Origin of the sequence: Ruania albidiflava DSM 18029 (assembly GCF_000421225.1) — a bacterium.
In the GTDB taxonomy this organism is placed as follows: Bacteria; Actinomycetota; Actinomycetes; order Actinomycetales; family Beutenbergiaceae; genus Ruania; species Ruania albidiflava.
The window spans coordinates 341,122-392,950 of record NZ_ATWL01000003.1 but is presented as its reverse complement, the minus strand read 5'-3'; the positions used below and the strand labels follow the sequence as shown (position 1 = coordinate 392,950).

58 protein-coding genes (1 of these 58 cut by a window edge) are annotated in these 51,829 nt (G+C 66.3%); 4 read left to right on the top strand and 54 right to left on the bottom strand.

Features of this window, described 5'->3' with window-relative positions:
- Together K338_RS25475 and K338_RS20825 are read right to left on the bottom strand one after the other, a co-directional pair.
- Nucleotides 1-3,670, bottom strand: a 3,670-nt coding sequence (locus K338_RS25475) for a PKD domain-containing protein (RefSeq protein ID WP_157612255.1), incomplete at its 3' end; no start/stop codon positions are given.
- 1 nt (nt 3,671) lies between these two features.
- Nucleotides 3,672-4,109 (bottom strand): hypothetical protein, encoded by a 438-nt coding sequence (locus K338_RS20825; RefSeq protein WP_157612253.1) that lies wholly within the window; start codon nt 4,107-4,109, stop codon nt 3,672-3,674.
- Nucleotides 4,110-4,122: 13 nt separating this feature from the next.
- On the opposite strand from K338_RS20825, the gene K338_RS25470 reads away from it, so the two are divergent.
- Nucleotides 4,123-4,398: a hypothetical protein gene (locus tag K338_RS25470; protein WP_157612251.1), complete on the top strand. Its 276-nt coding sequence runs from the start codon at nt 4,123-4,125 to the stop codon at nt 4,396-4,398.
- A gap of 9 nt (nt 4,399-4,407) precedes the next feature.
- Here the strand turns inward: K338_RS25470 and K338_RS24995 are convergent, their stop codons facing one another.
- Together K338_RS24995 and K338_RS24990 are read right to left on the bottom strand one after the other, a co-directional pair.
- A complete protein-coding gene (locus K338_RS24995) occupies nt 4,408-5,040 on the bottom strand; it encodes an arsenate reductase/protein-tyrosine-phosphatase family protein (protein ID WP_169579523.1) in 633 nt (210 codons plus the stop codon).
- A 118-nt stretch (nt 5,041-5,158) separates the two neighbouring features.
- Entirely contained in the window at nt 5,159-5,746 is a 588-nt protein-coding gene (locus K338_RS24990; protein WP_342662708.1) for a CDP-alcohol phosphatidyltransferase family protein, read from the bottom strand.
- A gap of 334 nt (nt 5,747-6,080) precedes the next feature.
- On the opposite strand from K338_RS24990, the gene K338_RS24985 reads away from it, so the two are divergent.
- Nucleotides 6,081-7,478 (top strand): tyrosine-protein kinase domain-containing protein, encoded by a 1,398-nt coding sequence (locus K338_RS24985; protein ID WP_169579522.1) that lies wholly within the window; start codon nt 6,081-6,083, stop codon nt 7,476-7,478.
- On the opposite strand, the gene K338_RS24980 is transcribed toward K338_RS24985, so the two are convergent.
- The 48 genes from K338_RS24980 to rpsL all read right to left on the bottom strand — a co-directional run bounded on the left by K338_RS24980 (nt 7,479) and on the right by rpsL (nt 47,049).
- Nucleotides 7,479-8,597, bottom strand: a complete 1,119-nt coding sequence (locus tag K338_RS24980) for a glycosyltransferase family 4 protein (RefSeq protein WP_245542907.1) — start codon at nt 8,595-8,597, stop codon at nt 7,479-7,481.
- Nucleotides 8,598-8,623: 26 nt separating this feature from the next.
- Nucleotides 8,624-9,811, bottom strand: coding sequence for a DUF1972 domain-containing protein (locus K338_RS0106090; RefSeq protein ID WP_027286497.1), 1,188 nt, complete (start codon nt 9,809-9,811; stop codon nt 8,624-8,626).
- Nucleotides 9,808-11,241: a dTDP-4-dehydrorhamnose reductase gene (gene rfbD, locus K338_RS0106085; RefSeq protein WP_027286496.1), complete on the bottom strand. Its 1,434-nt coding sequence runs from the start codon at nt 11,239-11,241 to the stop codon at nt 9,808-9,810. The genes K338_RS0106090 and rfbD overlap by 4 nt, the downstream gene beginning before the upstream one ends.
- Complete coding sequence (gene rfbB / locus K338_RS0106080) at nt 11,241-12,239, bottom strand: dTDP-glucose 4,6-dehydratase (protein WP_022917290.1); 999 nt, start codon at nt 12,237-12,239, stop codon at nt 11,241-11,243. The genes rfbD and rfbB overlap by 1 nt, the downstream gene beginning before the upstream one ends.
- Nucleotides 12,236-13,108, bottom strand: coding sequence for a glucose-1-phosphate thymidylyltransferase RfbA (rfbA, locus tag K338_RS0106075; RefSeq protein ID WP_022917289.1), 873 nt, complete (start codon nt 13,106-13,108; stop codon nt 12,236-12,238). Before rfbA ends, rfbB begins: the two co-directional genes overlap by 4 nt.
- Nucleotides 13,109-13,281: 173 nt before the next feature.
- Complete coding sequence (locus K338_RS0106070; protein ID WP_245542899.1) at nt 13,282-14,205, bottom strand: glycosyltransferase family 2 protein; 924 nt, start codon at nt 14,203-14,205, stop codon at nt 13,282-13,284.
- 76 nt (nt 14,206-14,281) lie between these two features.
- On the bottom strand, nt 14,282-15,763 hold the full coding sequence (locus tag K338_RS20820; protein ID WP_022917287.1) for a lipopolysaccharide biosynthesis protein: 1,482 nt from the start codon (nt 15,761-15,763) through the stop codon (nt 14,282-14,284).
- Between the two features lie 127 nt (nt 15,764-15,890).
- Nucleotides 15,891-16,886: a polysaccharide pyruvyl transferase family protein gene (locus tag K338_RS24975; RefSeq protein ID WP_245542897.1), complete on the bottom strand. Its 996-nt coding sequence runs from the start codon at nt 16,884-16,886 to the stop codon at nt 15,891-15,893.
- Nucleotides 16,887-17,098: 212 nt separating this feature from the next.
- Nucleotides 17,099-17,527 carry an FAD synthase family protein gene (locus K338_RS0106060; protein WP_040653109.1) on the bottom strand — a complete coding sequence of 143 codons (429 nt, stop codon included), beginning with the start codon at nt 17,525-17,527 and terminating at the stop codon, nt 17,099-17,101.
- Nucleotides 17,528-17,627: 100 nt separating this feature from the next.
- Complete coding sequence (locus tag K338_RS20815; protein WP_281166601.1) at nt 17,628-18,917, bottom strand: sugar transferase; 1,290 nt, start codon at nt 18,915-18,917, stop codon at nt 17,628-17,630.
- Nucleotides 18,918-19,683: 766 nt separating this feature from the next.
- On the bottom strand, nt 19,684-20,193 hold the full coding sequence (locus tag K338_RS0106050; protein ID WP_157612249.1) for a hypothetical protein: 510 nt from the start codon (nt 20,191-20,193) through the stop codon (nt 19,684-19,686).
- A 95-nt stretch (nt 20,194-20,288) separates the two neighbouring features.
- A complete protein-coding gene (locus K338_RS20810) occupies nt 20,289-20,996 on the bottom strand; it encodes an alpha/beta fold hydrolase (protein WP_022917282.1) in 708 nt (235 codons plus the stop codon).
- A 170-nt stretch (nt 20,997-21,166) separates the two neighbouring features.
- On the bottom strand, nt 21,167-21,763 hold the full coding sequence (gene rplQ, locus K338_RS0106040; RefSeq protein ID WP_027286495.1) for a 50S ribosomal protein L17: 597 nt from the start codon (nt 21,761-21,763) through the stop codon (nt 21,167-21,169).
- Nucleotides 21,764-21,800: 37 nt separating this feature from the next.
- Nucleotides 21,801-22,805: a DNA-directed RNA polymerase subunit alpha gene (locus K338_RS0106035; protein WP_022917281.1), complete on the bottom strand. Its 1,005-nt coding sequence runs from the start codon at nt 22,803-22,805 to the stop codon at nt 21,801-21,803.
- Nucleotides 22,806-22,899: 94 nt separating this feature from the next.
- Nucleotides 22,900-23,307, bottom strand: coding sequence for a 30S ribosomal protein S11 (rpsK, locus tag K338_RS0106030; protein WP_022917280.1), 408 nt, complete (start codon nt 23,305-23,307; stop codon nt 22,900-22,902).
- 58 nt (nt 23,308-23,365) lie between these two features.
- Entirely contained in the window at nt 23,366-23,743 is a 378-nt protein-coding gene (rpsM, locus tag K338_RS0106025; protein ID WP_022917279.1) for a 30S ribosomal protein S13, read from the bottom strand.
- 141 nt (nt 23,744-23,884) lie between these two features.
- The gene (gene rpmJ, locus K338_RS0106020) at nt 23,885-23,998 is read right to left on the bottom strand and encodes a 50S ribosomal protein L36 (RefSeq protein WP_022917278.1); all 114 of its coding nucleotides are present in this window, start codon (nt 23,996-23,998) and stop codon (nt 23,885-23,887) included.
- Nucleotides 23,999-24,074: 76 nt separating this feature from the next.
- Nucleotides 24,075-24,296, bottom strand: a complete 222-nt coding sequence (gene infA, locus K338_RS0106015) for a translation initiation factor IF-1 (RefSeq protein ID WP_022917277.1) — start codon at nt 24,294-24,296, stop codon at nt 24,075-24,077.
- A gap of 191 nt (nt 24,297-24,487) precedes the next feature.
- Nucleotides 24,488-26,842, bottom strand: coding sequence for a LuxR C-terminal-related transcriptional regulator (locus tag K338_RS20805; RefSeq protein WP_022917276.1), 2,355 nt, complete (start codon nt 26,840-26,842; stop codon nt 24,488-24,490).
- Between the two features lie 56 nt (nt 26,843-26,898).
- Nucleotides 26,899-29,346, bottom strand: coding sequence for a helix-turn-helix transcriptional regulator (locus K338_RS0106005; RefSeq protein ID WP_022917275.1), 2,448 nt, complete (start codon nt 29,344-29,346; stop codon nt 26,899-26,901).
- Between the two features lie 204 nt (nt 29,347-29,550).
- Nucleotides 29,551-30,366 (bottom strand): type I methionyl aminopeptidase, encoded by an 816-nt coding sequence (gene map / locus K338_RS0106000; RefSeq protein WP_022917274.1) that lies wholly within the window; start codon nt 30,364-30,366, stop codon nt 29,551-29,553.
- Entirely contained in the window at nt 30,367-30,945 is a 579-nt protein-coding gene (locus tag K338_RS0105995) for an adenylate kinase (protein ID WP_027286494.1), read from the bottom strand.
- Nucleotides 30,942-32,240 carry a preprotein translocase subunit SecY gene (gene secY / locus K338_RS0105990; protein ID WP_022917272.1) on the bottom strand — a complete coding sequence of 433 codons (1,299 nt, stop codon included), beginning with the start codon at nt 32,238-32,240 and terminating at the stop codon, nt 30,942-30,944. The genes K338_RS0105995 and secY overlap by 4 nt, the downstream gene beginning before the upstream one ends.
- Before the next feature lie 182 nt (nt 32,241-32,422).
- Nucleotides 32,423-32,896: a 50S ribosomal protein L15 gene (gene rplO / locus K338_RS0105985; RefSeq protein WP_022917271.1), complete on the bottom strand. Its 474-nt coding sequence runs from the start codon at nt 32,894-32,896 to the stop codon at nt 32,423-32,425.
- A 2-nt stretch (nt 32,897-32,898) separates the two neighbouring features.
- Nucleotides 32,899-33,081: a 50S ribosomal protein L30 gene (rpmD, locus tag K338_RS0105980; RefSeq protein WP_022917270.1), complete on the bottom strand. Its 183-nt coding sequence runs from the start codon at nt 33,079-33,081 to the stop codon at nt 32,899-32,901.
- The gene (gene rpsE, locus K338_RS0105975) at nt 33,078-33,740 is read right to left on the bottom strand and encodes a 30S ribosomal protein S5 (RefSeq protein WP_027286493.1); all 663 of its coding nucleotides are present in this window, start codon (nt 33,738-33,740) and stop codon (nt 33,078-33,080) included. Before rpsE ends, rpmD begins: the two co-directional genes overlap by 4 nt.
- Before the next feature lie 37 nt (nt 33,741-33,777).
- Nucleotides 33,778-34,149, bottom strand: coding sequence for a 50S ribosomal protein L18 (gene rplR / locus K338_RS0105970; protein ID WP_022917268.1), 372 nt, complete (start codon nt 34,147-34,149; stop codon nt 33,778-33,780).
- A gap of 2 nt (nt 34,150-34,151) precedes the next feature.
- Nucleotides 34,152-34,691, bottom strand: a complete 540-nt coding sequence (gene rplF / locus K338_RS0105965) for a 50S ribosomal protein L6 (protein ID WP_022917267.1) — start codon at nt 34,689-34,691, stop codon at nt 34,152-34,154.
- A 26-nt stretch (nt 34,692-34,717) separates the two neighbouring features.
- Entirely contained in the window at nt 34,718-35,116 is a 399-nt protein-coding gene (gene rpsH / locus K338_RS0105960; protein ID WP_027286492.1) for a 30S ribosomal protein S8, read from the bottom strand.
- 58 nt (nt 35,117-35,174) lie between these two features.
- Nucleotides 35,175-35,360 (bottom strand): type Z 30S ribosomal protein S14, encoded by a 186-nt coding sequence (locus tag K338_RS0105955; protein ID WP_022917265.1) that lies wholly within the window; start codon nt 35,358-35,360, stop codon nt 35,175-35,177.
- 1 nt (nt 35,361) lies between these two features.
- Complete coding sequence (gene rplE / locus K338_RS0105950; protein WP_022917264.1) at nt 35,362-35,940, bottom strand: 50S ribosomal protein L5; 579 nt, start codon at nt 35,938-35,940, stop codon at nt 35,362-35,364.
- On the bottom strand, nt 35,940-36,281 hold the full coding sequence (rplX, locus tag K338_RS0105945; protein WP_022917263.1) for a 50S ribosomal protein L24: 342 nt from the start codon (nt 36,279-36,281) through the stop codon (nt 35,940-35,942). The genes rplE and rplX overlap by 1 nt, the downstream gene beginning before the upstream one ends.
- 2 nt (nt 36,282-36,283) lie before the next feature.
- Nucleotides 36,284-36,652: a 50S ribosomal protein L14 gene (gene rplN, locus K338_RS0105940; RefSeq protein ID WP_022917262.1), complete on the bottom strand. Its 369-nt coding sequence runs from the start codon at nt 36,650-36,652 to the stop codon at nt 36,284-36,286.
- Nucleotides 36,653-36,743: 91 nt separating this feature from the next.
- Complete coding sequence (gene rpsQ / locus K338_RS0105935) at nt 36,744-37,043, bottom strand: 30S ribosomal protein S17 (RefSeq protein WP_022917261.1); 300 nt, start codon at nt 37,041-37,043, stop codon at nt 36,744-36,746.
- Nucleotides 37,040-37,282, bottom strand: coding sequence for a 50S ribosomal protein L29 (gene rpmC, locus K338_RS0105930; RefSeq protein WP_022917260.1), 243 nt, complete (start codon nt 37,280-37,282; stop codon nt 37,040-37,042). The genes rpsQ and rpmC overlap by 4 nt, the downstream gene beginning before the upstream one ends.
- Complete coding sequence (rplP, locus tag K338_RS0105925; RefSeq protein ID WP_022917259.1) at nt 37,282-37,701, bottom strand: 50S ribosomal protein L16; 420 nt, start codon at nt 37,699-37,701, stop codon at nt 37,282-37,284. The genes rpmC and rplP overlap by 1 nt, the downstream gene beginning before the upstream one ends.
- Nucleotides 37,702-37,704: 3 nt before the next feature.
- On the bottom strand, nt 37,705-38,532 hold the full coding sequence (gene rpsC / locus K338_RS0105920; RefSeq protein WP_022917258.1) for a 30S ribosomal protein S3: 828 nt from the start codon (nt 38,530-38,532) through the stop codon (nt 37,705-37,707).
- Complete coding sequence (gene rplV, locus K338_RS0105915) at nt 38,532-38,900, bottom strand: 50S ribosomal protein L22 (protein WP_022917257.1); 369 nt, start codon at nt 38,898-38,900, stop codon at nt 38,532-38,534. Before rplV ends, rpsC begins: the two co-directional genes overlap by 1 nt.
- Before the next feature lie 45 nt (nt 38,901-38,945).
- Nucleotides 38,946-39,227, bottom strand: coding sequence for a 30S ribosomal protein S19 (gene rpsS / locus K338_RS0105910; protein WP_022917256.1), 282 nt, complete (start codon nt 39,225-39,227; stop codon nt 38,946-38,948).
- 18 nt (nt 39,228-39,245) lie between these two features.
- Entirely contained in the window at nt 39,246-40,082 is an 837-nt protein-coding gene (gene rplB / locus K338_RS0105905; protein WP_022917255.1) for a 50S ribosomal protein L2, read from the bottom strand.
- A 30-nt stretch (nt 40,083-40,112) separates the two neighbouring features.
- Entirely contained in the window at nt 40,113-40,406 is a 294-nt protein-coding gene (gene rplW, locus K338_RS0105900; RefSeq protein ID WP_022917254.1) for a 50S ribosomal protein L23, read from the bottom strand.
- Nucleotides 40,403-41,080: a 50S ribosomal protein L4 gene (rplD, locus tag K338_RS0105895; protein WP_027286491.1), complete on the bottom strand. Its 678-nt coding sequence runs from the start codon at nt 41,078-41,080 to the stop codon at nt 40,403-40,405. The genes rplW and rplD overlap by 4 nt, the downstream gene beginning before the upstream one ends.
- Nucleotides 41,081-41,085: 5 nt before the next feature.
- Nucleotides 41,086-41,751 carry a 50S ribosomal protein L3 gene (gene rplC, locus K338_RS0105890; RefSeq protein ID WP_022917252.1) on the bottom strand — a complete coding sequence of 222 codons (666 nt, stop codon included), beginning with the start codon at nt 41,749-41,751 and terminating at the stop codon, nt 41,086-41,088.
- Nucleotides 41,752-41,762: 11 nt separating this feature from the next.
- Nucleotides 41,763-42,071: a 30S ribosomal protein S10 gene (rpsJ, locus tag K338_RS0105885; protein WP_022917251.1), complete on the bottom strand. Its 309-nt coding sequence runs from the start codon at nt 42,069-42,071 to the stop codon at nt 41,763-41,765.
- Between the two features lie 635 nt (nt 42,072-42,706).
- Nucleotides 42,707-43,897: an elongation factor Tu gene (tuf, locus tag K338_RS0105880; RefSeq protein ID WP_022917250.1), complete on the bottom strand. Its 1,191-nt coding sequence runs from the start codon at nt 43,895-43,897 to the stop codon at nt 42,707-42,709.
- 120 nt (nt 43,898-44,017) lie between these two features.
- Nucleotides 44,018-46,132 (bottom strand): elongation factor G, encoded by a 2,115-nt coding sequence (fusA, locus tag K338_RS0105875; protein ID WP_022917249.1) that lies wholly within the window; start codon nt 46,130-46,132, stop codon nt 44,018-44,020.
- A 72-nt stretch (nt 46,133-46,204) separates the two neighbouring features.
- Nucleotides 46,205-46,675: a 30S ribosomal protein S7 gene (gene rpsG / locus K338_RS0105870; RefSeq protein ID WP_022917248.1), complete on the bottom strand. Its 471-nt coding sequence runs from the start codon at nt 46,673-46,675 to the stop codon at nt 46,205-46,207.
- Complete coding sequence (gene rpsL, locus K338_RS0105865; protein ID WP_022917247.1) at nt 46,675-47,049, bottom strand: 30S ribosomal protein S12; 375 nt, start codon at nt 47,047-47,049, stop codon at nt 46,675-46,677. Before rpsL ends, rpsG begins: the two co-directional genes overlap by 1 nt.
- 443 nt (nt 47,050-47,492) lie before the next feature.
- Between rpsL and K338_RS20800 the strand changes: the two genes are divergently transcribed.
- Both K338_RS20800 and K338_RS0105855 read left to right on the top strand, forming a co-directional pair.
- A complete protein-coding gene (locus K338_RS20800) occupies nt 47,493-48,974 on the top strand; it encodes an MFS transporter (protein ID WP_157612245.1) in 1,482 nt (493 codons plus the stop codon).
- Entirely contained in the window at nt 48,971-49,645 is a 675-nt protein-coding gene (locus K338_RS0105855; RefSeq protein WP_022917245.1) for a ChbG/HpnK family deacetylase, read from the top strand. Before K338_RS20800 ends, K338_RS0105855 begins: the two co-directional genes overlap by 4 nt.
- 148 nt (nt 49,646-49,793) lie before the next feature.
- Here the strand turns inward: K338_RS0105855 and K338_RS0105850 are convergent, their stop codons facing one another.
- Both K338_RS0105850 and K338_RS0105845 read right to left on the bottom strand, forming a co-directional pair.
- Nucleotides 49,794-50,339 carry a P-loop NTPase family protein gene (locus K338_RS0105850; RefSeq protein ID WP_022917244.1) on the bottom strand — a complete coding sequence of 182 codons (546 nt, stop codon included), beginning with the start codon at nt 50,337-50,339 and terminating at the stop codon, nt 49,794-49,796.
- Nucleotides 50,340-50,576: 237 nt separating this feature from the next.
- Nucleotides 50,577-51,829, bottom strand: the final stretch of a protein-coding gene (locus K338_RS0105845) for a DNA-directed RNA polymerase subunit beta' (protein ID WP_022917243.1). It continues 2,638 nt past the right edge of the window; the window shows 1,253 of its 3,891 coding nt (coding positions 2,639-3,891); its start codon lies beyond the right edge, outside the window — the gene reads right to left on this strand; the stop codon is at nt 50,577-50,579.

Sequence of the window (51,829 nt, the reverse complement as noted above, 5' to 3'; positions counted from 1 at the left end):
CCCCTCCGGCCGGCAAGCCAGCAGAATCCTCTACCTCGGACTGCCACGAAGCCGGTTCCTGGCTACCCGCCTTCCAAAGCTTCGCGGAAATCGTCGTGGACGATTCACCCGTCACCTGCGTCTGCAGAGTGAAGCTGTCGCCAGCCTCCCACGACACTCCCGACAGAGGCGTCGTCTGAAGCACCGCACCGCCACGCTGCAAGACCAACCACACATCGCCATTACCACGCAACCACGCCAGCACCATGTACGCATCGGACCCATCGACCCGCGCCCGCATACCCACATAGGACGCACCGTCCTCAGGCCCGACATCGATTGAGAAATCAGCCTGCGCACTCACATCCTGCAACGACAAAGACCCCAGAGTCACATTTCTCGCCGCAGCCGGCGCCAACTCAAGATGCCCTTCACCATCAGCCACCGACGCCGCCGAGGCAGGACCACCACTAACGGTCCACATCCCACCAACATCAGCAGAACCCCACCCGCTCGGCACCGAACGACCAAAACCATCAGAAGCAGCCAGGGCTATGTTCTCCACGTGCACTGTCTGCGACATGTGGTCAGTAGCACCGAGACTGTCCGTAACAGTAAGAGTTATCGTGTAATCGCCCGGAGAGGCATAGCTGTGGGAGGCCGTGACTCCAGCATCGTCCCCGCTGCCATCACCCCAGTCCCAGCTGTAGTCCAGGCTCGCCCCGTCGGTGGCGCTCGATATCGTCGCGTCAACGAAGACATCGAGACGGTCTGATGTCAGTGAGAAGGCAGCTTCGGGGGCAGCGTGCTCCACCGTGACGGATTGAGAGACAGTGTCGGTCGCCCCTCGATCATCAGTCACAACTAGTGAGATGGTGTACTCACCATCGGTCGCATAGGTATGGGTGGCCGTCTCTCCGGTTCCTGGCTGGCTGCCATCACCCCAGTCCCAGTCGTACTCCACGATCTCACCGTCGATGTCGGTGGAACTTGTTCCGTCCACGTTCACCGTAAGACCATCCACCTGGGTCTCCAGGCTCGCCGTGGGCAAGACGTTAGCGGCCTCTACAGTCACCTGCTGGACCGACGTTCCCGTGAGTCCGCGACTGTCAATGACTGTCAGCGCGACGGTGTAGGTACCGGCGGTTTCATATGTATGGGTGGCTGTCGGACCACTTTCCGCAGGTGTCCCATCACCGAAGTCCCATGAGTAACCCTGAACTGTGGCACCAGTGTCGGCCGTTGAGGCCGTTCCGTCGACGTTGATCTCGAGGTTGTCTGTCTCGACCGTGAACTCCGCTGCAGGTGCAGTCAGCTCCAGTCCCGTCGCATAGTGCGTCGCGACATCCTCAGCGGTGAGCGCACCCGAATACACCGCGACCTCGTCGATGTCGCCCGCGAAGTATGTCGATGACGGTGAGTTCGGCCAGCCGCTGATGGTGTCTCCGCCTATGCGCCAGTAACCGTTGTAGATATCTCCAGATCCGGCGGTTGGATCCTGCCCGGCCAGCGCGCCGTCGACATAGAGTCTGATTCCTTGCCAGCTCTGCGTGGCAACGACATGGTGCCACTCACCATCGTTGTACGCACTGGAGGAGGTCACCGTCTTGGTCTGGTTCGGGTATACCCCGAACATGAGGCGACCGTCGTTACGCATATACACATGCCGGTCGTAATTCGAAGACGAGCCGCTGCGGGAATTTCCGAATCCAATCAGCTTCCCACCTCTGTTCGTACTTGTCTTGAACCACAGTTCCACTGTGAAGTCAGTGTTGCCCGGCATCGCCTGCGAAGTGGTCACGATGCTGGAGGAACTCCCGCTGAACGTGGATGCGCTCTGACCTGTGGCACCTCCGACCGCTCCTGGTGTGACGGTGCTGACCGATCCGATGGTGGGTGGGTTAGTGCCCGCCCAGTTGCTGTCGATCGAACCGAGCGGGTAGTAGATCTCGGCTCCGTCCGCGAGGACCATGTCGGCGTAGTCTGAAGACGTCGCTGATCCTGCAGTAGCGGTCACCGCTTGGCTCGTGACCGAATTGCCGTCTGCATCGACCGCGCGGACCCTGTATGTGTGCGAGCTGCCGGGAGACAAGCCGCTGTCGGTGAGAACAGCGGACCCTGTCGTCCACCATCCAGAAGGAAAGACCTGTGATGCCACAGGGGTCGATCCTCCGTCGCGCAGCAGCTCATATGTCAGGTCGCGATCATCGCGGTCCCAATTCGTCTTGATAGTGACTTGCACTTGTCCTGCGGCGGCTCCGGTGGCCGTCGGCGCCCCCCATTCGGAGCTCGACAACTGTGGTCGCTGGTTCGCTCCGCCGGATGGCTTGGTGGAAAAACGTACGATTCCCTCATAGCGCAGGTTGTTCACGCTGGTGAACTCGCCAGCTATGGAGATGAAGTCACCTGCACCAGTGATGGACAGTCCAGCCTGCCCCAGTCCGGAGGTCCGACCAACCGTGAAGTCGGGATACCACGCGTAGGCTGACGGCGACGGCGTACCGGACCAGTCCGCATAGATGTTGCTCACACCCATGCTGCGGGTCAGCGTTCCTTCGGCCGTGGTTGTGAACGCCTCGGCGTAGCGGTAGGTTCGCGGGCTCTGCTCCGGCCACAGATTTCCTGTCTCGCAAGCGTGCGCGTGACTCGTCGCGTACACAACCGAACCGGTGGAGTACACGCCATAGTGATCACCGTGGCAATCGACCACCCAGCGGATGTCACCGGTGCCCGCGTCCGCCGCGAACACTCCCTCGAGGTTTCCCGTGTTCACGTCCGCAAACACCCACCCGGTACCGTAGATTCCTCCCGCGTCAGTTCCGAGACCGAAGATTCCAGCTTTTCCTGACGGCGCCCCGTTCTTGACCGTGTAGGGAGCAGCCCATCCGGTGTCGATTCCACCACTGGTGGGCTCGAGCGCTACCAAGCCACGCTGCGTCACTCCGTTGACCTGAGAGAATCGCCCGCCTGCGACGATGTGCGCAGCACCTGGCTCGATCACGAGCGCGTCGATCTGCAGGTCAGTGGTAGGAGCCCAGGGGCGCAGAGCTCCGTTCGAAGCATCGACTGCAGCGAGGTTCTTCCGGGCAACGCCGTTGACCTGAGTAAACAGGCCGCCCATGTAAATGGTGTTTGCCGTCACCGCTAGCCCGTAGACTCCAGTTCCGCCAATCGCCGGCGCGAAACCTGGGATCAGTTCTCCAGTACTCGCATCAAGTGCCGCAAAGTTCCAGCGACTCTCTCCGTTGACCCGGTTAAAGGTGCCTCCGATGTAGAGACGTGTCCCGTCTGGCGACGGCGCGATCGCTCGAATCACGCCATTGACTTCTGGCGCAAACGGCAACAGGTCGCCGTTAGTGATGTCGAAAGCCAGTATGTTACTGCGCGGTGTCAGATTCGTGCCAGGTGATGCTAGTGGCGCACGTGCGTTTGAGAATCCGCCAGCGGCGTAGACAGTCGTTCCAATCGTTGTTTGCGCCCAGACGTAACCGTCCTCAATCTGCACCGTAGGCAGCGGATCAGCAGTAACGACTTCGTCGGTGCGCTGCAAGAAGGGCGCCTTGCTCTCCAGGACAGCCGCCTGGGTTGGAGAAACAATGGCGACCAAGCCGAATAGCACCATCGCGGCAACCGTGGTCGCGCTGAGGAGAGTGCGGCCACCGGGGCGTACGCGGCGCGTGGAGAGTGCCATATCAAGAGACCTTTCCGGAGAAGATCGCGACTGGTTCGCCCGCCGCGTAGTTGATGGTGACCTCGACCTGGCGACCTGCCGCGTCGTCGAGCATGAATACATAGCGAGCCTCGGCGCTCTCACCGGGACCGATGGAACCGGCGAACGGTTCCGGTTCTCCAGCAGTAGTGCCGATGCCAAGTGTGCCGTCACCCGCTACCAAGGTGACAACAGCGGAGTCGAGACTCTGGTCTTCGGTGGATCCGTTCTTAGCCATGATCGTCACGGCGACCGCTTCTCCCGAGGTCTCCCCCGGAGTCTGCGCGGTGACCTCGAATGCCTTCACTCGGGAAACGTCGATCTCGATACCAGTACCGAACTCGATCGGCTCGCCAAGATCTGCTGACTCGCTAGGAACCGGCGCGGGCGTCACTGGCCCATCAGTGGCATCCGGATCCACGTCTGGCGGCAGGATGATCGTCGCACTGGGCGAAGGAGTCGACGGCGAGGAGGTCGACGGCGAAGGCATGGGACCCGTAGACGTAGGTGATGGCGTCGAGGTCGCAGTCGGCTGGGATGTCGTCGGCTCATCGGAACTCGATGATGAGCAGCCAGCGAGCGCGATCACCGCGAATGCAACAGCGCACAGCGGCGGCATCGAACGGATTACTCGCCGTTCACCATTGACAACTTTCACGGATTGTCCAAGTCCTCGTCCGCAGACCATAGAACTGCGGAGCACTGGGTGAAGTATAGCGCTACCGCTTTGTTTCGTCGACGCTAGCGACCACAAGAGCAGCCAATTGCTGTGCGCTCTGCTCAACGGCATGGATCGTCCTCTTGTGTACCGACCTCCAGGCGTTGTGGCCGTCGGGAATATCGAGCGGATTGACGTTGCGGCGTCGAAACGGTCGACGCCCGGCGCCTGCGTTCATGGGCCACAAGCCGCGCTGACCATCGAGCTCGGAGACCAACGCGTCGATGGCCGCGAATCCATCGCCATGGGGGCGAAGTTGTACGCCTGAACCTAGCCACAGCGCCTCCGGCAGTGTGAAGATCCGACGACGAGAGCTCGGCACGAGGGCCACCGCTTCGCTACGAACATCTCGAGCCGCCGTCAGTACAAGATTTGCCTCCGCGATCTCTTCGACCTGCACAGCGTGCGCACGGTGGGCATCCGCCCAACGCCGCCATTGGCGGTCCGCATGTGCTCGACTAACTAGCGTGCACGCGCGGAGCCCTTCCCTTGCTCGCACGCCCGCGGACTTCACTGGCATGGACTCGAGAAGAGGATGGCTTGCGAAGGTGCTCCTGATTACGTACTCGGCTAGGACTGAGCGGCACACATTCGCTTCGCACAACACCAGGACTCCGCCTCGTAGCGCCCTCATGGCCATGACCCCAGCCGGCAGTTGCTAAGCGGCACGTCGCCCAGGCTCTCTTCGCCGCACGTCGCCATCACGTCGCCAGAGCCGTTCACAGGGATGACCCCAACCGATGCGAACGCAGTCATGGCTGAGACTCGGTCCGGTCGAGGTCACGAACCTCTCCAAACCACTTCACAGCAGCCAGACCAAGGAATAGACCATTCGCAATGGCCAGCGCTGTGTACACGACGAGAAACCCTGCGGTCCAGCCCCAGAGTATGAAGCAGAGGCACAGCACTCCATAATCGGTGGGCAAAAGCACCATCGACCTCCGGAAGGTTCCACCTCCTCGTGCATGTGTGGACGCCACACCCTTCTTGCTCTTGAGCAGGTCGTTCAGCAGCATGCCAAAGAACGTCGTCACTCCCACCACGCTGTAACAGAGCGGTACCACGAGCCATCCCTCGCCTACTCCTGACCCGTGTCGCCACAGTGCGACCAGCACCACAAGGTGCAGGGCAGCGAGCTTGCCGGCATCAACGAAGTGGTCCAACCACTCACCAGCAAGGCTGCCACCGCCTCGGAGACGTGCGAGTTGACCGTCAGCCGAGTCCCAGGCGTATCCAAACGCCAGCAGTCCCGCGACCAGCAGCCCGTTCCACCAGACCGCGGGGAGAACTATCAAAAGGACGAAAGCTGCGACGGTGTGCCCGGCACTGACGAAAGTCACTTGATTTGGGGTCCAACCCCAACTGTGCGCGAGGGCGGCAAGCGCGCGACCAATCTTTCGGTTCACGTAGACGGAGTAACCCGGCGCGCCACGGGCATGCCCCTTCTGGGCCGTCGCCAGATGTCGGTACGAACCGATGACCGATCGGGCTACCACAGCTACCCCATTCTCGGCACGACCAGGGGGCTGATGGGCAAGCGTGCCGACACCAACCAAGTGTATACCCCTGTACTTGCGCGCAGAGCCTGATTCAGCCATGTAAGATGTGGCCGTGCGGTACATCGTTTCGGAGACCGCTCGAGGGGCACGAGCTGAGAGCCGAGAAGGTGGGCCGGTGAAGACTGAGAGCGGAGGATGGACGCTCGCAAGTGCGGTAGCTGCCATCCGTAAACTCTGGTGGCTCGTCCTGGGATGCGCGCTGGTTGGCGGCGCAGCGGGGACTGCGATCACATTGACAACCACGCCGCAGTATCAGTCCGCAGCGTCCCTATACTTCGCTGTGAACCAGGTTTCAAGTGCCAACGACTTGAACCAGGGTTCGACCTATACGCAGGCGCAAATGCTGTCCTTCGCCCGGCTTGCGACATCATCGCGTGTGCTGAACCTAGTCATCGACGACCTTGACCTGAACGTAACGCCGCGCGAACTTGAGCGAAGCCTTCGAATCAGCATCCCCCCGGACACCTCGATCCTCAATGTGCAGGCCACATCCAGAAGCGCTCACCTGGCAGCGGATATCGCAAACTCCGTCTCGCACCAGCTCACCGAGGTTGTGCACGATATTGGTCCGACTAGAGCTGATGGCGCACCGAGCATCAACGCCACGGTGATCGACGAAGGGACAGTCCCTCAATACCAGGCATTACCCAACAAACCACGCGATGCGGCGCTTTCGACGGCACTGGGCCTGATGGTGGGCCTTCTCGCCGCGTTTGCGGTGACTCTTGCAGACACCCGCGTGCGCAATGAGGCTTCATTGGCTCTCGTGACCGATGCGCCCTTGCTCGGCACGATCACGCGCGGACCTCGGCGTGCGGACATCGGTCTAGTTGCCGCACGTGATCCGCACAGTCATATTGCTGAGGACTTTCGCCGGGTCCAATCAGCTCTCAGCTTCGCGAACGTCGACGGTGCAGCGAGGCGGCTCCTAGTTACTTCCACATCACCTGCTGAGGGCAAGTCGACGTTCGCAGCCAACCTCGCCGTCACTTTGGCCGAGCTCGGCGAAGATGCGCTCCTTGTGGACGCAGACCTACGCCGGCCGAGAGTTGGAGAGATCTTCGGCCTCGATCAGAATGTGGGCCTGACAGACGTGGTGCGCAGTTCGATCACCCTGGACGATGCGGTGACAGCCTGGCGGCAAAGCGGTCCGGACTTGCTGCTGTCGGGTGAACGTCCACCGAATCCCGCTACCATCCTGACGTCGAACGCTTTCGCAGAGATGCTCACCGAGGCGACCGCGCAGCACGACGTACTACTTGTCGATTCCCCGCCCGTGCTCAGCGTGGCAGACCCGAATCTCCTGGCACCTCTGGTTGACGGCGTCGTGATCGTGGTCGATGCCTCGAAAACACGCAGAGCTCAGCTACGCTCGGCCATCCACACGCTGGAGGGTGCAGGAGCAACCATCATGGGCGTCGTGCTGAACAAGGTTAAGATGCCACGCGGGCGCCCGACGTACTACACGACGCACGCGAGCAACACTCGTACTCGGACGGTACGCCGACGATAGCTATTCTCCATGGCGCACGACAGCCATGACGGCCTCAGCCACGGCTCTCTGATACACCTCAGGTGCATGCCGGCGTAACGCTTCGGCTCGTGCCGAGTAGAGCCGAGGCACGATTTTCGCCCAGTTGTGACGCATTCGTCGGATCTCAAGAGCGATCTGCTGCGGACTGTCGGACTCAACCAAGGCCGTAGTTGGATACCCGGCGACCGCTTCGGGCAGCCCGCCAGCTGTGCTCGCCACCACCGGCCGCAGTGCGAGTACTCCTTCGACAGCCGTGTTGCCGAAGGGTTCAGCCACACGAGAGGGGACGATTAGCACGTCGCATGCGGCCAGGGTAGACCACACCTCGGGGCGAAACCCGAGAAATTCGACCTGGACCTGGCTAACTGCCGCGAGGTCGCGAAGCTCTTGCTCGAACCACTCGTAACCGGTAAAGACCGACCCGAGCAGAGTCACCGTCACTGGGCAGCCGCTGCGCTGGAGTTCATCTGCGGCACGGATGACCAGATCGGGGCCCTTCCGCGGCGAGAATCGGCCGACATAAAGGATCCTCATTGCTCCACTGAGCTGGTCACGCGCTGGCTCAGGGTCTGCGGGCGAGTCGACGCCGTTCAGCAGAACGTGCGACTTGGACGCGACTGCCGGTAGCGCCCTTCGAATTGTGTCGCGACTAAATCTGCTGTTCACGAGCACTTGACGCGATGCGAGATGCGGTGCGTAAAGCATGGCGTTGACCATCCGGACACCGCCTGACTCTGCCTCGTGCACATGGCTCACGACCGGCACGCCGCGCAGTCGCGCAAAGATCGGCCAGAGTGGTGCAATGATCGTCGAGACGTAGACAGCATTGGGGCGAAGCCGCCGCAACAGCCGAACGGTGGCGCCGGTGCCAGCGACGAGGTCACGAATCAGTTGGAGCCAACCGCGTGGACGAAGCAGCCGCTTCCGCAGTACGAACATCCTGGTGATGACCACCTCCGCACCAGCTTCGCGTAGACGAGCGGCAAGAGGTCCGGCTGCCGGTAGTGCGACGACGACCCGAGAGCCATGCCGGAGGAGTCCCCGGACGCTCTCCAACAGCATCCGGTCGGAGCCGAAGAGCTCGGCTCCCGGGTGCACGGCAAGAACGAGCGGCTGACTTGCACTCACTCGGTTTGCTCCTTCGTCCCGGTCCAGTCCTTGGCGCGCCGCCCTGCGCGGCGCGCCCGCGGGTGAATCGATGCCCCGCGGGCGAGACGCTCGGCGAGCTTCTCGTAGGAGTCCGTCACCTCGTCCCACCGGAAGCTCGTGCGAGCTCGCTCCTGTGCACGATGTCCGCGTTCGGCGACGAGCGTGGGAACTGCCTCCGCATCTTCCACTGCTTGCGCGACGTGCTCAGCGGTCTGGAAGAACCAGCAATCGCTGTTCAACACCTCGCGATTGAACGGGACGTCGAACGCGATCACCGCGGTGCCGGCGCCCATGGCCCGCAACAAGGAAGGGTTCGTCCCGCCGACGGAGTGGCCGTGCACGTAGGTGAATGCAGCGGCGTAGAGCGCGTCGAGCAGTTCCTGGTCGTAGACAGCGCCGAGCAGCCGGATGCGGGTGTCCTTGTCTGCTATGCGCTGGATCTGCTGGGTGTACTCGGCGCTGTACGGGGCAGACCCGACCACGACCAAAGGCAGCCGTCCGCCGCTGCGGTGGTAGCCCTCGACGATCTCCAGCACGTGGTTCTCCGGTTCGAAGCGCGCCACGATGAGGTGATAGCCGTCCGGTTCAAGCCCAAGCTCGGTGAGCCGGCCCTCGGCTGGGTGCTCCAGGATGGGTGCGCCATAACGGATCAGTTCAGTGGGGACACCGAACTGGTGGTCGTAGTAGTCGGCGATGCCTGGCGCATCAGCAATGAGCGCATCTGCAGTACGGACCCCGTTCTGCTCGGCCCAGCAGTAGTACGCCCTCCCGCGAGCTCCCCATTTCGACCGGCGCCATTCCAAGCCGTCCATGTGGAGCGCAACAGGCACACCGCGAAGTCTCAACAATGGCACGAATGGTGAGTTCGCGGCGTTGAAGACAAATGCCACGTCTGGGCGTCGGCGTAGGGCCAGGTGCACCGTGGAGAAGGCCGTGTGGCTTAGCGTCTCCAGCTGCTTCTGCGGCACAGCGGGTAGGTGCACAACCGCCATACCGAGGTGGTGCTTGGTATCTCGGTCCTGGCCACGGGTGTATACCGTGACGTGGTGGCCTCGGTCCGCCAGACGTCGCCCGACCTCTTCCACTGCGGTCTCGAACCCGCCGTAAGCAGCCGGCACGCCTCGCGTACCTACCATCGCGATGCGGAGTGGACGACGGGTCATCGGTCGCCGTCCAGCTCGGTCGAGGTCCGGAGGTAGTCGGCGAGCGCGCGCGCACCATCAGCAGGCATGAATCCGGTGGTTGCGATCTTCGCCAGGTCCAAGACGCTGCACGATGGGCGGGGGGCGGTGGCAATTCTGCTGCCATCGGTGTATTCCGCCGTCGTGACGTCTGTGATGCGCGTGGGGTCATGACCGGTAAGCCGGAATACCTCGCGGGCGATGTCGGCCCAGGAACGTGGCTCCCCGCTGCTGGTGACGTTGTAGGTACCAAAGGGAGCACCGGCGTCGAGCAGGTGTGCGATCGCCTCGGCGAGCTGGTGGGTGAAGGTCAATCGGCCTATCTGGTCTGCGACCACTCGCGGTGCGACCTCACGCTCGGCCAGCTTGCGCATGGTGCGCACGAAGTTGGCGCCGTCCCCGATCACCCAGGAGGTGCGCACGATGTAGTGATGAGGCACAGTACGGACCACTGCGTCACCGGCTGCTTTGGTCTGCCCGTAGACGCCAAGCGGCGCGACAGGGTCGTCCTCCCGGTACGGTCGAGATGTCCTGCCGTCGAACACGTAGTCGCTGGACACGTGCACGAGGGTGATGCCGTGTCTGGCAGCAACGTGCGCGAGCTCATTGACGGCGGCGACGTTCACCGCCCATGCCTCGCGTCGGCCCTCGACCGTTTCCGCATCGTCAACGGCAGTGTAGGCAGCCGCATTGACGATGGTCTGGTAGTCCTGCCAGCGTCTGGCTGTACCGACGGTCGCGGCAGTGAGGTCCAGATCGTCGCGGGCCGCATACTCGATACGTGGATTCGTGCCCCAGTGAGCGCGTAGGGCGCGACCGAGCTGGCCATCTGCCCCGAGCACGAGCGTCTTACGAGGGGCTACCGGCACCACCTCGTCAAGGTGCGGATGGGTTGCGTCTTTGGCCGAGATCTCGGCGTTCTTCAGCGGGACTGGCCAGCGGATCTTGACAACAGGATCGTCCAGATTGAGGAACGTATAGGCGGCGTCCGCAGACCAGTGCGCGTTGACGAGGTAGGTGTAAGCGGTGTCTGGCTCAAGGGTCTGGTAGGCGTTGCCGACGCCGCGCGGCACGAACACCGCGCGGGAAGCGTCGAGCTCACAGGTAAACGTCGTCCCGAAGGTCTCTCCGTCGCGTAGGTCGACCCAGGCGCCGAAGATCCTGCCGGTCGCGACCGAGACAAGCTTGTCCCACGGTTCGGCATGGATGCCGCGCGTGGTACCGGTCAGGTCATTGAAGGATACGTTGTTCTGGACGGGACCGAAGTCGGGCAGACCGGCGGCCGTCATCTTCTCCTGCTGCCAGTTCTCCTTGAACCATCCCCGATTGTCTCCATGTACTGGAAGGTCAACTACAAGCAGTCCAGGGATGGGTGTGACAGTGGTACGCAGCGTCCTGCCGTACTCGACCATCACTGCCCCCTGCGCGCATAGAACGCTTCGGTCGCATCCTTCGCCGGCGCCCACCATTCCTCGTGCTCGCGGTACCAGGCGATAGTGTCTCTCAGTCCCGCAGCAAAATCAGGAAAACGGGGCTGCCAGCCAAGCTCGGTGCGCAACCTCGTCGCGTCAATGGCGTAGCGAAGATCATGACCAGCTCGGTCAGTGACGTGGTCATAAGCGTCCGGTCCCTGTCCCATCTCGGCAAGGATCATCTCGACGACTGCCTTGTTGTTCTTCTCCCCGTCGGCACCGATCAGGTACGTCTCACCGATCTGGCCGTTGTCGATGATTGTGAGTACCGCGGATGAATGGTCGTCCGCGTGGATCCAGTCCCGGACGTTCAGTCCCGCTCCATACAGCTTCGGTCGAATACCACGGATCACATTGGTGATCTGCCGTGGGATGAACTTCTCCACGTGCTGGTAGGGACCGTAGTTGTTCGAGCAGTTGGAGATTGTGGCGCGGACACCGAACGACCGGACCCATGCGCGCACGAGCATGTCGGATCCTGCCTTGGTGGCGGAGTACGGCGAGGACGGGTTGTAGGGGGTGTGCTCAGAAAATCGGAGCGGGTCGTCGAGCTCTAGGTCGCCATACACCTCATCCGTGGAGACGTGGTGGAGGCGGACGTCATGCTTGCGGGCAGCCTCCAGGAGCACATAAGTCCCCACGATGTTTGTGTCCAGGAACGGGCGCGGGTCGTGCAGCGAGTTGTCGTTGTGCGACTCGGCAGCGAAGTGCACGATCACGTCTGCGTCACCGACGAGTGTGTCCACGAGCTCGGAGTCCGCGATACTGCCGTGCACGAATCGCATCCTCGCCTCGTCCAGACCAGCGAGCGAGTCCTGGTTGCCGGCATAGGTGAGAGCGTCGAGAACGGTCACGTAATGGTCAGTGTGCGCGAGCACGTGGCGGACGAAATTTGACCCGATGAATCCAGCGCCGCCGGTGATCAGTAGATGCTTCAACGATGTCCTCTCTCCAGGAGGCTGAGCAGGTAGCCCCCATAACCCGACTTGACCAGTTTCTCCGCACGATGCCGAAGATCGTCATCAGTGAGGAAACCCTGTCGCCATGCGACCTCCTCCGGAGCTCCGATCTTCAGACCGGTCCGCCGTTCCATCGTGCGGACATAGTCAGCGGCATCAGTCATCTGGTCGAAGGTGCCGGTATCCAGCCACGCCGTGCCGCGGGGCAGCACCTCGACCTGCAGCTTCCCTCGGTCCAGGTAGTGCTTATTCACATCTGTGATCTCGTACTCCCCGCGGGCGCTCGGTCGCAAAGACCTGGCGATCTCTACGACGTCGTTGTCGTAGAAGTACAGTCCTGGAACCGCATAGTTGCTCTTCGGTCGAGCCGGCTTCTCCTCCAGAGAGATCGCCCGGCCGGTGTGGTCGAACTGCACCACGCCGTATGCCTCAGGGTCTGCGACCCAGTAGGCGAACACGGCGCCACCGTCTACGTCCGCGAACCGGCGCAACCGGGTGCCCAGTCCCGGCCCGTAGAGCAAGTTGTCGCCCAGAACCAGAGCGACGTGGTCCGCGCCGATGAAGTCGGCCCCGATTGTGAACGCTTGAGCTAGCCCATCCGGCGAAGGCTGCTGCGCGAACGTCAATGAGACGCCAAGCTGCGTACCGTCGCCAAGCAGGCGTTCGAACTGGTCGGCGTCATGCGGCGTGGTGATTACCAAGATGTCCCGGATCCCGGCGAGCATCAGCGTCGAGAGTGGGTAGTAGATCATTGGCTTGTCGTACACCGGGACGAGCTGCTTCGAGACTCCCTGAGTAATTGGGTGCAGTCGCGTCCCAGATCCGCCAGCGAGAATGATGCCTTTCACACATATCCCTTCCAGAGATGTTGCTCCTCGTGTCTGCTCTGACAAATTGAGGAGGCGTCCACATGCGGATCATTTTCGTCACCCCGCACCGGGAGACCTTGAGCGCAGCCGGAACCACCTAGCGACACGCGACAGCCCGTGTCGCGACCGGACGAGATAAACGCCGCCATCATTCAGTACCTGTCAACCTTCCTGCGGTACTCGTCGTATCGGTACCCGAAGGCGCCGGCCGCCATACCGCGTCCGCGATGCACCAATCGGGCACCACGAGCGTCATGATCAAGATTCGACGTAATTTTTCCGAGTAGCCAGCGCAGCCGGCCCACCACGATCCGACTTACACCGCCCAACGCGAACCACACACGCAGCTTCACACGCGCCCCCGCACTCGCCACGAGTTTGAGTTCGACCCGCGTCGTCGCATTCGCCGAGCTGAATGCTCGTCGCTTCGCCCAAACCCGGTCGAGCCGGTCAGTGGCCACATAGTCCTCGGTCTCCGACTCGTTGCACCACACGATCCGACCTCCGCGCTCGATCAGCTGTCGCGAGAACAAGGTGTCTTCACCGCCACCGAGTCCCATTGTCTCGTCAAAGCGCACTCCGAAGGCACGCACCTGTTCCAGATCGAGCAGCAGATTGCCCGTGGCGGCTGCAGTCAGCAAGGTCCCCGTAGGTCGCTGCGGACGACGGAAGGTCCCAGAAGCTAGCAGCCACGGGTCAACATCGTCATCAAACACCGAGATGACCCGACCCATGACTGCCGCCGCTCGATGCTGGCGCCAGACCCGAACTAGAGCGCTAAGCCAGCCGGGCCGCGGGATCTCATCATCGTCGATGAAGACGAGCAGGTCGCTGTCACTGCTGGAATCGAGAAGTCTGTTGCGGGCGGCGGCGATCCCGGGCGTCGGTTCAACCACATATCGGACCAAGACGCCGTCAACTTCCCGCACCGCCCCACGAGCACTACCTGCTGGATCGTTGTCAACGACGAGCACGTCGACGCGGACGTTCGGATGCTCCGCGACGCATTCGTCGACACGCCCTGGCAAGGCACGTAAGAGCGCGCTCAGACGCTCGGCACGCTGAAATGTCGGCACAGCGACTGTGAGCGTTAGCCGTTCACACTCAGTCACTTGATCACTCTCCCAGCGCAGAGCTGCGGCGAATACGGACTCATCGCTGGAGCTCGTTCTCGCGCGACGATCCAGAGCGCTTCAACGCCAGACGGACGAACCAGAGGAGCATGCTCGCGTCTCGCCGAAACGCAGGTATCACCATGCAGGCTGCTGCTCCCGCTAGCCCTCCTACAGTGCCGAGAGCTACCTGACCGATATCGGCGGTTGTCAAAAGGCTGACTCCAGCGGCAGCAACTCCCGCCGCCATACTAATGACGATTATTCTCGCCCCGCCGACATAGAGCCGTCTGCGCGACATCGGAGTTACTCTCGACAACCATGCAATCGATATGGGCCATGCGATCGCCGTATGCGCTGCAAGCGCAACAGCAACGCCAAGGAGCCCAAAGAAGGACCCGATAACTATACATACGATCTTGAGCGCGGACGTCACCAACATATACCGCAGCAACTGTGCTCCGAGAGCGCGCGTGACATATACCCAGTAGCCGACGAACGCGATCGTGGACAGCAGCCCAGCTATCGCAAACATTCGAAGCAGAGGTGCCGCTCCCGCCCAGCCTGGACCGAGCATCAGCGCGACCACCGAGTCTGAGAGCGCGGCTAGAATAGCGAGCGGAATCCCGAATATGTACCCGAGCGCGATCTGAGCGGCAACGACATAGTGATCGAATCGCGCACGGTCTTGCTGAATCCTTGCGAGCACCGGCAGCGCGACGGACTGCAGCGGCGAGCGGGCTTGCCCGAGAGGAGTCATGACGATCTGAAAACCGCGGTTGTAGATGCCAAGTGGCGCAGTACCGAACCGTAGTGATATCAGCACCGTGTCGGCCTGTTTGGCCGCGTACGTCACAAGATTGCTGGCCACAAGATTCCAGCCCAGCGTGATCATAGAACGGATCGAAGCCGAACGGGAGTACCTTCCCGGCGCCCACCTGCCGGCTGCAACGACGCCCACCAGCGTGAAGCCACCGGCTACGAGCTGCTGGATGATGAGCGCACCATAGCCAGCACCTAACCCGGCAGCGAAGATCGCTGCCGCAAGAGCAGATGCAGCAGCCGAAACGTCGATGATCGCAAGAGATCGAAGCTTCAGTTGTCGCATCAGCATCGCACGGTGCTGAGTGGCCAGGCCATTGAAGATGAACATCAAGGCGAGCCAGCGTGTCATCGACACCATGTCAGGCTCTGATGTGAAGCTAGCGACTGGTCCTGCTGCGGCATACATCAGCAGCGCCAGGCTGACTCCGATCAAGGTGTTGATCCAGAAGAGGTTGTCTCGCTGGGCGGATGAAAGTTCCGGAGCCTGCACGGTCGCGGAAGTCAGGCCGAAGTCTCGGAAGATTTCTCCGAATCCGACAATCACTAGCGCGATTGCTAACAGCCCGTAGTCATGCGGAGAGAGCAGTCGGGCCAAGATCGCAACAGAGAGCAACTGCAGCACCATCCGGATGGCCTGCGCAGCGAGTGTGAACGAAGCCCCACGAGCAGCAGTTTGCGCTAGGGAAGAATGAGTCATTCGGGCTGACCTCCCTCTGTCCGCCGTGCGCTAGTAGATTTGTTTGAAGCCGTACCTAGGACTCGCCCTACGAACAGCCGATTGCTGTCGTGAAAGTTCGCTCGCTTACCTCCGTGATATCTCCGCATCATCCACAGGTCGCAAGGTGCTGACCGATTGGATCCAGCAGATCCTGGCCAGCATCGCGCGCCAACACAGCTCGCTGAGCGAGGTCTGGACCGTCAATGTGTGCAAGCACCTCCTCGGCGTGTGCACCCGTCTCAGTCAACGAAACCACTGCGTTCCAACCAATCGATTCGAGCAGGGGAGCGAACTTCCGCGAGTACGCCATGGCCACAGCAGGTGTGCCCACGGAGAGGGCGTTCAGGCAAGCATGCATTCTTGCGCCAATCACGAGGTGGGCACTTGCGATGACTGAGCGAACGTCGTCGAGGTCCTCAGGCACATGCAGTGATACCCGTCCGTCGTATTCCTGCACGAGGCTCCTGGAAACTGGCACGTCATTGTCGTGGTTGGAGGACTCGAGCACGTGTGGAAGCAAAGTCACGGCACGGCCTCGCTCAAGCAGATTGTCGATAATCGTCCTGACCGTGGCTCGATACTGCATGTTGTCCACATGTGGATTTTGCGACCAGAGCAGACCGGAGACATTCAGGAGCACGTCATGTTGAGCAGCAGGGATGGGCTGGTCGATGCCGAACACAAGATCGCTCGCAGTGGCATCAACCGGGCGCCCTAGCCTCTCGGCTGCCCGCGCACTGAGGCTGTCTCGCGCGAATACCAATGTACTTCGCTGCAGATTCCGCTTGGCTAGCATGCGCCCCTCCCGCGTGCGGAAGGGACCTATGGTCTGCGGTGCGAGCACCACGCGCGGCCCAGCTTGTACAGCGAACTCGTGGAGCATAGACATCGTGCGATGACGGGCCAGGCCATAGATATCGGCGAAGCTATCCCCCGAGCGCGTGTCCCACACTAGGTCGAAATCTTTCAGCCAGCGCATCATCCCGAACCTGCCGGTCACCCGTTCCCGCAGCAGTGACCGGACTCGACCCCACGGAATCTCTGGGGGCTTGTTGCCATAATTTATGAGCGTCAGCTCGGCGCCTGGCAATGATCGCTTCATGAGATCGACCGAGCCTCGACCGAGAGCCCGGACGCCTAGGTTAGGGCTAGCATCATCGGCCCAAGTAACAAGCACTCGCACGACTCTCCCCCTCCTCCTGAATGCCTGCCAAACCAGATCGCTGACATCCAGATATTTACTGATGGACCAGCGCGATTCTGCCTCGCGCTCTGTAATCCACTATTCCAACAAAAGCGGACGTTTGTTCGATCTTACGCACCTTGCGCAGCAAGCTGGCCATCGATGAAGCGGCGAAGCGTGCTGGAGGATGTCCGCTGAGTGTACGGGAAATACACCACGCGCGCGCCGACTTCAGCCATCTCCTGTTCAAGAAGGAGACCTTTCACAGTCCCCTGCCAGTCATCGCCTTTGAACAGCACGTCAAAATGGTTGGCCTGCCAGGCGATCCGCTTGTCCCGAGCAGTGTCGGCCACGGCACGATCCACCAGATCAAGGCTGCCAACAATCTCCAGACGCTCCTGGAACGGCACCACTGGAAGACGTCCCTTCATTTCCAGGAGAGACTCGTCTGTGGCAACGCCCGCGACCAGCACGTCACAGCGCTGCCGTGCTTCTTTGAGGATGTTGAGGTGCCCGATGTGGAACAGGTCGAACCCGCCCGGTACATATCCAACGGTCATCATGATCTCTTTCTGGTGGGCAGGAAGTTCTGGGTGGTACAACGCGTGGCGCGACTCCGGTCAAGCACCGGCTCTGCACCGCCACCGTCTTCGCCTCGACTCAGTACGCACCACGACCTCCGAGCACTGCTCTGAAGGTGCGCGTCAGGATCGCCAGATCCATCAGCACTGACCAGTTGTCCACGTACCGCAGGTCCAGCCGTAGGCTGCGCGCCCAGTCCAGGTCGGATCGGCCGCTCACTTGCCAAAGACCGGTCAGACCAGGCTTGACGCGCATGCGCTGGTGAGCATCGTCGTCGTACTGGGCGACCTCCTCGCCCAGCGGGGGGCGGGGACCCACCAGCGACATGTCGCCACGGACCACGTTCCAGAGCTGCGGAAGCTCATCCACCGAGAAGCGCCGCAGGATCCGACCCACACGAGTGATTCGAGGGTCCTCGCGCATCTTGAACAGGACTTCGTTGCCCTCGTTCTGCTCGAGCAACGCTGCCCGGCGGGCATCCGCATCCGTATACATGGAGCGCAGCTTGAACATCTGGAACGGCCGATCGTCGCGACCGATCCGGATCTGCCGGTACAGGGCCGGTCCCGGCGAATCAAGGCGCACGGCGAGTGCAGCGGCACCCAGAACCGGCAGGGCGAACATCAGCAGGACCAGCCCAACTGTGCGGTCGATGGCACTCTTCAACATCCGCTGCCACCGGCGTGGGGTGATCTCGACCGAGAGCAGCGGGCTTTCCGCGACCGGCCGCAGGGCGACTCGCCTGGGCGTGACGTCCTGCAGGTTCGGAACGATGAGCAGCTCCACGCCGTGGCGCTCCACCTGCCAGGACAACCGGCGCAGCTGGAGCGCATCCATGCAGGAGGCGGCAACGATCGCGACCCGTGCCCCCTGCTCGATGATCACCTCAGCAGCACGGTCCACGTCCGACAGAACAGGTACGGGGGACTCGTCCTCGGTCCCAGGAAGACCGCACATCCCGATGATCTCGTAGCCGTGCTCCAGGTTCTTCCAGAGGTCCGAGGTGATGTACTCGAGCTGCTCGGCGTCTCCGACCAGGATGGTTCGCCGGGCCCAACGCCCCCGACGACGCTGCATCCGCATCATGGTGCGCTGCGCAAAGCGTGAAATGAGGACGAGGCAAATGCCAGCAACAATGGCCACGAATGAAGATGGGTCTGCCAGTGGGGTCTCGCCGAAGTAAAGCACCGCGAGCAGCGCCGATGCCCAAATCCAACCCGCCCGGAGAATCACCTTATAGTCGTGGGTCCCCGACGCCGCGCGACGAAAGTCATAACCGTGCATGAATCCGGTCAGCAAGGTGAACACCAGGCCACCGGCAACACCAGCGACAAGTGCAGTCACCACAGGGAATGCCGACCACAGCATCGTCGCGACGGCCGCAGTCGTCAGCAGGAGATCACCCCCAGCGATCCCCCACCGGTACGCGCGGCCCCATGTACCTTCTGGCCGGCTTGACGAACGAGCGCCGGACCTCGTCCTGGCCAGTGGGGCAAGAACTGTCGGATCGGGGAGGACAGTCGTACGAGGTGAGCGGGGTGCGCGGACCTGGGAGAGATGGTCCAACGCCACCGTCATCACCTCTCCCTCACTGGTACACAGAGCCGCGCCCGGCGACCGTTACGAGGTCCGGGCTCGCCCATTACTCAAGCAGAGCAACGGTGTAAATGAAGCATCAGAACGGGGTGAACGACGGGTGAAGAAGCCGCGCATTTTCAGGTGAGTTCAGGGTGAGGATCAGGGTGAAAAGAGGGTGGTCAAGGGTGAGCTCAGGGTGAGTGCAGGGTGAGGTGAGGGTGAGTCTGGGTGAACCCGCACTCGCCTCTCTCACGGCCGGATCGGTGCGATGCCGGGCAATGTGGAGGGTGAGGTCGCCTCACCCTCATCCCCGGTTCCCGGTTGAGGCGTGCGCCCGGTGCTCAACGATCGACCGGGGGGCGGTCCGCCGGGCCGGGAGGAAGGTGGCCGGCGACTCCAGGGCACGAGAGTAGATCGCAGCGCAGACCGGGACTCACCGTCGGTGACTGGCGGCACCTCTGGCCCTGCGGGACGGGCACATTTGCGCCCTCGTGTTGCGGGAGCGGTTGCTCACCACGAGGCGGCGACAGTTCGGAACCTCCTGGTGCAAGAGCACCTAGAACTCTCCTCGGCACCACTCAATCCTGATGTCAGAACTCAGCTGGGTTCCCTCTAACTCGTACCGGCGTAGTCGCTCGATGGCAGCGATGAGGACCTCCTCCGTGACGCACTCTGACTGGTGTGATTCTCTCGGCTCGTGCCGCACCGGTTCCCAGCGACCATCGCCGACGTAGAGGTGGAAGTAGTGACCGTGGACATAACGGTGACGTGCACTGTTCATCTCGTCTCGGGCCCCCTCGGCCCAGCTGCTTGCCCGCTCCGCCCAGCCCGGCAGGCGTTGCTCCAGGCTGCCAGGCGGTGACTTGAGGAACCTGCGGAGGAGCTTGGTCTCGCTCGTGAACGACAAGGTGCGACCGCTGCTGTGGCGCTCTCGCCCGAGAGCTTCAAGCATCACCGTGACCGCCTCCTCCATCCGCGAGGAGAGCACCGTCAACCGACCCAGGTGCGGGAGCCAGCCGACGGGCACGTTGTAGAAGTGCGGTTCACCATCGATCTCGTTGTCCATGCTGAACACTCCCACGACAGAGACCCAGCCGTAGAGCGAATCTCGCACCGCCAGCCGAGGGGGCAGGCCGAGGCTCGGTCCTGACCCGTTGTGCCCTACCGAGCAGCCACGAGGGCGAGGCGCTGCACCAGCCGGGCGAACACCTCGGGCTGGTGGGCGGTGATGATGTGCCCCGCATGCGGGATCCGGACCAGCCGGCCACAGCGGGCAGCCCGCAAGAAGGTCTGCTCCTCGACCCGGAAGTGGTCCCAGGTGGCGTTCGCGAGCCAGACCGGCACGTCGATCTGGGCCAGGTCCGCCAGCGGGTCGACGGCGGCCATCGCGCGCAGCGCCGGGACCATCACCTCGAAGGCGACGTCGGCGTTCAGGTCGGCTGCTGCCTCAGCACCGAGCACCAGGCGAGCCACGGCGTCGTTGACCGCCTTGCCCTCATCCGGCAGCCGGGCAAACAGGTGCGCGGCGCCCAGGTAGCCCAAGAGCGGCAGGCCCCGTGGGCGCACGCTGCAGGAGGCAGCCAGCACCGCCAGCGGTGGGTGGCGGGTGCGTGCCGCCCAGTTCAGGGACAGGAACCCGCCGAGGGACAGGCCGACGGCGACCCCTCGCCCGTCCAGGGACGCCATCCCGTCCTCGATCGCCTGGCGGGCGGCCTCGATGGTGAACTGCTCACCACGGCGGGAGCCGTGGCCGGGCAGGTCGATCGCCTTGTTCGGCACGCCGAGCACGTCGAGCCGTTCCTGCACGGTGCGCCACATGCTGCACGAGCTGCGGATCCCGTGCACGAGCAGGACGGGCGCTGGCTTCATGCACCTAAGTCTACGGATGCGGCCTGGCAGGTGGGCATCGTTGCCAGCGGGCCGCAGCCGTCCCCGGACGACGACGGGCCCGGCCCCGGGAGGTCGTCCCGGGCCGGGCCCGTCGGTGCCGCCGCCGGACCGGTCTGGTCAGGTGCGGCGCTCCTCACGAGGAGGAGGTGCTACTTCGAGGTCTCTTCGGAGTCCTCGGTCTCGGTGGCCTCTGCCTCGGCGGGCGAGGGTGCCGAGGCTGCGCTCGCGGTGGCCTCCTCAGCGTCCTGAGGGGAGGGTGCGGACTCTGCGCTCTCCGCCGACTCGGCAGACTCCGCCGACTCCTCGGCGGCGGCAGCCGCAGCGTCCTCCTTGACCGCACGCTTGGCGGCGGCCTCAGCCTCCTGCACAGTGGCCTGCTTCGGGCTGACCCGCTCGGTCACCAGCTCGATGACCGCCATCGGGGCGTTGTCGCCCTTGCGCGGCCCGATCTTGGTGATCCGGGTGTAGCCGCCGTTACGCTCGGCCATCTGCGGGGCGATGTCGGCGAACAGGGTGTGCACCACGTCCTTGCGGGAGAGCGTGGCGAGCACCTGCCGGCGGGCGTGCAGGTCACCGCGCTTGGCCTTGGTGATGAGCCGCTCGGCGACAGGGCGCAGCCGCTTGGCCTTGGCCTCGGTGGTGCGGATGGCACCGTGCTCGAACAGCGACTGGGCCAGGTTGGCCAGCATCAGCCGTTCGTGCGCCGGCCCGCCACCGAGACGAGGACCCTTCGTGGGCTTTGGCATGATCGTTCCTCAGTTCCTTGTGTGATGGTCCGGCGGCTCAGCTGTACGCGTCGAAGTCGTCGCCGTCGTCGTAGGCGCTGGCCACCAGCGAGGGGTCGAAGTCCGCCGGGCTGTCCTTCAGGGACAGCCCCAGGCCGGTCAGCTTCTCCTTGACCTCGGTGATCGACTTTGCGCCGAAGTTGCGGATGTCGAGCAGGTCCGCCTCGCTGCGGGCGACGAGCTCACCCACGGTGTGGATGCCCTCACGCTTCAGGCAGTTGTAGGACCGGATCGTCAGGTCCAGCTGCTCGATCGGCAGCGCCAGGTCCTCGGCGAGCGCGGCGTCCGTGGGCGAGGGGCCGATCTCGATACCCTCGGCCTCCACGTTCAGCTCCCGGGCCAGACCGAAGAGCTCCACCAGGGTCTTCCCGGCCGAGGCGAGCGCGTCCCGCGGCTCCATGGAGCGCTTGGTCTCCACGTCCACGATCAGCTTGTCGAAGTCGGTGCGCTGCTCCACACGGGTGGCCTCGACCTTGTAGGTGACCTTCAGCACCGGGGAGTAGATCGAGTCGACCGGGATGCGGCCGATCTCGGCGTCACCGGACTTGTTCTGCGCGGCGGAGACGTAGCCGCGGCCACGCTCGACGGTCAGCTCGATCTCGAGCTTGCCCTTGTCGTTGATGGTGGCGATGTGCAGGTCCGGGTTGTGGATCTCCACACCGGCCGGCGGGGTGATGTCCGCAGCGGTGACGGTGCCCGGGCCCTGCTTGCGCAGGTACATCACGACAGGCTCGTCGTTCTCCGAGGAGACCACGATGTTCTTCAGGTTCAGGATGATCTCGGTGACGTCTTCCTTCACACCGGTGATCGTGGAGAACTCGTGCAGCACACCGTCGATGCGGATGCTGGTGACCGCTGCCCCCGGGATGGAGGAGAGCAGGGTGCGACGCAGCGAGTTGCCCAGGGTGTAGCCGAAACCAGGCTCGAGCGGCTCGATGACGAACCGGGAGCGGTACTCGTCGACGACGTCCTCGGTCAGGGTGGGGCGCTGTGCAATGAGCACGGGGATATCCTTTCAGCCGGCGTCCGCTATATGACGCCGCGGGTTGCCCCTCGCCCATCGGTCCGGACGAGGGGGTCCTGCAGGTGTGGGAGCCTCAGACGCGGCGACGCTTGGGCGGGCGGCAGCCGTTGTGCGCCTGCGGGGTCACGTCCTGGATCGAGCCCACCTCCAGGCCGGTGGCCTGCAGCGAGCGGATCGCAGTCTCCCGGCCGGAGCCGGGGCCCTTGACGAACACGTCGACCTTCTTCATACCGTGCTCCTGGGCCTTGCGCGCAGCAGCCTCGGCGGCGAGCTGGGCGGCGAACGGGGTGGACTTGCGCGACCCCTTGAAGCCGACCTGGCCGGAGGAGGCCCAGGAGATCACCGCACCGGAGGGGTCGGTGATGGAGACGATCGTGTTGTTGAACGTGGACTTGATGAAGGCGTTGCCCGCGGAGACGTTCTTCTTCTCCTTGCGGCGGGGCTTGCGGGCGCCAGGAGCCTGGCGAGTCTTGGGAGGCATAGGTTCTCTCTTCTTCGGTGAGGTCGTCGGTCCGCGCGCTCTTGCGCCGGCGGACTACTTAGCGACCGGCCTTCTTCTTGCCGGCAACGGTGCGCTTGGGCCCCTTGCGGGTGCGCGCATTGGTCTTGGTGCGCTGGCCGTGCACGGGCAGGTGACGGCGGTGACGCAGGCCCTGGTAGCAGCCGATCTCGACCTTGCGGCGGATGTCGGCGGCGATCTCGCGGCGCAGGTCGCCCTCGAGCTTGTAGCTGCCCTCCAGGTAGTCGCGCAGCTGCACCACCTCGGCGTCGGTCAGGTCCTTCACTCGCGTGTCTGGGCTCAGACCGGTGGCGGCCAGGGTCTCGGCGGCGCGGGTACGCCCCACCCCGAAGATGTAGGTGAGTGCCACCTCGAGCCGCTTGTCGCGGGGGAGGTCGACACCAACGAGTCGTGCCATTCGTTCTCACTCCTGTGAGTCGCGGAGGTCTTCCGCACCACCGTCCCGCTCATCTAGCGGGCCCCGGCCTCCGACCGGGGGTGACCCGCCGGGTGGCGGGTGGTGGTGCGCTGGTGCGTCAGGACGACGCGGGGGCGGTGCTCAGCCCTGACGCTGCTTGTGGCGCAGGTTCTGGCAGATGACGCGCACGGTGCCGTGACGACGGATCACCTTGCACTTCGGACAGATCTTCTTGACGCTCGGCTTGACCTTCATGGATTTCCCTTTGCCCGCGCGGCCACGTTCCCGCGCAGTGGTGCCGGGTCGCGTGGACGTGATTGCGAAAGATGAACTACTTGTAGCGGTAGACGATGCGGCCGCGAGTGAGGTCGTAGGGGCTCAGCTCCACCACCACCCGGTCCTCAGGAAGGATCCGGATGTAGTGCTGACGCATCTTGCCGGAGATGTGCGCGAGCACCTTGTGACCGTTGCTGAGCTCGACGCGGAACATCGCGTTCGGCAGCGCCTCGACCACGTGGCCCTCGATCTCGATGACCCCGTCCTTCTTAGCCATGTCCTCCGCTAACTGCAGTTCTCTTCTGACATCGGTGCGCGTGCGCCCACACCTCACCCGCACGACAAGCCCGCTGCAAGTGCGGAACGAGGAACGAGAGAGGTGAGCACACGACACGCCCAGCGGCCTACTCTACGCCACGCAGGCCACATCTCGAAACCCGAGCACCGCCGTCGACGGTGCGGTATGGCTCACACCCGAGGCTCGGGGAGCAGTCGCAGCTCTCGCGCACGCTCCACGGCCTGGCGCCGGTCGTGCACCCCGAGCTTGCGGTAGATCGCGCGCAGCTGGGTCTTGACAGTGTTGGCGGAGACGAACAGGCGACTGGCGACCGCCACCACCGGCTGCCCGTCGGCGAGCGCCTCCAGCACCCGCAGCTCGCCGCGGCTGAGCTCGACCGCTGCCGCCGGCGCCCCGAACAGGCTCTCCTGCCCGGCCAGCGCCTCGGTGAAGAACTCCTCGAACCGGGGCACCAGCTCACCGATGGCCGCCACGTCCTCCCGCGGCACCAGCAGGAACGGGCGCAACAACCCGTGCGTCTTGGCCAGCACCACCGCCTCGTGCAGCGCGTCGGCGGCCTCCTCCCACCGGTCCAGGTGCTTCAGGGCGCAGGCGCGCACCAGCAGCATCTCCACCAGGATCCGCGGTGGGATCACCGCCCGGTCCACCGTTGCGGGGTTGCTGATCGCCAGCACCGCCTCCAGGTCACCGACGTAGAAGCTCAGCCGGGTCCGCAGCCACCGCTCCACCGGGTTCACGCCCGGTTCCTCGGCGAGCAGCTCCTTGCACCGCTGCAGACGGCGTTCGGCGAGCAGCATCGTCGCGATCGTCTTCACCACGGTCATCCGGGCCAGCGTGTGCTCCGGTGCCACCAGAGCGCGCAGCTGGATCTCCAGCATCCGGCTGTACTCCATCGCCGACCCGCCCAGGTGCAGGCCGCGGGCGGCGGTGATCGCGGTCTCCAACAGGTCGAGCCGGCTGGGCAGCACACTGTGGGTGGGCGGGCGGTCGCTGACCGTCCCGGTGAGGACCGACAGCTGCGGGAACAGATCGTCGTCGTTCAGCGAGAGCGTGTCCAGAGCGATGAACTGCTGGGCGACCCGCACCAGCTGGGCGGTCTGCGGATCGTCGGTGCGGCATGCCTGCAGCCACTCCTGGGCCTCGGTGACGGCACCGGCCAGGGCGCGGCAGAACGTGAGCGCGGCGAGCGCCCACTGGGTGCTCTCCTGCTGGCCGAGGGCCTCGGCGCGGCTGAGCGCATCACGCAGTGCGTCCTCGCCCCCAGGGAGGTCACCGACGCCGAGACGGGCCAGTCCCCACTCCACCAACGTGCTCGGCAGCGCTGCCGCCACCTCCGACGTCGGAGCGTTCGCGACCCGGTGCGGCGTGCCCACGACCGCTCCGGTGTACCGGCTCAGCACGTAGGAGCGCGGGTCTTCGTCCAGGCTCGGCGAGCCCAGTGACGCCACCGCTCGCTCCACCAACGCCGGGTGGTCCCCGAGGCGGAGCCAGTCCTGGAGCAGGAGCCGCCGGGCGCGCTCGTGGTCCCCCGCCCCGAGGGCGTGCGCCAGCGCCCGCGGGGTGTCCTCCTTCTGCTCGTACCAGCGAGCCAGGCGGGCGTGGGTCTGCTGCGCCCCCTGCGGGTCCAGCTCGGTGTACAGCTGCCCGAGCGCATCCCGCACCGCCGGGGACAGCTGCCCGTCCGCACCGGTGAGCCCGGCCTCCACCAGCGGACGCAGCGTCTCCGCCAGACCGGTGCCGGGATTCAGCAGCCGGACAACCTCCTCGTCCAGGTCCTCGGCCACCGCCAGCGGCATCGCCCGGCCGACCACCGGCCGCAGCAGCGGGTCCCGCAGCACCACCTGCAAGTAGCTGGCGATCACCTCCGCGCTCTCGCTCGGTCCGGAGGGACCGGCGAACGTGGCACGCACCAGCGCCGGCCAGCCACCGACCGTCGCAGTGAGGCGCCCCGCCTCCGCCGCGGTCAGCTCGACGCCGAGCTCCTCACCGACCTGGCGCACCTCCTCGGGCACGAGCCGCAGGTGCGGGACGCGGAACACCAGGCCGTCGGCCTCCACCGGGGCCAGCATCTCGATCGGTCGCTCCAGGCGGGTCAGTGCCAGCACGTGCAGCCGGCCGATGTTCACCGCCGCCGCCACCAGCTCCTCGTCCAGGGACGTGTCGGCCAGCAGGTGCAGGTTGTCCACCACCAGCACGAGCTGGCTGCCGCGCTCGGCGAGCACCTGGTCGGCGCGGGTGTGGTCCTTCAGGTCCAGCTGGAGGCCGAGGTCGGTCAGCCGCTCGCACACCACGGCCCAGAAGTCGGCGACGGTCATCTCCTCACGCACCCCGACCCAGGCGAACTCGTACTCCGCTCCCAAGGACCGCAACCACGCCGCTGCCGTAGCGGTCTTGCCCCACCCGCGCGGTGCACGGAACACGGTGACCGGCGGCAGCGACGCGAAGCGTGCCGCCGGGCTGGCGGCCGGCACGAAGGCGTGCGGGATCCTCGGCAGTCCCAGGCCGTCTCCCCTGGACCGCTGCATCCGACCACCTCCTCGGCCGCACCACCGGGTCCAGCAGGCCCGAACCCCGCTGCTGGTCAGGTGTGGATCATGATACGACGGACTTTCGCCAGTGCTTCGTTGCGGTTCGAGACGTCCAGCTTGCGGTACACGGACCGCATGTGGGTCTTCACGGTGTTCACCGACAGCCCGAGCGCGTGCGCGATCCCCACCGGGCCGGCATGCTCCTCCAGTGCGTGCAGCACCTGCGCCTCCCGCACGGTCAGGGTGACCAAGGGCAGGTCGTCGTCGATCTGGCCGTCGGTCGCGGCAGGCGCGGCGCAGTCCGGCCACAGGGCCAGGATCGTCTCGTCGCCACCGGCGAGCGCGGTGAACGCGTACTGCTGCATCAGTGCCAGTCCGCGGCGCTGCCCGGTCTGGCGCGCCCGGTTGACCACCGATCGGAACGCTTCCTTGGCGGCAGCGAAGTGCCCGGACCGCAGCTGTGCGCCGGCGATCACTGCATGCGCTTCCAGCACGTACCGGCCCGAGACGGCACTGCTGCGCAGGGCCGTGCGCGCCGCCTCGATCGCCTCCTGGTAGCGCTCCTCGGCCAGGTGCAGCCGGGCGATGGCGTTCCAGGTGAAGCCGCGCCGCTCCATCGTGTCGGTCACCTCTCGCGCGACGGTGACCATGCCGCCGGTGATCAGCACCTCCACCAGCGTGGTGGTCAGCAACGCCTCCATCAGCGAGCCGCGCCGGATGTACCGCAGCGCGGAGCGGACCACGTTCGCCTGCCGGATCACCTCCTCGGTGCTGCCGGTGTGCATCACGTGCAGGGACCGCACGAACACCGACAGCGCCCACAGCTCGTCCCGGTGCCGGGACTCGACGAGCGCCTCGATCGCGGCGGCCGCCTCCGGTCGGGCGGCGTCCACCAGGGCCAGCGCCCGGGCAGACAGTGCGAGCATGGCGATCGCGTCCACCGTGCCCTCCTGCTGCACGCGGGCGAGCCACTCGACCACTGCCGGCTCGTCCAGCCAGCGCAGCGCCTGGTCCGGCTCCCCCTGCAGCGCGTGCACCAGCGCCAGACCAGCGGACCCGAGGTAGGTCTCGGTCTCGCCGTCGGTCATCATCGCCCAGGCACGGGCCTGGGAGAAGGCGTACATCGCCGTGTCCAGGTCCCCCATCAGCAGGCAGGCGGCACCCCACTGCATGAGCAGCAGCAGCTCGTCATCACCAGCACCCACCCGTTCGGTGCGGTGTGCGGCGATCTCGGCGTTGAAGCTGGCTGACTCCACCCCGGCCCAGCCGGGTTTGGTCACCGGGCTGGCCACCTCGGACAGGTACCGGGTGGCCACCCGCAGCCGCACGTCCTCGGCGATCATCGGTGCCGGGAACATCTGTGCCGCCTGCACCAGCGCCCGTGGCGAGCTGGTCAGCAGCGTGCCCCACTCGTTCTCGATCACGTCCAGGGCCACCGTCCACTGCCCCGCGTGCACCGCGTGCACCAGCGCCTGGGCCGGGTCGTGCCGGCTGGTGGCCAGGCGCATCAGCTCTTGGTGCACCTCCAGCTCCACCTCCGGGCGGGTCTCGCGCATCACCCGGATCAGTGCGTTGCGGATCGCCGGCGGGTAGGAGTAGGACTGCCCCTCGATGGTGCGGCGCTCGCTGAGCAGCCCGGCCGCGCGGATGTTGCGCAGCATCCGCACCGTGTTCCCCTCGGGGGCGATCGCCCGTGCGGTCTCGATGTCGAACTGCTCCGGGATGGCGGTGCGCAGCAGGAACGCGCGGACGTTCTCGAACCGCAGGTCCCGCACCATCGCCGCGATGTAGTTGTCGGCGAGGGTGACCTCTCCGCTGCTGTGGCCACCGCTGGCGGCGGCACGCTGCATCCCGGCCCGGATCGCCGACGGCCAGCCGCCGAGCTCCACCACGATGCGCTCGGCGCGGTCCCGGGTCATCGTCACGCCCATCCGGGTGGCGAGCGCATGCACCATCTCCCCGGTCATGCGCAGCTCGTCCGGACCGATCACCAACGTCTCTACCGACAGGGAGCCGACTGTCTCCAGCGCACGCAGGGTGCGCCCGGCCGCGACCAGGTAGAGCTGGTCGTTCTGCCGGATCAGGTCCACGAGGGTGTCGTCGATGCTGGCCGCGCCGTGCCGCAGGCCGGCCTCGTGGAAGTCGTCGATGATCACCAGCAACGGTTCACGCCGCTGGGCCAGCCAGGTCGTCACCACTCGTTCCGGTTCGCTCGCCGCCGACGGCGCAGCCGCCAGCTGGTCATCGACCGGCACCAGCGCGTCGCGCAGCTGGGTCCAGAATCCCTCCTGCTCGTTGGCCCCGGTGGTCAGCGTGGTGTAGACGGTCTCTGGTAGCCCTTCGGCCTGCCGCAGCCAGGTCACCACGGCGGAGGTCTTGCCGTAGCCGCGCGGGCCCCGCAGGATGCTCAGCGGGTGCAGCCGGGCGAGGGCCTGCACGAGGTGGTCAGCGATCCCACTCTCCTGGGGAATCCGCGGCAGTCCGGAGAGCGACCGAAGCATGCTCTTCATCGTCAGCCCCAGGGTTGTGACGCCCGCTGCACGGCAGCAGCGGACATCACATCACACGGCACGACGAACTTGGGGATGGCCGACTGCCCTTCACTCACGCGCCACACCAGCATGGCGCACTGACCCGATCACCTTCGAGCCTACCCCTCACCGGTGCCCCCCTGCCACGGAATCGGCTGGGAGAACGGTGCCTGCTCAGTCCAGCGGAACCACGTCCACGCCGTGGGCAGCCAGTCCGGCCGCTCCCCCGTCCGGTGCGGTGAGCACCCAGATGCCGCGGGAGTGCACGGCCACCGTGTGTTCGAAGTGCGCTGCCCGGGAACCGTCGACGCTGACCACGGTCCACCCGTCGTCCAGCACTTGGGTGGCCTCACCGCCGCGGGTGAGCATCGGCTCCACCGCCACGCACAGCCCGGGCCGCAGTGCCGGGCCCCGCCGACCGGTGCGGTAGCCGGGCACATCCGGCTCCTGGTGCATCGCGGTGCCGATACCGTGGCCGGTGTACTCCCGCACGATCCCGTAGTCGTAGGAGGCATCCTCCACGGCGGCACCGACATCACCGAGCCGCTTGCCGGTGGCCAGTGCGGCGATCCCCGCCCACATGGCTGCCTCCGTGGTGCGCACCAGCGCTTCGTCACCCGGGTCGGTGCCGGCCTCGGCGGGGACCACCGCGGTGAACGCGGCGTCCCCGTGCCACCCGTCGACCACGGCCCCAGCGTCCACGGAGACCACATCACCCGGCTGGATCACCCGGGCCCCGGGGATGCCGTGCACGATCTCGGAGTTCACCGACACGCACAGCCGCCCGGGGAACCCGTGGTAGCCGAGGAAGTTGGACGTGGCACCGGCACGGTCCAGCACGTCCTGGGCGACGGTGTCCAGCGCACCGGTGCTCACCCCGGGGGCGATAGCCGCCCGGACGGCGTGGTGGATGTCCGCCACGACCAGACCGGCCGTGCGCATCAGGCGGATCTGGTCGGGCGTCTTGTACTCGATACCGCGACCGAACATTCAGTCGGTTGTCACACCGAGGGCGTCGGTGAGCCGGGCGGTGACCTCGTCCACCTCACCCATACCGTCCACCTGCACCAGCAGGCCGCGGTCGGCATAGGTCTGCACCAGCGGTGCGGTCTGCTCGGCGTAGACGTCCAGGCGTCGCCGGATCACCGACTCGGTGTCGTCGGCACGGCCCTGCTCCTTGGCCCGGTTCAGCAGCCGTGCCACCACCTCGTCGGTGTCCGCGGTCAGCTCGACCACGTGGCTGAGCTGGTGGCCGTTGGCCTCCAGGATCGAGTCCAGCTCCGCGACCTGGGCCTCGGTGCGGGGGTAGCCGTCCAGGAGGAAACCGGCCTCGGCGTCCGGTTGGGACAACCGCGCGGCGACCATCTGGTTGGTGACCTCGTCCGGGACGTACTCGCCGGCGTCCATGTACTTCTGCGCGAGCTGGCCGAGCTCGGTGCCCTCGGAGACGTTCGCGCGGAAGATGTCGCCGGTGGAGATGGCCGGCACCCCCAGGCGGGAGGCGAGCCGGGCGGCCTGGGTGCCCTTACCGGCTCCGGGCGGACCGAGGAGGATCAGACGCATGCTCATCGCAGGAACCCTTCGTAGTGACGTTGCTGCAGCTGGGAGTCGATCTGCTTGATGGTGTCCAGGCCGACGCTGACCAGGATCAGCAGCGAGGTGCCGCCGAACGGGATCGAGGTGGACACCCCCATGATCTTGAACGCGATCGTGGGGATCATCGCCACGATCGCCAGGTAGATGGCCCCGGCGGTGGTCACCCGGGAGATCACGTACTGCAGGTACTCGGCGGTGGGCCGGCCCGCACGGATGCCGGGGATGAACCCGCCGTAGCGCTTCATGTTGTCCGCGACCTCCTCCGGGTTGAACGTGATGGAGGTGTAGAAGAACGCGAAGAAGATGATCAGCACCACGTACACCGCGATGTACAGGTTCTGCCCGGGGTTGGACACGTTCGCCAGGATCCACTGCACCCAGCCCGCGGACTGGTCCCCGAACTGGGCGGCCAGCATCGGCAGCGCCAGCAGCGAGGAGGCAAAGATCACCGGGATCACCCCGGACATGTTGATCTTGATCGGGATGTAGGTGCTGGAGCCGCCGTACATCCGCCGGCCGACCATCCGCTTGGCGTACTGCACCGGCACCCGGCGCTGGGACTGCTCCACGAACACGATCAGGCCGATCACCACCAGGGAGATCAGCAGGAAGATGATCAGCTTCACCAGGCCGTTGTCAGCGGCGTTGATCTGCTGCAGCGCCGAGGGGAAGCTGGCCGCGATCGAGGTGAAGATCAGCAACGACATGCCGTTGCCGACGCCCCGCTCGGTGATCAGCTCTCCCATCCACATGATCAGGCCGGTACCGGCGGTCATGGTCAGGATCATCAGCAGCAGCGTGAGGACCGAGTCGTCCGGGATGATCTCCGCCTGGCAGCCGGGGTACAGGTTGCCGGAGTTGGCCACGGTGATGATGGTGGTGGCTTGCAGGATCGCCAGGCCGATGGTCAGGTAGCGGGTGTACTGGGTGAGCACCGACTGCCCGGACTGGCCCTCCTTGTGCAGGTCGTCGAACCGGGGGATGACCACCCGGAGCAGCTGCACGATGATGCTGGCGGTGATGTAGGGCATCACCCCGAGGGCGAACACGGACAGCTGCAGCAGCGCACCGCCGCTGAACAGGTTCACCAGCGCCAGTGCCGAGGTGTCGTCCCCCATCGGCGCAGCACAGGTCTGCACGTTGGTGTAGTCGATCCCCGGGGTGGGGACGAACGACCCGAGCCGGAACAGCGCCATGATGCCGAGCGTGAAGAGCAGCTTCTTCCGCAGGTCCGGCGTGCGGAACGCACGAACGAATGCGCTGAGCAATGGTCCTCCAGAGAGGTGTCGGGGACGGTCTCGGCGGTCCGCCGCGGGAGTCCACCGGAAGAAACGGTCAGTACGAGTGCTTACGGTACGGCATCGGGCACCGCCGTCGGTGTCCGGTTCCCGATATGCCGACGGCGGCGCGGGAGCACTCCCCGCGCCGCCGCTTCAGCACTGCTGTGTGGTCAGGCCTGCTCGATGCTGCCGCCGGCCGCGAGCACCTTCTCCTTCGCGGAGCCGGAGACGGCATCCACGACCAGGGAGAGCTTGACGCTCACGTCACCGGTGCCCAGCACCTTCACCGGCTGCCCGGCACGCACCGCACCCTTGGCGACCAGGTCCTCGACGGTGACCTCGCCACCCTCGGGGTACAGGGCCGAGAGCTTGTCCAGGTTCACCACCTGGTACTCGGTGCGGAACTTGTTCTTGAAGCCGCGCAGCTTCGGCAGCCGCATGTGCAGCGGCGTCTGGCCACCCTCGAACCGGGCGGGCACCTGGTAGCGGGCCTTGGTGCCCTTGGTGCCACGGCCGGCGGTCTTGCCCTTGGACGCCTCACCCCGACCCACGCGGGTCTTCGCAGTGCGGGACCCTGGCGCCGGACGCAGGTGGTGCACCTTCAGCGGGCTCAGCCCACCGGCATCCTTCTCCTGCTCAGCCATGTTCAGTCGACCTCCTCGACGGTGACGAGGTGCGCCACCGTGCTGACCATGCCGCGAACCTCCGGCCGGTCCTCCTTGACGACAGTGTCGCCAATGCGCTTCAGACCGAGGGAGCGCAGCGTGTCACGCTGGTTCTGCTTGCCGCCGATGGCGGACTTCTTCTGGGTCACCTTGAGCTGGCTCATGAGGCTGCCCCCGAGTTCTGCTCTGCCTTCGTCGCTGCTTCCGCACGTCCCTCGGCCTGGGCGCGCAGCAGCGCGGCCGGGGCCACCTGGTCCAGCGCCAGCCCGCGGCGTGCGGCCACGGCCTCCGGCTGCTCCAGGGACTTCAGTGCCGTCACCGTGGCCTGCACGATGTTGATCGCGTTCTCCGAGCCGAGGGACTTGCTGAGCACGTCGTGGATGCCCGCGCAGTCCAGCACCGCGCGCACCGGACCACCGGCGATGACGCCGGTACCGGGCGACGCCGGGCGCAGCAGCACGACGCCGGCGGCGTCCTCGCCCTGCACCTGGTGCGGGATGGTCTTGCGGATCATCGGGACCTTGAAGAAGTTCTTCTTGGCCTCCTCCACGCCCTTGGCGATGGCCGCAGGTACTTCCTTGGCCTTGCCATAGCCGACGCCGACGGTGCCCTCACCGTCACCGACGACCACGAGCGCGGTGAAGGAGAACCGGCGTCCGCCCTTGACCACCTTGGAGACGCGGTTGATCGCGACCACGCGCTCGACGTAGGTGTTCCGGTCGTCGCGACGGTTGTCCCCGCCGCGGCGGTTGTCGCCTCGACGGTCGCGGCGGTCGCCGCGCTCACCGCCGGACGTCGCGCTGCTGCGCTGCGGTGCAGCCATCATGCGTTCCTTTGTTCGTTGGTCTGGTGGACTGCGGTCACAGGGACAGCCCTCCCTCGCGGGCGCCGTCGGCCACTGCGGCCACACGTCCGTGGTACTTGTTGCCGCCGCGGTCGAACACGACGACCTCCAGGCCCTTGGCCTTGGCCCGCTGCGCCACCAGCTCACCGACCTGGCGCGCCTTGGCGGTCTTGTCCGCGTCGGAGGCGCGCAGGTCCGCTTCCAGCGTGGAGGCGGAGACCAGGGTGGTGCCGGTGGTGTCGTCGACCACCTGGGCGACCATGTGCCGCGCGGACCGGTTGACCACGAGACGGGGACGGGTCGCCGTCCCGCTGATCCGCTTGCGCACCCGCCGGTGACGGCGGGACCGCGCGGTGCGCTTGCCCGTGCCCTTGATGGATACAGCCATGGCTACTTACCAGCCTTTCCGACCTTGCGGCGGACCTGCTCGTCCGCATACCGCACGCCCTTGCCCTTGTACGGCTCGGGCCGGCGGATCTTGCGAATGTTGGCAGCGACCTCGCCGACCTGCTGCTTGTCAATCCCGGAGACGGAGAACTTGGTCGGCGACTCCACGGCGAACGTGATGCCCTCCGGTGCGGTGACGGTCACCGGGTGGGAGAAGCCGAGCGCGAACTCCAAGTTCGAGCCCTTCGCCAGCACGCGGTACCCGGTACCGACGATCTCCAACTTCTTCTCGTACCCCTGGGTGACGCCCTGCACCAGGTTGGACAGCAGCGTGCGGGTCAGTCCGTGCAGCGACCGGGACTCGCGTCCCTCGTCCGGACGGCTCACGACCAGCGCACCGTCGTCGTCACGGCCGACCGTGATCGGCGCGGGGACGGTGTGGCTCAGGGTGCCCTTCGGGCCCTTGACGGTGACCGTCGAGTTCTCGATGGTGACGTCGACGCCGCTGGGGACGGCGACCGGGAGCTTGCCAATTCGTGACATCTCTGTGGCTCCTTTCGATCCCTCGATCACCAGACGTAGGCGAGGACTTCCCCACCCACGCCCTTCTTGGATGCCTGACGGTCGGTGAGCAGACCGGAGGAGGTGGACAGGATCGCCACGCCCAGGCCGCCGAGCACCTTCGGCAGGTTGGTCGACTTCGCGTACACCCGCAGTCCGGGCTTGGACACCCGGCGCACGCCGGCGATCGAGCGCTCTCGGCTCGGGCCGAACTTCAGCTGTAGCGTCAGTGTCTTGCCCACCTCCGCATCGGCGACCGACCAGCCGCTGATGTAACCCTCCGCCTGGAGGATCTCTGCGATGTGGGACTTCAGCTTCGAGTACGGCATGGACACCGACTCGTGGTACGCCGAGTTCGCGTTGCGCAACCGCGTCAACATGTCGGCGATGGGGTCTGTCATTGTCATCTCGGGCTCAGGCCCTTCCTCGTCGCGGTTTCCTGCTCGGACCTGCGACGTAGTGGTTTTACCAGCTGCTCTTCGTCACGCCGGGGAGCTGACCGGCCAGGGCCATGTCCCGCAGGCACACGCGGCACAGCCCGAACTTGCGGTACACCGAGCGCGGACGGCCGCACTTCTGGCACCGGGTGTAGCTGCGGACCGCGAACTTCGACTTGCGGGCGGCCTTCTGGATCAGGGCGGTCTTCGCCATCTCAGTTCTCCTTGAACGGGAAGCCGAGCTGGCGCAGCAGCGAACGGCCCTCGTCATCGTTGGTCGCCGTGGTGACCACGGTGATGTCCATGCCTCGGACCCGGTCGATCTTGTCCTGGTCGATCTCGTGGAACATCGACTGCTCCACCAGGCCGAACGTGTAGTTGCCGTGCCCGTCGAACTGCTTGGGCGACAGGCCGCGGAAGTCACGGATGCGCGGCAGCGCGAAGCTGAGCAGCCGGTCGGCGAACTCCCACATCCGGTCCCCGCGCAGCGTGGCGTGGGTGCCGATCGGCTGGCCCTCGCGCAGCTTGAACTGGGCGATCGACTTGCGTGCCCGGGTCACCAGCGGCTTCTGGCCGGTGATGGCGGCGAGGTCGCGCACAGCGCCCTCGATCAGCTTGGAGTCGCGGGCGGCGTCCCCCACCCCCATGTTCACCACGATCTTGACCAGACCGGGGACCTGGTGCACGTTGGCGTAGCCGAACTCCTCGCGCAGCGCCGGGAGGATCTCCTCGCGGTACTTGGTCTTCAGCCGCGGGGTGAGCGCCGGCACGCTGGTCTCGGTTGAAGTGCTCATCAGACGTCCTTACCGGAGCGCTTGGCCACCCGGACCCGAGTGGTCCGGGTGCGTCCGTCACGCTCGACTTCTTCGGTGCGGTACCCGACGCGGGTGCCCTTCTTGGTCTCGGGATCCACCAGCATCACGTTGCTCACGTGGATCGAGGCCTCGACGGTCTCGATCCCGCCGCTGCGTCCGCCGCGCTGGTTCTGCGACACCTTGGTGTGCCGCTGGACACGCTGCACGCCCTCGACGATGAGCCGGTCGCGGTCGGTGAGGACCTCGAGCACCCGGCCCTGCTGCCCCTTGTCCCGACCGGCGATGACGACCACCAGGTCGCCCTTCTTGATCTTTGCCATAGTTACAGCACCTCCGGTGCGAGCGAGACGATGCGCATGAACCGCTTGTCCCGCAGCTCGCGGCCCACAGGTCCGAAGATGCGGGTACCGCGCGGTTCACCGTCGTTCCTCAGGATCACCGCCGCGTTCTCGTCGAACCGGATGTAGGAACCGTCGCTGCGACGGCGCTCCTTGCGGGTGCGCACGACGACCGCCTTGACGAGCTCGCCCTTCTTCACGTTGCCGCCGGGGATCGCATCCTTGACGGTGGCGACGATGGTGTCGCCGATGCCGGCGTAGCGACGTCCGGAGCCGCCGAGCACACGGACGCACAGGATCTCCTTGGCGCCCGTGTTGTCGGCGACCTTCAGTCGCGACTCCTGCTGGATCATTCGATCTACTCCTGTCGTCGTGCCGGTTCTCGCCGGGCGAGCCTGGCCGAACGGATGGTTGTCTGCTCTCCGGTGGCGCCGGAGAGGTGGATCACTTGGCCTTTTCGAGGACCTCGACCACGCGCCAGCGCTTGGTGGCTGACAGCGGCCGCGTCTCCATGATCGACACGAGGTCGCCCACGCCCACAGCGTTGGCCTCGTCGTGCGCCTTGACCTTGTTGGTGCGTCGCATGACCTTGCCGTAGAGCGGGTGCTTGACCCGGTCCTCCACCGCGACCACGACGGTCTTGTCCATCTTGTCGCTGACCACGTACCCACGGCGGGACTTGCGGATGTTGCGCTCAGCAGGCTGGTTCTCGGAGCTCGTCACAGTGCTCACCTTCTCGTTCACTTCGCCTCGGCGGTGGGCTCGCTGCGAATGTCCAGCTCGCGCTCCCGCAGGATCGTGTAGATGCGGGCGATGTCGCGCCGCACGGTCTTCAGCCGGCCATGGTCCTCGAGCTGCCCGGTGGCGGAGGAGAACCGCAGGTTGAACAGCTCCTGCTTGGCCTTCTTCAGCTCCGAGGCCAGCCGCTCGTTGTCCATCCCGTCCAGGTCGGCGGGCATGAGGTCCTTCGACCCGATAGCCATCAGATGTCACCACCCTCGCGAGAGATGAAACGTGTCTTCATCGGAAGCTTGTGCTGCGCGCGGCGCAGGGCCTCACGAGCCAGCTCTTCGTCCACGCCACCGAGCTCGAACATCACTCGGCCGGGCTTGACGTTGGCCACCCACCACTCCGGTGACCCCTTGCCGGAACCCATCCGGGTCTCCGCCGGCTTCTTGGTCAGCGGACGGTCCGGGAAGATGTTGATCCACACCTTTCCGCCACGCTTGATGTGCCGGGTCATGGCGATACGGGCCGCCTCGATCTGCCGGTTGGTCACGTAGGCGCGCTCGAGCGCCTGGATGCCGTAGTCACCGAAGGCGACCGTGGTGCCGCCGGTGGCGACACCGCTGCGCTTGGGGTGGTGCTGCTTACGGTGCTTGGTGCGCCGGGGGATGAGCATGGCTCAGGCCTCCGTCTCGGAACCGCTCGCGGGCTGGGCCGCGGCGGTGGTGGTTGCAGATGCGTCGGTCGCCGGTGCGGTAGCAGCTGGCTGCTCACCGCGGGGCTCGCCACGGCGGCCCGAGTCCCGGCCACGGCCACGCCCGCGCCCGGACCGGGGTGCGGCGGCGGCCTGCTCGCGGGCGAAGTCGCGCTCGGTCTGGTCGCCCTTGTAGACCCACACCTTCACGCCGATGCGGCCGAAGGTGGTGCGGGCCTCGAAGAAGCCGTAGTCGATGTAGGCGCGCAGCGTGTGCAGCGGCACCCGACCCTCGCGGTAGAACTCGGTGCGGCTCATCTCGGCGCCGCCGAGGCGACCGGAGACCTGTACCCGGATGCCCTTGGCACCCGCGCGCAGCGCCGACTGGATCCCCTTGCGCATCGCGCGGCGGAAGGAGACGCGGGAGGCGAGCTGCTCGGCGATCCCCTGGGCGACCAGCTGGGCGTCGATCTCCGGGTTCTTCACCTCGAGGATGTTCAGCTGCACCTGCTTGCCGGTGAGCTTCTCCAGCTCACCACGCAGCCGGTCCGCCTCAGCACCGCGGCGGCCGATGACGATTCCCGGACGCGCAGTGTGCAGGTCGACACGGACCCGGTCCCGGGTGCGCTCGATCTCCACCTTGGCGATACCGGCACGCTCCAGACCGGTGGCCATCAGCTTGCGGATCTTCACGTCCTCACGGACGTAGTCGCGGTAGCGCTGGCCCTCCTTGGTGGAGTCAGCGAACCAGCGGGACCGGTGGTCGGTCGTGACACCGAGCCGGAACCCTGTGGGGTTGACCTTCTGGCCCATCAGCGAGCCCCTCCCTTGGTCTCACGCTCGGCCACGATCACAGTGATGTGGCTGGTGCGCTTGAAGATCCGGTTGGCACGGCCCTGCGCCCGGGGGCGGAACCGCTTCAGGGTCGGACCCTCGTCAACGAATGCCTCGGCGATCACCAGATCGCCGGGGTTGAAAGCGACCGAGGCCTGCTCCGCCTTCACACGAGCATTGGCCACCGCGCTCTCGACTACCTTGCGGACGGTCTCCGCCGCCGCCTGCGGGGCGAACCGGAGCACGGTCACGGCCTCCTCGGCCCGCTTGCCGCGGACCATGTCCACGACCCGCCGGGCCTTGAGGGGCGTGACGCGCGCGAACCGCGCCTGCGCCTTGGCTTCCATCGATGTCCTGCCTTCTTGTGAGTTCTGGTGGTTCGGTCGCTCAGGTCAGCGACGACGCGCCTTGCGGTCGTCCTTCTCGTGCCCACGGAACGTGCGCGTCGGGGCGAACTCCCCGAGCTTGTGGCCGACCATCGACTCGGTGACGAACACCGGGACGTGCTTGCGACCGTCGTGCACCGCGAAGGTGTGGCCCAGGAAGTCCGGGGTGATGACCGACCGGCGGGACCAGGTCTTGATGACGTTCTTGGTGCCCTTCTCGTTCTGGGCGTCCACCTTCTTCTGCAGGTGGTCGTCGACGAAGGGGCCCTTCTTCAAACTGCGAGGCATCTCGTGGTCTTCTCCCTATCAGCGCTTCTTGCCGGTGCGCCGACGACGCACGATCAGCGGGTCGCTCGGCTTGTTCGGACGACGGGTCCGGCCCTCGGGCTGGCCCCAGGGGCTCACCGGGTGCCGACCACCGGAGGTCTTGCCCTCACCGCCACCGTGCGGGTGGTCCACCGGGTTCATCGCCACACCGCGGGTCTGCGGGCGCTTGCCCTTCCAGCGCATCCGGCCGGCCTTGCCCCAGCTGATGTTCGCCTGCTCGGCGTTGCCGACCTCGCCGATGCTGGCGCGGCAGCGGGCGTCCACGTTGCGGATCTCGCCGGAGGGCATCCGCAGCTGGGCGAACTTGCCCTCCCGGGCCACCAGCTGCACCGAGGCACCGGCAGAGCGGGCGATCTTGGCCCCGCCACCGGGCTTGAGCTCCACGGCGTGGACCACGGTGCCGACCGGGATGTTGCGCAGCGGCAGGTTGTTGCCGGGCTTGATGTCCGCACCAGGGCCGTTCTCGACGCGGTCGCCCTGCTTGAGCCGCACCGGGGCGAGGATGTAGCGCTTCTCCCCGTCGGCGTAGTGCAGCAACGCGATCCGCGCGGTGCGGTTCGGGTCGTACTCGATGTGCGCGACCTTCGCCGGCACCCCGTCCTTGTCGTTCCGACGGAAGTCGATCACCCGGTAGGCCCGCTTGTGACCGCCGCCGATGTGGCGGGCGGTGATGCGGCCGGCGCTGTTGCGCCCTCCGCTCTTGGTGAGCGGACGGACCAGCGACTTCTCCGGCGTCGTGCGGGTGAGCTCGACGAAGTCGGCGACGGAGGAGCCACGGCGGCCCGGCGTCGTCGGCTTGTACTTACGGATTGCCATGAGATTCGATCCTCACTCTTCCCCGGCCGCTCAGGCGCCGAAGATGTCGATGGTGCCCTCGCGCAGGGTGACGATGGCGCGCTTGGTGTCCTTGCGCTTGCCGAGCCCGAACCGGGTGCGGCGCGTCTTGCCCTTGCGGTTGATCGTGTTCACCGAGGCGACCTTCACGTCGAAGATCTTCTCGATCGCGACCTTGATCTCGGTCTTGTTCGAGCGCGGGTCCACCAGGAAGGTGTACTTGCCCTCGTCGAGCAGGTTGTAGCTCTTCTCCGAGACCACCGGGGCGATGACGACGTCGCGGGGGTCCTTGGTCAGTGCAGTCACTTCTGCTCCTCCTCGGCTTCGGTCGCGCCGGTGCCGGTGCCCACCAGCGCGTCCAGCGCTGCGGAGGTGAACACCACGTCGTCGCTGACCAGCACGTCGTAGGTGTTCAGCTGGTCGGGGTGGATGAGGTGCACAGTGGGCACGTTGCGCAGGCTGGTCCAGCTCAGATCGTCCTCCCGGTCCAGCACCACGAGCACGTGCCGGGAGGAGGTGACGTTGGCCAGCGCCTGGACCGCGGTACGGGTGGACGGGGTCTGGCCGGCGACGAGGCTGCTCAGCACGTGCACGCGGCCGGCGCGGGCCCGGTCGGACAGGGCACCGCGCAGGGCAGCGGCCTTCATCTTCTTCGGGGTGCGCTGGCTGTAGTCCCGCGGCACCGGGCCGTGCACGATGCCACCGCCGGCGAACTGCGGGGCGCGGATCGAGCCCTGCCGGGCGCGACCGGTGCCCTTCTGCCGCCATGGCTTGGCGCCACCGCCGGCCACCTCGGCACGGGTCTTGGTCTTGTGGGTGCCCTGCCGCGCGGCGGCGAGCTGAGCCACCACGACCTGGTGGATCAGCGGCACGTTGGTGGTGACGTCGAAGATCGACGCCGGCAGGGTCGCCGTGCCCTGCTTGGCACCCTCGGCGTCGAGCACGTCGACGACCTGGTCGTTCTGGGCGAGCGCAGTCATCGGCTTCACGCCCCCTTCGCAGCAGTCTTGACCACGACGAGGCCGCCCTTGGGCCCGGGGACGGCGCCGGAGACGAGCAGCAGGCCCTTCTCCGCGTCCACCGCGTGGATCGTGAGGTTCTGGGTGGTCTGTCGGGCGTTGCCCATCCGGCCGGCCATCCGCTGGCCGCGGAACACGCGCCCGGGTGTCGCAGCGCCGCCGATCGACCCCGGCTTGCGGTGGTTGCGGTGCGCACCGTGGGAGGCGCTGGCCCCGCCGAAGCCGTGCCGCTTCATCACACCGGCGGTGCCCTTGCCCTTGCTGGTGCCGACCACGTCGACCGTGGCGCCCGCCTCGAAGGTGTCCGCCGTGAGCTCCTGGCCGAGGTTGTACTCGGCCGCGTCTGCCGTACGGACCTCGGCCACGTGCCGGCGCGGGGTGACCCCGGCCTTCTCGAAGTGGCCGCGCAGCGGCTGGCTGGTGCGGCGCGGGTCGATCTGACCGAAGCCGAGCTGCACGGCGGAGTAGCCGTCCTTCTCGACCGTGCGGACCTGGGTCACGACGTTGGTGCCCACCTGCACGACCGTGACCGGCACCAGGCGGCCGGCGTCGTCCCACACCTGGGTCATGCCGAGCTTGGTGCCGAGGACCGCCTTGACGACGCGCTCGGACTGGGAGGGAAGTGAAGTCATGACTGATGTCCTCAGAGCTTGATCTCGATGTTGACGTCAGCCGGCAGGTCGAGGCGCATGAGCGAGTCCACGGCCTTCGGCGTCGGGTCGACGATGTCGATCAGCCGCTTGTGCGTCCGCATCTCGAAATGGTCACGGCTGTCCTTGTACTTGTGCGGAGAACGGATGACGCAGAACACGTTCTTCTCAGTTGGCAGCGGCACCGGGCCCACGACCGTCGCACCAGCGCGGCTCACCGTGTCGACGATCTTGCGCGCCGAGCTGTCGATGACCTCGTGGTCGTAGGACTTGAGCCGGATGCGGATCTTCTGTCCCGCCATGGCGTCGTCTGACTCTCTCTCTTCGAACCGCTACTGACCGACCCCCGCGCTCGGGCGTGTCGCGTCCTTCTGACACACCCCACCGCTGGACACCTTGGTTGGTGCTGGTCGGAGGATGACTTTCGTGTGTTCACCGCCAGGCCCACACAGGACCAGTCGGTCTCGAACCACTGGATGGCTACCGGGCCGCGGTCGTCGGCGGATGTCCAGGTCGAGAGCTCGACCGACGCACACACTGACGCACCTCGCGGGCGAGGCAACCTGAACAGTTTGCCACAGGTGCCGCCCATTCCCCAAGTCGAGCCCGGGTGGGCTGGACCACAGTGTCCGCTGAACGCAATCTACGCCGGGCGTGCTCCGCCGTCAGCGACCGGCACGCGAGGCACACCGACCCGGGCAAGCCCCGCCGTCATCGGCCCCATCGGAGGCCAGCACGGCGGTCTGAGGCTGACCGCGACGACCTCAGACCGCCGGCGGTACCTCGAACGCATCGAGGCGGGGCCGGTGGCGGGCGGCGCTGACTGCAGGTGGCGCGGCAGCGGATGAGGCTGCGGCGACCGGCAGAGACACGCGGAAGGGCCCGCCGAGACGTGCTCGACGGGCCCTCCAGGTGCCAGGGAGTCCCTGGCGGGAGATCACTTGATGATCTTGGTCACGCGACCGGAGCCGACGGTGCGGCCACCCTCACGGATGGCGAAGCCGAGGCCCTCCTCCATGGCGATCGGCTGGATCAGCTCGACCGTCATCTCGGTGTTGTCGCCGGGCATGACCATCTCGGTGCCCTCGGGCAGGGTGATGACACCGGTGACGTCGGTGGTGCGGAAGTAGAACTGCGGACGGTAGTTCGAGTAGAACGGGTTGTGCCGGCCGCCCTCGTCCTTGGCCAGGATGTAGACCTGCGCCTCGAAGTTGGTGTGCGGGGTGATCGAGCCGGGCTTGACCACGACCTGGCCACGCTCCACGTCCTCGCGCTTGGTGCCGCGCAGCAGCAGACCCACGTTCTCACCAGCGTCCGCAGTGTCCAGCAGCTTGCGGAACATCTCGATGCCGGTGATGGTGGTCTTCTGCGACGGACGGATGCCGACGATCTCGACCTCCTCGTTCACCTTCAGCTGACCGCGCTCCACCCGACCGGTGACCACGGTGCCGCGGCCGGTGATGGTGAAGACGTCCTCGATCGGCATCAGGAACGGCTTGTCGATGTCGCGCACCGGGTCCGGCACGTTCTCGTCCACGGCGTCCATGAGGTCCTCGATGGACTTCACCCACTGCGGGTCGCCTTCGAGCGCCTTCAGCGCGGACACGCGGATCACCGGCACGTCGTCGCCGGGGAAGTCCTGGCTGGAGAGCAGCTCACGGACCTCCATCTCGACGAGCTCGAGGATCTCCTCGTCGTCGACCATGTCGGACTTGTTCAGCGCCACCAGCAGGTACGGCACGCCGACCTGGCGGGCGAGCAGCACGTGCTCACGGGTCTGGGCCATCGGACCATCGGTCGCGGCGACCACGAGGATCGCACCGTCCATCTGGGCGGCACCGGTGATCATGTTCTTGATGTAGTCAGCGTGACCCGGGGCGTCGACGTGCGCGTAGTGGCGCTTCTCCGTCTGGTACTCCTGGTGGGAGACGTTGATCGTGATACCGCGCTGCTTCTCCTCCGGCGCGTTGTCGATCGCGTCGTAGGCGGATGCGGTGTTCACGTCCGGGTACTTGTCCGCCAGCACCTTGGAGATCGCCGCGGTCAGCGTCGTCTTACCGTGGTCGACGTGACCGATCGTGCCGATGTTGAGGTGCGGCTTGGTCCGCTCGAACTTGGCCTTCGCCACTGGTGTTCCTCCTGGAACTCGGGTAGTTGTGCGCAGCTGCTGCGGCGACTGGTGTCACCACGGGGGCGTACGCGTCCTACGGGTCGGTTGTTTGGTGATGATAGTGGTCGACCTGTGGGACTACTCGCCCCGGGTCTTCTTGATGATCTCCTCAGCAACGTTCCGAGGAACCTCGGCGTAGTTGCTGAACTGCATCGAGTACACCGCGCGTCCCTGCGTCTTGGAACGCAGGTCACCGATGTAACCGAACATCTCGGTCAGCGGCACCAAGGCGCGAACTACCTTAACACCGCTGGCGTCCTCCATCGACTGGATTTGTCCACGCCGGGAGTTCAGGTCGCCGATCACTTCCCCCATGTACTCCTCCGGGGTACGCACCTCGACGTCCATGACCGGCTCGAGCAGCACCGGGTCGGCGCGCTTGACGCCTTCCTTCAGAGCCATCGAACCAGCGATCTTGAAGGCCATCTCCGAGGAGTCGACGTCGTGGTAGGCGCCGTCCAGGAGCGTGGCCTTGATGCCCACGAGCGGGTACCCGGCGAGCGTGCCGCCGGTCATCGCGTCCTGCACACCGGCATCCACGCTGGGGATGTACTCGCGCGGGATACGGCCACCGGTGACCTTGTTCTCGAACTCGTACATCTCGCCGGCGGAGGCCTCCAGCGGTTCGAAGGTCATCTGCACCTTCGCGAACTGCCCGGAGCCACCGGTCTGCTTCTTGTGGGTGTAGTCGAGCTTCTCCACCGTGCGGCGGATCGTCTCGCGGTAGGCCACCTGCGGCTTGCCGACGTTGGCCTCGACCTTGAACTCGCGGCGCATCCGGTCCACGAACACGTCCAGGTGCAGCTCGCCCATGCCGCCGATCTCGGTCTGGCCGGTCTCCTCGTTCAGCGAGACGGTGAAGGTCGGGTCCTCGGCGACGAGCTTCTGGATGGCGGCGGAGAGCTTGTCCTGGTCGCCCTTGGTCTTCGGCTCGATGGCCACGAAGATCACCGGCTCCGGGAAGCTCATCGACTCCAGCACCACCGGAGAGTCCATCGCACACAGCGTGTCACCGGTGGTGGTGTCCTTCAGACCGATGACGGCGTAGATGTGCCCGGCGTGCAGCTCCTCGACCGGGTTCTCCTTGTTGGCGTGCATCTGGAAAAGCTTCCCGATGCGCTCACGCTTGCCCTTGGTCGCGTTCAGCACCTGGGTGCCGGGCTTGGCGGTACCGGAGTAGACGCGGATGAAGGTGAGCGTGCCGAAGAACGGGTGCGTGGCGATCTTGAACGCGAGTGCGGAGAACGGGTCGTCCTCGCCCGCGTGCCGGGTGATCTCCTCGTCCTCCTTGCCGGGGACGTGGCCGAGCATCGCCGGCACGTCCATCGGGGAGGGCAGGTAGTCGACCACGGCGTCCAGCATCGGCTGCACACCACGGTTCTTGAACGCCGACCCGCAGAACACCGGGTAGGCCTGGGAGGTGATGGTCAGCTCGCGCACGCCGGCACGGATCTCCTCCTCGGTGAGCTCTTCGCCCTCGAGGTACTTCTCCATCAGCTCTTCGGTGGCCTCGGCGGCCTGCTCGACGAGCTTGGCGCGGTACTCCTCGGCCTTGGCCTGCAGGTCCTCGGGGATCTCCCGGGTCTCGTAGGCGGCGCCGAGGCTCACATCACCCTTGGCGTCACCAGGCCAGACCATCGCCTTCATCGTGATCAGGTCGACCACGCCGATGAAGTCGGACTCAGCACCGATCGGTAGCTGCATCACCAGCGGGGTGGCGCTGAGGCGGGAGACGATGGTGTCCACGGTGTGGTAGAAGTCCGCACCGAGCTTGTCCATCTTGTTGACGAAGCAGATGCGCGGCACGTTGTACTTGTCCGCCTGCCGCCAGACCGTCTCCGACTGGGGCTCCACGCCCTCCTTGCCGTCGAAGACTGCGACCGCACCGTCGAGCACGCGCAGGGAGCGCTCCACCTCGACGGTGAAGTCCACGTGCCCCGGGGTGTCGATGATGTTGATCTGGTTGTTGTCCCAGAAGCAGGTCACCGCGGCGGAGGTGATGGTGATGCCGCGTTCCTTCTCCTGCTCCATCCAGTCGGTGGTCGAGGCACCGTCGTGGGTCTCACCGAGCTTGTAGTTCACGCCGGTGTAGAACAGGATCCGCTCGGTCGTGGTGGTCTTCCCGGCGTCGATGTGCGCCATGATGCCGATGTTGCGGACCTTGGTCAGGTCAGTCAGCACGTCCTGTGCCACAGTTGCTCTCTTCTATGTCGTCTCGAGCGAGGTCGGTGCTGGGGCGGGCGCGCCGGTCGACGCGCTCCTGGCCTACCAGCGGTAGTGCGCGAACGCCCTGTTGGACTCGGCCATCTTGTGCGTGTCCTCACGGCGCTTCACTGCGGCGCCGAGGCCGTTGGAGGCGTCCAGGATCTCGTTCATCAGGCGCTCGGTCATGGACTTCTCGCGGCGGACCCGGGCGTAGTCCACGAGCCAGCGCAGCGCGAGGGTGGTCTGCCGGGAGGTACGCACCTCGACCGGGACCTGGTAGGTGGCGCCACCCACACGGCGGGAGCGCACCTCGAGCGTGGGGCGCACGTTCTCCAGGGCGCGCTTGAGCACGACGGCGGGGTCGGACTGGGTCTTCTCCCGCACCCCGTCCAGGGCGCCGTAGACGATCCGCTGGGCCGTGGACTTCTTGCCGTCCACCAGCACGCGGTTGACCAGCTGGGTCACCGTGGCCGACCCGTAGACCGGATCCGGGGACAGTGGCCGCTTCGGGGCCGGGCCCTTACGAGGCATTACTTCTTCTCCTTCTTCGCGCCGTAACGGCTCCGGGCCTGCTGACGACCGCGCACACCCTGGGTGTCCAGGGCGCCACGGACGATCTTGTAGCGCACACCGGGCAGGTCCTTCACACGACCACCGCGCACGAGCACGATGGAGTGCTCCTGCAGGTTGTGGCCCACGCCGGGGATGTAGGCGGTGACCTCGATGCCGTTGGAGAGCTTCACACGCGCGACCTTGCGGAGCGCGGAGTTCGGCTTCTTCGGGGTGGTGGTGTACACGCGGGTGCAGACGCCCCGACGCTGCGGGCTGCCTTTCAGCGCCGGCGTCTTGGTCTGGCCGACGCGGGCGCTGCGGCCCTTGCGGACCAGCTGCTGGATGGTGGGCACTACTTCTCCGTCTCGAACGTTTGACTGCTCTGGTGATCGGGGACCGATCGGTTGGTTCCGGCGCTCAGACCGGCTCAGATCCACCCCGAGAGGACCCCCGCGCTCGGGCGTGTCGTCGCCTTCTGGGCTCGCCGCACGACCGAACTGAGATCAGTGGAGGTCGTGCTCGCGCCCAGTCGGTGGAGACCCACCACACGCCCTGCCGGGAGTCCGAGAACGGAACCGGTGTGCGCGCACGCGAGAGCCCGACAGAGCGGGCACTGCCGACCAGAGTACTCCGGGCGCGGCAACGGCGTCAAAGCAGCAGCGGTGTGGTCCCGACCACGTCCGGCGTGCCCTGCCTCGGCCCGAGAGTGCACCTGGTCGCACGGCAACACAGCGGGAACACCGGCGGATGTGGCGATTCCCGCCACATCCGGTGCCCAGCGTGGCACAGTGGCAGCGTGGGTACAAGCACCGACGCGCACAGCGGGCTGCGGCCCGTCCCGGTGCGGCCTACTGCCCCGGCACGCTACGCCGTCGGCATGTTCGGCACCTCGTTGCCGATCAACATGTTCCTGGCGTTCATGGCCTACTTCTACATCAACGACCTGGGTATGTCCACGCGTGCCTATGCGGCGGTGCTGGCGGTCTACGCGGTGATCGACGCAGTGGACAACCCGGTCTACGGGTACCTGTCCGACCGGACTCGCACCCGGTGGGGCCGCCGCCGGCCGTGGATGATCGTCGGCGCCCCGGTGCTGGGCCTGTCGTTCGTGCTGTTCTTCACCCCGCCGGACCTGGACGGCTGGACCCTGGTGGCCTGGTTCGCGCTGTTCGTGGTGCTCACCGGGACCACCGACTCCTTGGTGAACGCCAACTACGGGGCGCTGCTGCCCGAGCTGTTCCCGGTCGAGAACCGCCGGGCGGTGGCGAACTCGATGCGGCAGGGTTTCCAGCTGGTGGCGATGATCCTGTCGGTGGCGATGGTGCCGATGGTCGCGGACAAGATCGGCTACTCCGCCACCGCGATGATCCTCGCCGTGGTCGCCGTGACGGTGATCATCGTCTGCGCCACCGGCGCCCGGGAGGATCCGGCCGCCTGGGCGTCGGCGCCGCCGCGGCTGTGGGACACGGTGCGGACGATCTTCTCCCAGCGCAAGTTCTGGCTGATCGCGCTGGCCGGCGGTGCGTACTCAGCCGGGATGGCGCTGGTGATCGCAGCGGTCCCGTTCTTCGTGGACTACACCCTCGGGCTCCCCAGCGGCAACGCCAGCTACCTGCTCGCCTCGGTGATCGGGATCAGCGCCGCGTGCCTGCTGCTGTGGACCAGGCTGGTGCGCCGGCACGGACCGGAGCGGATGTGGCGGATGGCCCTGGTGGTGCTCGCCGGTGCACTGGCGCTGATGTCGGCGGCGACCGGGCTGCTGTCCGCGATCGGCATCGGGGCGCTGGTCGGGCTGGGCTACAGCGGGGTGATGGCCACCAACGACCTGATCGTCGCCCGGCTGCTGGACGAGGACGCAGCGCGCACCGGCAACCGTCGGGAGGGGATGTTCCTGGCCGCGTTCGGGTTCTTCAACCGGCTGAACGCGTGGATCAAGTCGCTGGCGTTCCTGGCGGTCTGGTGGCTGTTCGGGTTCGACAGCGGGGACAACCCGGGGTCGGCGCCGGACCAGGCGGCTCGGTTCCTCATCTCGGTGTTCCCGGCGGTGCTGGTGGCCCTGGCCGCGCTGCTGAGCCTCTTCGTACGGTTCGACCGGCGGGTGGTGGAGCAGGGGCGCGCGGGGAGCGGGGCTGACTCGGCCCCGTCTGCATCGGAGGTCACGGACGCGGCCGGAGGCGAGTTCGGAGAGCCTCAGTCCGCACCGGGTACCTCAGATTCGCTGCCCTCCGGTGAGTCGCACCCCACGGGTGAACCCGGCTCCGCCGACAGCGCACCGTGACCGGCTCGCTGCGCGTGGTGGCCGACGATGTCGGCCAGTCCGCTGCCATCGACGACGGCGTGACCCAGCTGGCCCGGGCGGGTCACCTGTCCGCGGCGTCCGTTCTCGTCGGTGCTCCCGGGGCGAGCATGGCGATGGCCGCGCTGGCGGACCTGGTGCCGCTGGGGGTGCACGTACAGCTCACCGCAGCCGAGCTGGTCGGCGCCACCAGCGACCAGGTCACGGCACGGATCGCGGCGCAGGTGGAAGCGATGATCACCGCAGGCCACTGCCCCGCGCACCTGGACCTGCACACGTCGGCGCTCTACGGACTGGGCCCGGAAGCGGTCCGGGCCGGCGGGGTGCTCGCAGAGTCGATCGAGGTGGCGGCCCGCTACCGGCTGCGGCTGCGCCTTCCGCGGCGCGCGCCCGATGGTCTGACCTCGACGGAAGCAGCGCTGCATGCCCGCGCGGTGGCGGCAGCCGACGCAGCTGGTCTGGTGCTGCCGGACGTGCTGGTCACCGAGGTGCCGGACGCTGCCGACGTTGCGGATCTCCTGGTCGACCTGCCCGATGGCGAGGTGGAGCTGGTCACCCACCCCGCAGCCCGCGCAGACCCCGCCGACCCGCTCAGCGCAGAACGCGTGCGCCAGCATGCGCTGCTCGCCACCGGTGCGCTGGCGCCCCGGTGACCGGCGGCTGAGCGCCCCGCTGCTCCGACGACCGGCGACCGCGCGAGCCCGCTCCCCCCGGCAGGCACCTGTCTGAGGTCCGCGCGGCGGTCTGAGCGCACAACCTCAGATCGCGGCGCGTACCTGAGACAGCGGTGCAGCCGCGGACTCAGAGCTGGGCGACCAGGCGGCGCAGGTCACGGGGCCGGCGGAGCAGGATGACCGGCGGCGCGTCCGAGTCCGCGTACCAGGCACGCATCCGCTGCCGCTTGATGCGCCAGCTGTGGAAGTGCCACCAGATGATCGAGTCCCGGGCGAGCGTGTGGCGCCACGTCTCGATGTTGCCGTTGCAGACCAGCTCCGCGGTGCGGATCCGGCGCTCGGTGCGGCGCAGCAGCCGCCACAGGGAGAGCGCACGAGGGTAGTCCAGGGCCACGATCACGTCGGCTCGCTGCAGGGCGTACTCCCGCTCGCTGGAGTACACCGAGTCGAACACCCAGCTCGGCTCGCTGAGCAGCCCGGTGAGGATCTCGTGCTGCTGGTCGGGATCGCGCTTCTGCCAGCCCGGGAGCCAGCAGATCTCGTCGACGAGCACGACCGGCAGCCCGAGCAGCTCGCCCAGCATCGTGGCGGTCGTGGACTTGCCGGAGCCGGTGGCGCCGTAGCACAGCACCCGCTGCGCGCTGCGCAGGTCAGCCGCAGTGCCTTGGCCCATTGGCCTTCCCCCTCGTCCTCGCCGGTGTTGGCGCAGCCGCTGATCCCACTCGGCGCCGCGCGATCGACACTTCCCGCGGTGGGACGATACCGCAGAGCACGACCCCGCGGGCCAGCTGCCGACCGAATGGATTCACGCGGAGGGGCGGGGTGCTCCGGGTGGGGTGTGCGGGGTGCAGACGCACGACGGCCCGGCACCCTCGCGGGTACCGGGCCGTCGTGCGTCAGCCGGGCTGGCTCAGCGGAAGTCCGCCTCGTAGCCGCGGCCGAGGTCCAGCTCCTCCAGGGCGATCGCCTCGCCGCCGTCGGTCATCGGACCGTAGTCGATCTCGTCGTAGCCGAAGCTCGGGTACAGCTCGGCCTTGGCCTCCTCGGTGGGCTCCACCCGCATGTTCCGGTACCGGGGCAGGCCGGTGCCGGCCGGGATGAGCTTACCGAGGATGACGTTCTCCTTCAGGCCCATCAGGGCGTCGCTGCGGCCGCTCATGGCAGCCTCGGTGAGCACCTTGGTGGTCTCCTGGAAGGACGCCGCCGACAGCCACGAGTCCGTGGCCAGCGAGGCCTTGGTGATACCCATCAGCTCGGGACGACCCGAGGCCGGCTGACCGCCCTCGGAGACCACGCGCCGGTTCTCGTCCTCGAACCGGGCCCGCTCGGCGAGCTCACCCGGCAGCAGGTTCGAGTTCCCGGAGTCCAGCACGGTCACCCGGCGCAGCATCTGCCGCACGATGACCTCGATGTGCTTGTCGTGGATGTCCACACCCTGGGAGCGGTAGGTGTCCTGCACCTCGTCCACCAGGTGCTTCTGCACCGCACGCGGACCGAGGATGCGCAGCACCTTCTTCGGGTCCACCGCACCACCGACGAGCTGCTGCCCGACGGCCACGTGGTCCCCGTCGCGCACCAGCGCACGGGCACGGCGGGTGACCTGGTAGGACACGTCCTCGCTACCGTCGTCGGGGGTGACGACGATCTTGCGTGCCCGGTCGGTGTCCTCGATGCTGACCCGCCCGGCGACCTCGCTGATCGGCGCCTCACCCTTGGGGGTGCGGGCCTCGAACAGCTCGGCCACACGCGGCAGACCCTGCGTGATGTCATCGGCACTGGCCACACCACCGGTGTGGAAGGTCCGCATCGTCAGCTGGGTGCCGGGCTCACCGATCGACTGGGCGGCGATGATGCCCACGGCCTCACCGATGTCCACCAGCTTGCCGGTGGCCAAGGAGCGGCCGTAGCACTTGGCGCAGGTGCCCACGCGGGACTCACAGGTGAGCACCGAGCGCACCTTGAGCTGTTCCACACCGGCGGCCACCAGGGTGTCGATGAGCACGTCACCCACGTCGTCACCGCCCTCACCGAGCACGGTGCCGTTCGCATCGGTGACCGCACCAGCCAGCGACCGGCCGTACACGCTGGTCTCCACCGTGTCCGCACGGCGGGTGGACCCGTTCGGCAGCTGCTCCACGATCGGCAGGGTCAGACCCCGCTCGG

What these genes read in the sequence shown, in the direction of transcription:
- K338_RS25470 (WP_157612251.1), top strand. Translation starts at nt 4,123, where the DNA reads ATGATCGTCGCACTGGGCGAAGGAGTCGACGGCGAGGAGGTCGACGGC.
- K338_RS24995 (WP_169579523.1), bottom strand. Translation starts at nt 5,040, where the DNA reads ATGAGGGCGCTACGAGGCGGAGTCCTGGTGTTGTGCGAAGCGAATGTG.
- K338_RS0106090 (WP_027286497.1), bottom strand. Translation starts at nt 9,811, where the DNA reads ATGACCCGTCGTCCACTCCGCATCGCGATGGTAGGTACGCGAGGCGTG.
- rfbD (WP_027286496.1), bottom strand. Translation starts at nt 11,241, where the DNA reads ATGGTCGAGTACGGCAGGACGCTGCGTACCACTGTCACACCCATCCCT.
- K338_RS20820 (WP_022917287.1), bottom strand. Translation starts at nt 15,763, where the DNA reads ATGACTCATTCTTCCCTAGCGCAAACTGCTGCTCGTGGGGCTTCGTTC.
- K338_RS24975 (WP_245542897.1), bottom strand. Translation starts at nt 16,886, where the DNA reads ATGAAGCGATCATTGCCAGGCGCCGAGCTGACGCTCATAAATTATGGC.
- K338_RS0106060 (WP_040653109.1), bottom strand. Translation starts at nt 17,527, where the DNA reads ATGACCGTTGGATATGTACCGGGCGGGTTCGACCTGTTCCACATCGGG.
- K338_RS20815 (WP_281166601.1), bottom strand. Translation starts at nt 18,917, where the DNA reads ATGCTGTGGTCGGCATTCCCTGTGGTGACTGCACTTGTCGCTGGTGTT.
- K338_RS0106050 (WP_157612249.1), bottom strand. Translation starts at nt 20,193, where the DNA reads ATGGACAACGAGATCGATGGTGAACCGCACTTCTACAACGTGCCCGTC.
- K338_RS20810 (WP_022917282.1), bottom strand. Translation starts at nt 20,996, where the DNA reads ATGAAGCCAGCGCCCGTCCTGCTCGTGCACGGGATCCGCAGCTCGTGC.
- rplQ (WP_027286495.1), bottom strand. Translation starts at nt 21,763, where the DNA reads ATGCCAAAGCCCACGAAGGGTCCTCGTCTCGGTGGCGGGCCGGCGCAC.
- rpsK (WP_022917280.1), bottom strand. Translation starts at nt 23,307, where the DNA reads ATGCCTCCCAAGACTCGCCAGGCTCCTGGCGCCCGCAAGCCCCGCCGC.
- rpsM (WP_022917279.1), bottom strand. Translation starts at nt 23,743, where the DNA reads ATGGCACGACTCGTTGGTGTCGACCTCCCCCGCGACAAGCGGCTCGAG.
- rpmJ (WP_022917278.1), bottom strand. Translation starts at nt 23,998, where the DNA reads ATGAAGGTCAAGCCGAGCGTCAAGAAGATCTGTCCGAAGTGCAAGGTG.
- infA (WP_022917277.1), bottom strand. Translation starts at nt 24,296, where the DNA reads ATGGCTAAGAAGGACGGGGTCATCGAGATCGAGGGCCACGTGGTCGAG.
- K338_RS20805 (WP_022917276.1), bottom strand. Translation starts at nt 26,842, where the DNA reads ATGCAGCGGTCCAGGGGAGACGGCCTGGGACTGCCGAGGATCCCGCAC.
- K338_RS0106005 (WP_022917275.1), bottom strand. Translation starts at nt 29,346, where the DNA reads ATGCTTCGGTCGCTCTCCGGACTGCCGCGGATTCCCCAGGAGAGTGGG.
- map (WP_022917274.1), bottom strand. Translation starts at nt 30,366, where the DNA reads ATGTTCGGTCGCGGTATCGAGTACAAGACGCCCGACCAGATCCGCCTG.
- K338_RS0105995 (WP_027286494.1), bottom strand. Translation starts at nt 30,945, where the DNA reads ATGAGCATGCGTCTGATCCTCCTCGGTCCGCCCGGAGCCGGTAAGGGC.
- rplO (WP_022917271.1), bottom strand. Translation starts at nt 32,896, where the DNA reads ATGGCTGAGCAGGAGAAGGATGCCGGTGGGCTGAGCCCGCTGAAGGTG.
- rpmD (WP_022917270.1), bottom strand. Translation starts at nt 33,081, where the DNA reads ATGAGCCAGCTCAAGGTGACCCAGAAGAAGTCCGCCATCGGCGGCAAG.
- rpsE (WP_027286493.1), bottom strand. Translation starts at nt 33,740, where the DNA reads ATGGCTGCACCGCAGCGCAGCAGCGCGACGTCCGGCGGTGAGCGCGGC.
- rplR (WP_022917268.1), bottom strand. Translation starts at nt 34,149, where the DNA reads ATGGCTGTATCCATCAAGGGCACGGGCAAGCGCACCGCGCGGTCCCGC.
- rplF (WP_022917267.1), bottom strand. Translation starts at nt 34,691, where the DNA reads ATGTCACGAATTGGCAAGCTCCCGGTCGCCGTCCCCAGCGGCGTCGAC.
- rpsH (WP_027286492.1), bottom strand. Translation starts at nt 35,116, where the DNA reads ATGACAATGACAGACCCCATCGCCGACATGTTGACGCGGTTGCGCAAC.
- K338_RS0105955 (WP_022917265.1), bottom strand. Translation starts at nt 35,360, where the DNA reads ATGGCGAAGACCGCCCTGATCCAGAAGGCCGCCCGCAAGTCGAAGTTC.
- rplE (WP_022917264.1), bottom strand. Translation starts at nt 35,940, where the DNA reads ATGAGCACTTCAACCGAGACCAGCGTGCCGGCGCTCACCCCGCGGCTG.
- rplX (WP_022917263.1), bottom strand. Translation starts at nt 36,281, where the DNA reads ATGGCAAAGATCAAGAAGGGCGACCTGGTGGTCGTCATCGCCGGTCGG.
- rplN (WP_022917262.1), bottom strand. Translation starts at nt 36,652, where the DNA reads ATGATCCAGCAGGAGTCGCGACTGAAGGTCGCCGACAACACGGGCGCC.
- rpmC (WP_022917260.1), bottom strand. Translation starts at nt 37,282, where the DNA reads ATGGCTATCGGGTCGAAGGACCTCATGCCCGCCGACCTGGACGGGATG.
- rplP (WP_022917259.1), bottom strand. Translation starts at nt 37,701, where the DNA reads ATGCTCATCCCCCGGCGCACCAAGCACCGTAAGCAGCACCACCCCAAG.
- rpsC (WP_022917258.1), bottom strand. Translation starts at nt 38,532, where the DNA reads ATGGGCCAGAAGGTCAACCCCACAGGGTTCCGGCTCGGTGTCACGACC.
- rplV (WP_022917257.1), bottom strand. Translation starts at nt 38,900, where the DNA reads ATGGAAGCCAAGGCGCAGGCGCGGTTCGCGCGCGTCACGCCCCTCAAG.
- rpsS (WP_022917256.1), bottom strand. Translation starts at nt 39,227, where the DNA reads ATGCCTCGCAGTTTGAAGAAGGGCCCCTTCGTCGACGACCACCTGCAG.
- rplB (WP_022917255.1), bottom strand. Translation starts at nt 40,082, where the DNA reads ATGGCAATCCGTAAGTACAAGCCGACGACGCCGGGCCGCCGTGGCTCC.
- rplD (WP_027286491.1), bottom strand. Translation starts at nt 41,080, where the DNA reads ATGACTGCGCTCGCCCAGAACGACCAGGTCGTCGACGTGCTCGACGCC.
- rplC (WP_022917252.1), bottom strand. Translation starts at nt 41,751, where the DNA reads ATGACTTCACTTCCCTCCCAGTCCGAGCGCGTCGTCAAGGCGGTCCTC.
- rpsJ (WP_022917251.1), bottom strand. Translation starts at nt 42,071, where the DNA reads ATGGCGGGACAGAAGATCCGCATCCGGCTCAAGTCCTACGACCACGAG.
- rpsG (WP_022917248.1), bottom strand. Translation starts at nt 46,675, where the DNA reads ATGCCTCGTAAGGGCCCGGCCCCGAAGCGGCCACTGTCCCCGGATCCG.
- K338_RS0105850 (WP_022917244.1), bottom strand. Translation starts at nt 50,339, where the DNA reads ATGGGCCAAGGCACTGCGGCTGACCTGCGCAGCGCGCAGCGGGTGCTG.